General features: G+C 66.6%; 51 protein-coding genes and 1 other RNA gene (2 of these 52 only partly in view). 21 read left to right on the top strand and 31 right to left on the bottom strand.

Going from position 1 to position 57,037, the window contains the following annotated elements; genetic code table 11:
- Together QZM15_RS07775 and QZM15_RS07780 are read right to left on the bottom strand one after the other, a co-directional pair.
- Positions 1-225, bottom strand: the 5' portion of a protein-coding gene (locus tag QZM15_RS07775) for an NAD(P) transhydrogenase subunit alpha (RefSeq protein WP_006476884.1). It extends 102 nt beyond the left edge of the window; only the first 225 of its 327 coding nucleotides appear in the window; the start codon lies at positions 223-225; its stop codon lies off the left edge, out of view.
- Between the two features lie 11 nt (positions 226-236).
- Positions 237-1,376 (bottom strand): Re/Si-specific NAD(P)(+) transhydrogenase subunit alpha, encoded by a 1,140-nt coding sequence (locus QZM15_RS07780; RefSeq protein WP_060312663.1) that lies wholly within the window; start codon positions 1,374-1,376, stop codon positions 237-239.
- 281 nt (positions 1,377-1,657) lie between these two features.
- On the opposite strand from QZM15_RS07780, the gene QZM15_RS07785 reads away from it, so the two are divergent.
- The 3 genes from QZM15_RS07785 to QZM15_RS07795 all read left to right on the top strand — a co-directional run bounded on the left by QZM15_RS07785 (position 1,658) and on the right by QZM15_RS07795 (position 5,109).
- Positions 1,658-2,167 carry an NUDIX hydrolase gene (locus QZM15_RS07785; protein ID WP_302106139.1) on the top strand — a complete coding sequence of 170 codons (510 nt, stop codon included), beginning with the start codon at positions 1,658-1,660 and terminating at the stop codon, positions 2,165-2,167.
- On the top strand, positions 2,164-3,369 hold the full coding sequence (mnmA, locus tag QZM15_RS07790; protein ID WP_059581128.1) for a tRNA 2-thiouridine(34) synthase MnmA: 1,206 nt from the start codon (positions 2,164-2,166) through the stop codon (positions 3,367-3,369). The genes QZM15_RS07785 and mnmA overlap by 4 nt, the downstream gene beginning before the upstream one ends.
- A gap of 120 nt (positions 3,370-3,489) precedes the next feature.
- Positions 3,490-5,109 carry an FMN-binding glutamate synthase family protein gene (locus QZM15_RS07795; protein WP_302106140.1) on the top strand — a complete coding sequence of 540 codons (1,620 nt, stop codon included), beginning with the start codon at positions 3,490-3,492 and terminating at the stop codon, positions 5,107-5,109.
- A 116-nt stretch (positions 5,110-5,225) separates the two neighbouring features.
- Here the strand turns inward: QZM15_RS07795 and QZM15_RS07800 are convergent, their stop codons facing one another.
- Entirely contained in the window at positions 5,226-5,840 is a 615-nt protein-coding gene (locus QZM15_RS07800) for a glutathione S-transferase family protein (protein ID WP_060965584.1), read from the bottom strand.
- A gap of 184 nt (positions 5,841-6,024) precedes the next feature.
- Between QZM15_RS07800 and QZM15_RS07805 the strand changes: the two genes are divergently transcribed.
- From QZM15_RS07805 to QZM15_RS07850, 10 genes are all read left to right on the top strand, one after another.
- Positions 6,025-7,410 (top strand): aminopeptidase P N-terminal domain-containing protein, encoded by a 1,386-nt coding sequence (locus QZM15_RS07805; RefSeq protein WP_302106141.1) that lies wholly within the window; start codon positions 6,025-6,027, stop codon positions 7,408-7,410.
- 37 nt (positions 7,411-7,447) lie between these two features.
- Positions 7,448-8,635, top strand: a complete 1,188-nt coding sequence (locus QZM15_RS07810; RefSeq protein WP_099316073.1) for a UbiH/UbiF/VisC/COQ6 family ubiquinone biosynthesis hydroxylase — start codon at positions 7,448-7,450, stop codon at positions 8,633-8,635.
- Between the two features lie 137 nt (positions 8,636-8,772).
- A complete protein-coding gene (gene dusB / locus QZM15_RS07815) occupies positions 8,773-9,840 on the top strand; it encodes a tRNA dihydrouridine synthase DusB (RefSeq protein WP_302106142.1) in 1,068 nt (355 codons plus the stop codon).
- Complete coding sequence (locus tag QZM15_RS07820) at positions 9,837-10,070, top strand: Fis family transcriptional regulator (protein WP_006476892.1); 234 nt, start codon at positions 9,837-9,839, stop codon at positions 10,068-10,070. The genes dusB and QZM15_RS07820 overlap by 4 nt, the downstream gene beginning before the upstream one ends.
- 44 nt (positions 10,071-10,114) lie before the next feature.
- The gene (gene purH, locus QZM15_RS07825; RefSeq protein WP_059581113.1) at positions 10,115-11,680 is read left to right on the top strand and encodes a bifunctional phosphoribosylaminoimidazolecarboxamide formyltransferase/IMP cyclohydrolase; all 1,566 of its coding nucleotides are present in this window, start codon (positions 10,115-10,117) and stop codon (positions 11,678-11,680) included.
- Between the two features lie 156 nt (positions 11,681-11,836).
- Positions 11,837-12,379, top strand: a complete 543-nt coding sequence (gene ruvC / locus QZM15_RS07830; protein WP_059638140.1) for a crossover junction endodeoxyribonuclease RuvC — start codon at positions 11,837-11,839, stop codon at positions 12,377-12,379.
- A 183-nt stretch (positions 12,380-12,562) separates the two neighbouring features.
- The gene (gene ruvA / locus QZM15_RS07835) at positions 12,563-13,144 is read left to right on the top strand and encodes a Holliday junction branch migration protein RuvA (protein ID WP_031402135.1); all 582 of its coding nucleotides are present in this window, start codon (positions 12,563-12,565) and stop codon (positions 13,142-13,144) included.
- Positions 13,145-13,252: 108 nt separating this feature from the next.
- Positions 13,253-14,323, top strand: coding sequence for a Holliday junction branch migration DNA helicase RuvB (gene ruvB / locus QZM15_RS07840; RefSeq protein ID WP_059581103.1), 1,071 nt, complete (start codon positions 13,253-13,255; stop codon positions 14,321-14,323).
- A 24-nt stretch (positions 14,324-14,347) separates the two neighbouring features.
- Positions 14,348-15,301 carry an oxygenase MpaB family protein gene (locus QZM15_RS07845; RefSeq protein ID WP_302106143.1) on the top strand — a complete coding sequence of 318 codons (954 nt, stop codon included), beginning with the start codon at positions 14,348-14,350 and terminating at the stop codon, positions 15,299-15,301.
- Positions 15,302-15,448: 147 nt separating this feature from the next.
- Positions 15,449-16,573, top strand: a complete 1,125-nt coding sequence (locus QZM15_RS07850) for a ParB/Srx family N-terminal domain-containing protein (protein WP_302106182.1) — start codon at positions 15,449-15,451, stop codon at positions 16,571-16,573.
- A gap of 63 nt (positions 16,574-16,636) precedes the next feature.
- Here the strand turns inward: QZM15_RS07850 and QZM15_RS07855 are convergent, their stop codons facing one another.
- From QZM15_RS07855 to tyrS, 3 genes are read right to left on the bottom strand one after another with little or no spacing between them, the layout of a single operon-like run.
- On the bottom strand, positions 16,637-17,302 hold the full coding sequence (locus tag QZM15_RS07855; protein WP_302106144.1) for a histidine phosphatase family protein: 666 nt from the start codon (positions 17,300-17,302) through the stop codon (positions 16,637-16,639).
- A gap of 23 nt (positions 17,303-17,325) precedes the next feature.
- Positions 17,326-17,784, bottom strand: a complete 459-nt coding sequence (gene dtd, locus QZM15_RS07860) for a D-aminoacyl-tRNA deacylase (RefSeq protein WP_226224541.1) — start codon at positions 17,782-17,784, stop codon at positions 17,326-17,328.
- Positions 17,781-19,022 (bottom strand): tyrosine--tRNA ligase, encoded by a 1,242-nt coding sequence (tyrS, locus tag QZM15_RS07865; RefSeq protein WP_059581097.1) that lies wholly within the window; start codon positions 19,020-19,022, stop codon positions 17,781-17,783. The genes dtd and tyrS overlap by 4 nt, the downstream gene beginning before the upstream one ends.
- Before the next feature lie 142 nt (positions 19,023-19,164).
- Between tyrS and QZM15_RS07870 the strand changes: the two genes are divergently transcribed.
- The gene (locus QZM15_RS07870; protein ID WP_059638132.1) at positions 19,165-20,313 is read left to right on the top strand and encodes an anhydro-N-acetylmuramic acid kinase; all 1,149 of its coding nucleotides are present in this window, start codon (positions 19,165-19,167) and stop codon (positions 20,311-20,313) included.
- 107 nt (positions 20,314-20,420) lie between these two features.
- Here the strand turns inward: QZM15_RS07870 and erpA are convergent, their stop codons facing one another.
- The 3 genes from erpA to rplM all read right to left on the bottom strand — a co-directional run bounded on the left by erpA (position 20,421) and on the right by rplM (position 21,853).
- A complete protein-coding gene (erpA, locus tag QZM15_RS07875) occupies positions 20,421-20,792 on the bottom strand; it encodes an iron-sulfur cluster insertion protein ErpA (protein ID WP_034187117.1) in 372 nt (123 codons plus the stop codon).
- Positions 20,793-21,020: 228 nt separating this feature from the next.
- A complete protein-coding gene (gene rpsI, locus QZM15_RS07880; protein ID WP_011883283.1) occupies positions 21,021-21,413 on the bottom strand; it encodes a 30S ribosomal protein S9 in 393 nt (130 codons plus the stop codon).
- Positions 21,414-21,424: 11 nt separating this feature from the next.
- A complete protein-coding gene (rplM, locus tag QZM15_RS07885; RefSeq protein ID WP_009687896.1) occupies positions 21,425-21,853 on the bottom strand; it encodes a 50S ribosomal protein L13 in 429 nt (142 codons plus the stop codon).
- A gap of 311 nt (positions 21,854-22,164) precedes the next feature.
- Between rplM and QZM15_RS07890 the strand changes: the two genes are divergently transcribed.
- Positions 22,165-22,470 (top strand): DUF1090 family protein, encoded by a 306-nt coding sequence (locus tag QZM15_RS07890; RefSeq protein ID WP_302106145.1) that lies wholly within the window; start codon positions 22,165-22,167, stop codon positions 22,468-22,470.
- Between the two features lie 410 nt (positions 22,471-22,880).
- Positions 22,881-23,345, top strand: a complete 465-nt coding sequence (locus tag QZM15_RS07895; RefSeq protein ID WP_012492957.1) for an OsmC family protein — start codon at positions 22,881-22,883, stop codon at positions 23,343-23,345.
- Positions 23,346-23,411: 66 nt separating this feature from the next.
- On the opposite strand, the gene rnpB is transcribed toward QZM15_RS07895, so the two are convergent.
- From rnpB to pyrC, 3 genes are all read right to left on the bottom strand, one after another.
- An RNA gene (gene rnpB, locus QZM15_RS07900) (RNase P RNA component class A) lies at positions 23,412-23,823 on the bottom strand.
- Between the two features lie 12 nt (positions 23,824-23,835).
- Complete coding sequence (locus tag QZM15_RS07905; RefSeq protein WP_060965576.1) at positions 23,836-24,726, bottom strand: DUF3025 domain-containing protein; 891 nt, start codon at positions 24,724-24,726, stop codon at positions 23,836-23,838.
- Positions 24,723-25,787 (bottom strand): dihydroorotase, encoded by a 1,065-nt coding sequence (pyrC, locus tag QZM15_RS07910; protein ID WP_059638126.1) that lies wholly within the window; start codon positions 25,785-25,787, stop codon positions 24,723-24,725. Before pyrC ends, QZM15_RS07905 begins: the two co-directional genes overlap by 4 nt.
- A 204-nt stretch (positions 25,788-25,991) precedes the next feature.
- On the opposite strand from pyrC, the gene QZM15_RS07915 reads away from it, so the two are divergent.
- Together QZM15_RS07915 and QZM15_RS07920 are read left to right on the top strand one after the other, a co-directional pair.
- Positions 25,992-26,906 carry a class II glutamine amidotransferase gene (locus tag QZM15_RS07915; RefSeq protein WP_179231711.1) on the top strand — a complete coding sequence of 305 codons (915 nt, stop codon included), beginning with the start codon at positions 25,992-25,994 and terminating at the stop codon, positions 26,904-26,906.
- A gap of 617 nt (positions 26,907-27,523) precedes the next feature.
- On the top strand, positions 27,524-32,755 hold the full coding sequence (locus tag QZM15_RS07920) for an autotransporter outer membrane beta-barrel domain-containing protein (protein WP_302106146.1): 5,232 nt from the start codon (positions 27,524-27,526) through the stop codon (positions 32,753-32,755).
- 82 nt (positions 32,756-32,837) lie between these two features.
- Here QZM15_RS07920 and QZM15_RS07925 read toward each other — a convergent pair whose 3' ends face one another.
- The 6 genes from QZM15_RS07925 to QZM15_RS07950 all read right to left on the bottom strand — a co-directional run bounded on the left by QZM15_RS07925 (position 32,838) and on the right by QZM15_RS07950 (position 38,793).
- Positions 32,838-33,563, bottom strand: a complete 726-nt coding sequence (locus QZM15_RS07925; protein WP_089464537.1) for an amino acid ABC transporter ATP-binding protein — start codon at positions 33,561-33,563, stop codon at positions 32,838-32,840.
- Positions 33,560-34,237, bottom strand: coding sequence for a glutamate/aspartate ABC transporter permease GltK (gltK, locus tag QZM15_RS07930; protein ID WP_059581074.1), 678 nt, complete (start codon positions 34,235-34,237; stop codon positions 33,560-33,562). Before gltK ends, QZM15_RS07925 begins: the two co-directional genes overlap by 4 nt.
- Positions 34,237-34,977 carry an amino acid ABC transporter permease gene (locus QZM15_RS07935; protein WP_059581071.1) on the bottom strand — a complete coding sequence of 247 codons (741 nt, stop codon included), beginning with the start codon at positions 34,975-34,977 and terminating at the stop codon, positions 34,237-34,239. Before QZM15_RS07935 ends, gltK begins: the two co-directional genes overlap by 1 nt.
- Positions 34,978-35,061: 84 nt before the next feature.
- Entirely contained in the window at positions 35,062-35,955 is an 894-nt protein-coding gene (locus QZM15_RS07940; protein WP_059581206.1) for a glutamate/aspartate ABC transporter substrate-binding protein, read from the bottom strand.
- Between the two features lie 303 nt (positions 35,956-36,258).
- Positions 36,259-37,545 (bottom strand): Glu/Leu/Phe/Val dehydrogenase, encoded by a 1,287-nt coding sequence (locus QZM15_RS07945; protein ID WP_059581070.1) that lies wholly within the window; start codon positions 37,543-37,545, stop codon positions 36,259-36,261.
- 282 nt (positions 37,546-37,827) lie between these two features.
- Positions 37,828-38,793 (bottom strand): LysR substrate-binding domain-containing protein, encoded by a 966-nt coding sequence (locus QZM15_RS07950; RefSeq protein WP_059581067.1) that lies wholly within the window; start codon positions 38,791-38,793, stop codon positions 37,828-37,830.
- 254 nt (positions 38,794-39,047) lie between these two features.
- Between QZM15_RS07950 and purB the strand changes: the two genes are divergently transcribed.
- Positions 39,048-40,436: an adenylosuccinate lyase gene (gene purB, locus QZM15_RS07955; protein WP_059581065.1), complete on the top strand. Its 1,389-nt coding sequence runs from the start codon at positions 39,048-39,050 to the stop codon at positions 40,434-40,436.
- Positions 40,437-40,522: 86 nt separating this feature from the next.
- Here the strand turns inward: purB and QZM15_RS07960 are convergent, their stop codons facing one another.
- The 4 genes from QZM15_RS07960 to QZM15_RS07975 all read right to left on the bottom strand — a co-directional run bounded on the left by QZM15_RS07960 (position 40,523) and on the right by QZM15_RS07975 (position 45,569).
- Complete coding sequence (locus tag QZM15_RS07960) at positions 40,523-41,998, bottom strand: hypothetical protein (protein ID WP_302106147.1); 1,476 nt, start codon at positions 41,996-41,998, stop codon at positions 40,523-40,525.
- The gene (locus tag QZM15_RS07965) at positions 41,988-43,313 is read right to left on the bottom strand and encodes an AAA family ATPase (protein ID WP_302106148.1); all 1,326 of its coding nucleotides are present in this window, start codon (positions 43,311-43,313) and stop codon (positions 41,988-41,990) included. The genes QZM15_RS07960 and QZM15_RS07965 overlap by 11 nt, the downstream gene beginning before the upstream one ends.
- Before the next feature lies 1 nt (position 43,314).
- Positions 43,315-43,719 carry a hypothetical protein gene (locus QZM15_RS07970; protein ID WP_302106149.1) on the bottom strand — a complete coding sequence of 135 codons (405 nt, stop codon included), beginning with the start codon at positions 43,717-43,719 and terminating at the stop codon, positions 43,315-43,317.
- A gap of 428 nt (positions 43,720-44,147) precedes the next feature.
- Positions 44,148-45,569, bottom strand: a complete 1,422-nt coding sequence (locus QZM15_RS07975; RefSeq protein WP_302106150.1) for an FAD-binding oxidoreductase — start codon at positions 45,567-45,569, stop codon at positions 44,148-44,150.
- Between the two features lie 284 nt (positions 45,570-45,853).
- Here QZM15_RS07975 and QZM15_RS07980 point away from each other — a divergent pair, with 284 nt between their 5' ends.
- Positions 45,854-46,501: a TetR/AcrR family transcriptional regulator gene (locus tag QZM15_RS07980; RefSeq protein ID WP_059581060.1), complete on the top strand. Its 648-nt coding sequence runs from the start codon at positions 45,854-45,856 to the stop codon at positions 46,499-46,501.
- Between the two features lie 77 nt (positions 46,502-46,578).
- Here QZM15_RS07980 and QZM15_RS07985 read toward each other — a convergent pair whose 3' ends face one another.
- The 4 genes from QZM15_RS07985 to edd form a co-directional block, all read right to left on the bottom strand.
- Complete coding sequence (locus QZM15_RS07985; RefSeq protein ID WP_059581058.1) at positions 46,579-47,082, bottom strand: gluconokinase; 504 nt, start codon at positions 47,080-47,082, stop codon at positions 46,579-46,581.
- 13 nt (positions 47,083-47,095) lie between these two features.
- A complete protein-coding gene (locus QZM15_RS07990) occupies positions 47,096-48,457 on the bottom strand; it encodes a GntP family permease (protein WP_059581055.1) in 1,362 nt (453 codons plus the stop codon).
- Between the two features lie 214 nt (positions 48,458-48,671).
- A complete protein-coding gene (eda, locus tag QZM15_RS07995) occupies positions 48,672-49,298 on the bottom strand; it encodes a bifunctional 4-hydroxy-2-oxoglutarate aldolase/2-dehydro-3-deoxy-phosphogluconate aldolase (protein WP_059581053.1) in 627 nt (208 codons plus the stop codon).
- Positions 49,299-49,317: 19 nt separating this feature from the next.
- Positions 49,318-51,174 carry a phosphogluconate dehydratase gene (gene edd, locus QZM15_RS08000; RefSeq protein ID WP_302106151.1) on the bottom strand — a complete coding sequence of 619 codons (1,857 nt, stop codon included), beginning with the start codon at positions 51,172-51,174 and terminating at the stop codon, positions 49,318-49,320.
- A gap of 294 nt (positions 51,175-51,468) precedes the next feature.
- Between edd and QZM15_RS08005 the strand changes: the two genes are divergently transcribed.
- Positions 51,469-52,317, top strand: a complete 849-nt coding sequence (locus QZM15_RS08005; RefSeq protein ID WP_059581048.1) for a MurR/RpiR family transcriptional regulator — start codon at positions 51,469-51,471, stop codon at positions 52,315-52,317.
- Positions 52,318-52,405: 88 nt separating this feature from the next.
- Here QZM15_RS08005 and QZM15_RS08010 read toward each other — a convergent pair whose 3' ends face one another.
- From QZM15_RS08010 to leuS, 5 genes are all read right to left on the bottom strand, one after another.
- Positions 52,406-52,828, bottom strand: a complete 423-nt coding sequence (locus QZM15_RS08010; protein WP_089464534.1) for a CopD family protein — start codon at positions 52,826-52,828, stop codon at positions 52,406-52,408.
- Between the two features lie 23 nt (positions 52,829-52,851).
- Positions 52,852-54,123: a glutamate-5-semialdehyde dehydrogenase gene (locus tag QZM15_RS08015; protein WP_302106152.1), complete on the bottom strand. Its 1,272-nt coding sequence runs from the start codon at positions 54,121-54,123 to the stop codon at positions 52,852-52,854.
- 166 nt (positions 54,124-54,289) lie between these two features.
- A complete protein-coding gene (holA, locus tag QZM15_RS08020) occupies positions 54,290-55,384 on the bottom strand; it encodes a DNA polymerase III subunit delta (protein ID WP_059581043.1) in 1,095 nt (364 codons plus the stop codon).
- 18 nt (positions 55,385-55,402) lie between these two features.
- Positions 55,403-55,954: an LPS assembly lipoprotein LptE gene (lptE, locus tag QZM15_RS08025; protein WP_006483412.1), complete on the bottom strand. Its 552-nt coding sequence runs from the start codon at positions 55,952-55,954 to the stop codon at positions 55,403-55,405.
- Between the two features lie 38 nt (positions 55,955-55,992).
- Positions 55,993-57,037: the 3' end of a leucine--tRNA ligase gene (leuS, locus tag QZM15_RS08030; RefSeq protein WP_302106153.1), read on the bottom strand. Its footprint extends 1,550 nt past the window's final position; 1,045 of the gene's 2,595 nt are visible here — the last part of the coding sequence; its start codon lies off the right edge, out of view — the gene reads right to left on this strand; it ends in the stop codon at positions 55,993-55,995.

Raw genomic sequence — 57,037 nt, forward strand, 5'->3', positions numbered from 1 at the left:
GGCCGCGAGCGCGACCGCGAGCGTGCCGAAGAACTTGCCGGTCGCGCCGACGGTGAGCGCCGCCGCGAGCATCGCGCCGACGATCACGATCGCCGAGATCGCGTTGGTCACGGCCATCAGCGGCGTATGCAGCGCCGGCGTGACGTTCCAGACGACGTGGTAGCCGACGTACACCGCCAGCACGAAGATGATCACGTTGATCACCGTGTGATTGATGACTTCCATGGTCTCCTCCGTTATTTGCGCGTGACTTCGCCGTCGCGGCACAGCAGCGTCGCGGCGACGATGTCGTCGGTCAGGTCGATGTTCAGCGTGCCTTCCTTCGTGACGATCAGCTTCATGAAATCGAGCAGGTTGCGCGCGTACAGCGCCGACGCGTCCGACGCGACCATCGACGCGAGGTTCGTGTAGCCGGCGATCGTCACGCCGTTGTGCACGATCACCTGGTCGGCGACGGTCAGCGGGCAGTTGCCGCCCTTGCGGCCGTCGAATTCCGGGCCGCGGCCGGCCGCGAGATCGACGAGCACCGCGCCGGGCTTCATCGACTGCACGGTCTCCACCGAGATCAACGTCGGCGCCGGGCGCCCCGGAATCAGCGCGGTGGTGATCACGATGTCGGCCTGCTTCGCGCGCTCGTGCACGAGCGCGGCCTGGCGGCCGAGCCACGACGGCGGCATCGGGCGCGCATAGCCGCCGACACCCTGCGCGGCTTCGCGCTCTTCGTCGGTTTCGAACGGGACGTCGAGGAATTTCGCGCCGAGCGACTCGATCTGCTCCTTCACGGCCGGCCGCACGTCGGACGCCTCGATCACGGCGCCGAGCCGCTTCGCGGTCGCGATCGCCTGCAGGCCCGCGACGCCCGCGCCGAGAATCAGCACGCGCGCCGCCTTCACGGTACCCGCGGCCGTCATCAGCATCGGCATGAAGCGCGGATACAGCGACGCGGCCACCAGCACGGCCTTGTAGCCGGCGATGTTCGCCTGCGACGACAGCACGTCGAGACTCTGCGCGCGCGTCGTGCGCGGCGCGGCCTCGAGTGCGAAACCGGTCACGCCGGCCGCGGCGAGTTTCGCCGCCTGCTCGCCATTGAACGGCTCGAGCATGCCGATCAGCACGGTGCCGCGCTTGAGCGACGGCAGTTCGGCGTCGGTGGGCGCCTGGACCTTCAGCACGAGGTCGGCGTCGAAAGCGGCCGACTGGTCGGTCAATTCGGCGCCGGCGGCCGCATAGGCTTCGTCGGGATAGCTGGCCGCGGTGCCGGCCCCTTTCGCGATACTGACCCGATGGCCGGCCGCCGCGTATTTCTTCACGGTTTCCGGCGTCGCGGCCACACGCGCCTCGTTGGCCCGCGTTTCAGCAGGCACTCCAATATGCATCGTCAGTTCCTCCAGTCATTGTCAGTATTTCTTTTCTTGCGATCTTTTTACTGCACAACGAGCCGGACAGGCTGACTTACCGGCTCACGAGCAACGGCGTTCACGCTGCACTTTAACCGAAAGTGATGGCCCCGCCAGCACTTTCCGCACGATCGTGCTCGAATGCGACGTCGGTTTGATCCGCGCCGCCATGTCCCCCGGGGCCGACGAATCCGAAAGGGTCGGATTCGTCTAACGGAACGGCCGGCAGCGTTCGGGCGCAACCGGTAAAATGCCGAACCATGAAACCCGAAATCTGGACCCCGCATGTGACGGTCGCCGCGCTCGTCGAGCGCGCCGGCCGCTTTCTCGTGATCGAGGAAGAAACCTCGACGGGCCTGCGCATCAACCAGCCGGCCGGTCATCTCGAAGCCGGCGAGACGCTAGCCGACGCCGTGATCCGCGAAACGCTGGAGGAAGCCGCGCACCCGTTCACGCCCGACGCGCTCGTCGGCGTCTATCTCGCGCACTATGACCGCCCCGGCAACGCCGGCGCGACCTACCTGCGCTTCACGTTCTGCGGCACGGCCGGCGAACCGGTCGCGGGCCACGTGCTCGACGACGGCATCGTCCGCACGCTGTGGATGACGGCCGACGAGTTGCGCGCCTGCAGCGAGCGCCATCGTTCGCCCGCGGTGATGCGCTGCGTCGACGACTATCTCGCCGGGCGGCGCATTCCGCTCGATTTCGTACACACGCACTCGGTCGCCCCGCGCCCCGAGGCATTCGAACGTCAGGCGGTCGGCAAATGAGCAAGCGCCGTGTAGTGGTGGGCATGTCGGGCGGCGTCGATTCGTCGGTGACCGCGTGGCTGCTGAAGGAACAGGGCTACGACGTGGTCGGCCTGTTCATGAAGAACTGGGAAGACGACGACGACGGCGAGTACTGCTCGACGCGCCAGGACTGGATCGACGTCGTGTCGGTGGCCGACCTGATCGGCATCGACGTGGAAGCCGTCAACTTCGCGGCGGAATACAAGGATCGCGTGTTCGCCGAATTCCTGCGCGAATACTCGGCCGGCCGCACGCCGAACCCCGACGTGCTGTGCAACGCCGAGATCAAGTTCAAGGCGTTCCTCGACCACGCGATGTCGCTCGACGCGGAAATGATCGCGACCGGCCACTATGCGCGCGTGCGCGAACGCGACGGGCGTTTCGAACTGCTGAAGGCGTTCGATCACACGAAGGACCAGTCGTACTTCCTGCACCGGCTGAACCAGGCGCAGCTGTCGAAGACGATGTTCCCGCTCGGCGAGATCCCGAAGACGAAGGTGCGCGAGATCGCCGCGCAGATCGGGTTGCCGAATGCGAAGAAGAAGGATTCGACCGGCATCTGCTTCATCGGCGAGCGGCCGTTCCGCGATTTCCTGAACCGTTATCTTCCGACGAAGCCCGGCCCGATGAAGACGCCCGACGGCAAGGTGGTCGGCGAGCACATCGGCCTCGCGTTCTACACGTTCGGCCAGCGCAAGGGCATCGGGCTCGGCGGCAGCAAGAGCGGCAGCGGCGAGCCGTGGTTCGTCGCCGCGAAGGACATCGCGTCGAACACGCTGTACGTCGTGCAGGGCCACGATCATCCGTGGCTGCTGTCGCGCGAACTCGTCGCCGGCAACGTGAGCTGGGTCGCCGGCGAGCCGCCGGCGGACGGCTTCGCGTGCGGCGCGAAGACGCGCTACCGGCAGGCCGATGCGGCGTGCGTATTCGGTCGAGCCGCGACAGGTCGGGCCGCGCTAGGCCGGGCCGCGATCGACGCCGCGGCAGCCGGCCCGGCAGGCGAGGCGCGCTTCTCGCTCGCGTTCGACGACGCGCAGTGGGCCGTCACGCCCGGCCAGTCGGCCGTGCTGTACGACGGCGAGATCTGTCTGGGCGGCGGCATCATCGAATCCGCGGCGACCGGCCAGCCCGGTCAGGCTGCGGCGGCGGCCCACGCGCCGGCGCTCGCCGAAGCACGCTGACACCCATTCGGTTTAGACTTGCGGCACGCCGCGCCCGGCGGAACACGATTCCGTCGCGGCCGGCGCGCCGCCTTCGCAGCGTACGCATGGCGGTATCTCAAGATTCTTACGGAGTCCCCCATGCTTTCCAGACGCTACCTCGCGATGTGGTGCGCCGTCCTGCTGCTCGTCGCCGCGGCCGCACTCGCGTCGGTCCACCTCCTTTCCTGGCTGTGGATCGTCATCCCCATCGCCCTCGTCGCGCTCGGCCTGTACGACCTGAACCAGGACCGCCACGCGATCCTGCGGAACTACCCGCTGTGGGGCCACTTCCGCTTCCTGTTCGAATTCATCCGGCCTGAAATCCGCCAGTACTTCGTCGAGGACGACACCGACGAAAAACCGTTCTCGCGCGCGCAGCGCAGCCTCGTCTACCAGCGCGCGAAGAACGTCGCCGACAACCGCCCGTACGGCACCGAACTGAACGTGAAGGCCGTCGCGCACGAATGGATCAGCCATTCGCTCGCGCCGACGAAGCTGCCGAACCACGATTTCCGTATCCGCGTCGGCGCGAATCGCGCGCAGCCGTACGACATTTCGATCTTCAACATCTCGGCGATGAGCTTCGGCTCGCTGTCCGCGAACGCGATCCGCTCGCTGAACCTCGGCGCGAAGAAAGGCGGGTTCGCGCACGACACTGGCGAAGGCTCGCTGTCGAAATACCACCGCGAGAACGGCGGCGACATCATCTGGGAAATCGCGTCCGGCTACTTCGGCTGCCGCAACGACGACGGCACCTTCAACCCGGACAAGTTCGCGAAGCAGGCCGCCGATCCGCAGGTCAAGATGATCGAGGTGAAGCTGTCGCAAGGCGCGAAGCCCGGCCACGGCGGCGTGCTGCCGGCCGCGAAGATCACGCCGGAAATCGCGGAGACGCGCGGCGTGCCGATGGGCAAGGACTGCATCTCGCCCGCGACGCACTCGGAATTCTCGACGCCGCGCGGGCTGCTCGAATTCGTCGAACGGCTGCGCACGCTGTCCGGCGGCAAGCCGACCGGCTTCAAGCTGTGCATCGGCCATCCGTGGGAATTCTTCGGGATCGCGAAAGCGATGCTCGAGACGGGCATCGTGCCCGACTTCATCGTCGTCGACGGCGCGGAAGGCGGCACGGGCGCGGCGCCGCTCGAATTCACCGACCACGTCGGCGTGCCGCTGCAGGAAGGGCTGCTGCTCGTGCACAACACGCTCGTCGGGATCGGCGTGCGCGACCGCGTGAAGATCGGCGCGAGCGGCAAGATCATCACCGCGTTCGACATCGCGCGCACGCTCGCGATCGGCGCGGACTGGGTGAACTCGGCGCGCGGCTTCATGTTCGCGGTCGGCTGCATCCAGGCGCAGCACTGCCATACCGACCGCTGCCCGACCGGCGTCGCGACGCAGGACCCGGTGCGCCAGCGGGCGCTCGTCGTGCCCGACAAGGCCGAGCGCGTGTACAACTTCCACCGCAATACGCTGCATGCGCTGCAGGAACTCGTGCAGGCGGCCGGCCTCGCGCATCCGTCCGAGCTGCGCGCGCACCACATCGTGCAGCGGGTCGCGCCGCACGAAGTGCGGCTGATGTCGCAACTGCTGAAATACCTGAAACCCGGTGCGCTGCTCGACGGCCAGACCTGCGGCTTCTCGCTGTACGACAAGTGGTGGCCGCTCGCGCGCAGCGATTCGTTCACGCTCGGCGAAGCCGTGTACGCGTCGATCGAGTAAAGCGCACGGCCACCCCGTTACGACGGCGGCCGGCCCGCGCCGCAAAAGCAAAAGCGCCCCGCGGGGCGCTCTTGCTTTTCTTTCGTCTGGCGAATGCGTGAAGGCCGGGCCGCGGCTCAGTTCTGCGGCAGCGTATCGGCGAACGACGGTCGCTGCTGCAGCTTCACGAAGTGCTTGTCGAGGTTCGGGTGGCGATCGCGCCAGTTGAGCTCGGGCATCCGGAAGTCGAGATAGCCGAGCGCGCAGCCGAGTGCGATGTCGGCGAGCGTGTAATGATTGCCGACGCACCACGTCTTGCCGCCGAGACCCTGCGACATCGCGACGAGCGCGTCGTCGATCTTGCGCTGCTGGCGCGCGATCCAGCTCGGGCTGCGCTGCGCTTCTTCCCGCAGCGTGTGTTCGAGGCGGATCGCGACGGCCGCGTCGAGCACGCCGTCGCCCAGTGCTTCCCAGCACCGCACTTCGAGTCGCTCGCGGCCCGACGGCGGAATCAGCTTGCCGACCGGCGACAGCGTATCGACGTATTCGCAGATCACGCGGGAATCGAACACCGCGGCGCCATCCTCCATCACGAGGCACGGGACCTTGCCGAGCGGATTCGACGCGTGAATATCCGTCTCCGGCGCCCACACATTCTCGAGCTCCAGCTTGTAGTCGATCTTCTTTTCGGCAAGCACGATCCGCGCCTTTCGGACGTACGGGCTGCTGAGCGAACCGATTAATTTCATCATCTGCCTTTTTAAGGGAACCGCCGCGAGTATACGTTGTCGCCGATCATAACCGGCCCGCGCGGCCGGGTAGAAAATCGGCCGTCCGGCCTGTGGATGGTTTGCAACAGCCGCCGCGCGCGGCCCGGCCGGCGCGGCTTCCGCCCCACTCTCACGCACCGCGGCGCGCGGCGCTACAATCGCACGAATGAACGCGCCCCTCGATACCGCCATCGCCGTCGACGTCTACCGCCAGCGCCGTGAACGCGTGCTTGCCGCACTGCGTGCCGCGGGCGGCGGCGTCGCCATCGTCCCCACCGCGCCGGAAATGCTGCGCAACCGCGATACGGCCTACCCGTACCGGTTCGACAGCTACTTCCATTACCTGACGGGCTTCGCCGAGCCGGATGCCGTGCTCGTGCTGAACGCGGCCGCGCCGCACGGCGCGCCGGAATCGATCCTGTTCTGCCGCGCCAGGAACGTCGACCGCGAAATCTGGGAAGGCTTTCACTACGGGCCCGACGCCGCGCGCGACGCGTTCGGCTTCGATGCCGCATTCGCGGTCGACGTGATCGACACCGAGATGCCGCGCCTGCTCGCCGATGCGGGCACCGTGCATTACCGGTTCGGCGCGTCGGCCGAGTTCGAGCGCCGGCTCGCCGGCTGGATCGACGCGGTGCGCGCGCAGGCACGCACGGGCGTCGCCGCGCCGGACGCGCTGCTCGACCTCACGCCGCTGCTCGACGACATGCGGCTCGTGAAGGACGAACACGAACTCGCGATCATGATGCGCGCCGCGCACATCTCCGCGCTCGCGCACCGCCGCGCGATGCAGGCGTGCCGCCCCGGCATCCGCGAATACGAACTCGAGGCCGAGCTGCTGTACCTGTTCCGCAAGCACGGCGCGCAGGCGCCCGCGTACGGGTCGATCGTCGCGGCCGGCGCGAATGCGTGCGTGCTGCACTACCCGGCCGGCAACGCGGCCGCGCGGGACGGTGACCTGATCCTGATCGACGCCGCCTGCGAACTCGACGGCTATGCATCGGACATCACGCGCACGTTCCCGGCCAACGGCCGCTTCTCGCCCGCGCAGCGCACGCTGTACGACATCGTGCTCGCCGCGCAGCAGGCCGCGATCGACGCGACGCGCGCGGGCGTGCCGTTCGAGGCGCCGCACGATGCGGCCGTACGCGTGCTCGCGCAGGGGCTGCTCGATACCGGCATCATCCCGAAAACGCGCTTCTCGAACGTCGACGACGTGATCGCCGAGCGCGCATACACGCGCTTCTACATGCACCGCACCGGCCACTGGCTCGGGATGGACGTGCACGACTGCGGCGACTATCGCGAGCGGCTCGCCGCGCGCGACGCGAACGGCGCGCTGCCGTGGCGCACGCTGAAGCCGGGCATGACGCTCACCGTCGAGCCCGGCCTGTACGTGCGCGCGGCCGACGACGTGCCGCCCGAGTACTGGAACATCGGCATCCGCATCGAGGACGACGCGATCGTGCGCGAGCACGGCTGCGAGCTGATCACGCGCGGCGTGCCGGTCGCGGCCGACGAGATCGAGGCGCTGATGCGCGCGGACGCATGACCGGCCGCCGACCGTTACCTCCGTTTCACGAATCAAGATGACGACCGCTTCCTCGCCGGCCACGCCGGATTACGACCTCGCCATCGTCGGCGCGGGCCCCGTCGGACTCGCGCTCGCCGGCTGGCTCGCACGCCGCAGCGCGACCCAGCATGCGTCGATCGCGCTGATCGACGCGCGCGAACCTGCCGCGAGCGCGAACGACCCGCGCGCGATCGCCGTATCGCACGGCAGCCGCGTGCTGCTCGACACGCTCGCGTGGCCGGCCGACGCCACGCCGATCGAACATATCCACGTGTCGCAACGCGGCCATTTCGGCCGCACGCTGATCGACCGCGACGAACACGCGCTCGCCGCGCTCGGCTACGTCGTGCGTTACGGCTCGATCGTGCAGGCGCTTGCGGGCGCCGTGCGCGACACGCGGGTCGACTGGCTCACGTCCACCACCGCACGCACGCCGCGGCAGGACACCGACGGCGTCACGCTGACGCTCGACGGCCCTCAGGGCGAACGCACGCTGCGCGCGCGCATCGTCATCAATGCCGAAGGCGGGCTGTTTCATGAACGGCACGCCGATACGGGCAAGCATCGCCGCGATTACGGGCAGACCGCGATCGTGGGGACGGTCACGGTATCGGCACCGCGCCCGAACGTCGCGTGGGAGCGCTTCACGCACGAAGGCCCGCTCGCGCTGCTGCCGCTCGGCGGGCCGCGTCAGGCCGAGTATTCGCTCGTATGGTGCTGCACGCCCGACGAGGCCGCACGCCGCGCGGCGCTGCCCGACGACGCTTTCCTTGGCGAGCTCGGCGCGGCATTCGGCGAGCGGATGGGCCGGTTCGTCGCGATCGCGGGGCGGGCGTCGTTCCCGCTCGGGCTGAGCGCGGCGCAAACGCTCGTGAGCGGCCGCATCGCGATCGTCGGCAACGCCGCGCAAACGCTGCATCCGGTCGCGGGCCAGGGGCTCAACCTCGGGCTGCGCGATGCGCATACGCTCGTCGACGCACTCTCCGCGCAAGGCTTCGAAGCGACCGCGCTCGCGACCTTCAACGCGCGCCGCGCGCTCGACCGGCGCCTCACGATCGGCGCGACCGACACGCTGGCGCGCCTGTTTACGATCGACTCGGGCCCGCTTCCGCTGCTGCGCGGCGCGGCGCTCACCGCGCTCGAATTCGTGCCGCCGCTCAAGAAGGCGATCGCTCGCCAGATGATGTTCGGCCAGCGCAACTGACGCGCGGCGCACCGTACGGCCCCTCCGGGCACACCAGGCAAACCGGGTCAAATCGGCGGGGCATGGGAATACGGTAAAATGCCCGTTTTCCGCCTTCCCTTCCCCTGCCCGCGCGTGTCGCGGGCGGCGCCATTGCGATGCCCGTTATCGGCCCTCACGTATTGCGTAACAACCTGTTCGTCGCCCCGATGGCCGGGGTGACGGATCGTCCGTTCCGCCAGCTGTGCAAGCGGCTGGGGGCCGGTTACGCGGTGTCCGAGATGGTCGCGTCCAACGCGCAGCTGTGGAAGAGCGCGAAGACGATGCGGCGCGCGAACCACGAAGGCGAGGTCGAGCCGATCGCGGTTCAGATCGCCGGCGCCGATCCGGCGATGATGGCCGAAGCGGCCCGCTACAACGTCGACAACGGCGCGCAGATCATCGACATCAACATGGGCTGCCCGGCAAAGAAGGTCTGCAACGTCGCGGCCGGCTCCGCGCTGCTGCAGAACGAGCCGCTCGTGCAGCGGATCGTCGAGGCCGTCGTCGCGGCGGTCGGCACCGGGCCCGATGCGGTGCCCGTCACGCTGAAGATCCGCACCGGCTGGGACCGCGAGCACAAGAACGCGCTCACGGTCGCGCGCCTGGCCGAAGCGGCCGGCATCTCGATGCTCACCGTGCATGGCCGCACGCGCGCCGACCTGTACCGCGGCGACGCCGAGTACGACACCATCGCGGCCGTGAAGGCGGCCGTGCGGATTCCGGTCGTCGCGAACGGCGACATCACGTCGCCCGCCAAGGCGAAGGCCGTGCTCGACGCAACCGGCGCCGACGCGCTGATGATCGGTCGCGCCGCGCAAGGCCGGCCGTGGCTGTTCCGCGAAATCGATCATTTCCTGCAAACCGGCGAGCTGCTGCCCCCGCCGCGGATCGACGAGATCCAGCACGTGATGAACGAACACCTGGAAGACCACTACGCTTTCTATGGCGAATTCACCGGCGTCCGTACTGCGCGCAAGCACATCGGCTGGTACACTCGCGGCCTTTCCGGTGCCAACGGGTTCCGGCACCGAATGAACACGCTCGATTCCACCCGCGAGCAGCTCGCCGCCGTCAATGCATTCTTCGAGGCGCAAAAAGCGCTGTCGGACCACCTCGTCTACGTCGATGACGAAGCGGAAAACGGCCGGGGCGAGCCGGACGACCATAACCAGTTAGCAGCATGAGCAAGCACAACATCGAACAATGTGTCCGCGAGAGCCTGGACGTGTATTTCCGGGATCTAGACGGCTCCAATCCGCACGACGTCTATGAAATGGTGATGTCCTGCGTCGAAAAGCCGATGCTCGAGGTCGTGCTCGTACAGGCCGGCGGCAACCAGTCGCTCGCCGCCGAGTACCTCGGCATCAATCGCAATACGCTGCGCAAGAAGCTGCAGCAGCACGGCCTGCTGTAGGCGGCCGTCCCGTCCCCGTTTCCCTGGCTATTGGTGGTTCCATCATGATCAAGCAAGCGCTCATTTCCGTTTCCGACAAGACCGGCATCGTCGACTTCGCGAAGTCGCTGTCCGACCTCGGCGTCAAGCTGCTGTCGACGGGCGGCACCGCGAAACTCCTCGCCGACGCCGGCCTGCCCGTGACCGAAGTGGCCGATTACACGGGCTTCCCGGAAATGCTCGATGGGCGCGTGAAGACGCTGCACCCGAAGGTGCACGGCGGCATCCTCGCCCGCCGCGACCTGCCCGAGCACATGCAGGCGCTGGAGCAGCACGGCATCCCGACGATCGACCTGCTCGTCGTGAACCTGTATCCGTTCGTCGCGACGATCGCGAAGGACGACTGCACGCTCGCCGACGCGATCGAGAACATCGACATCGGCGGCCCGACGATGCTGCGCTCGGCCGCGAAGAACCACCGCGACGTGACCGTCGTGGTCGACCCGGCCGACTACGCGGTCGTGCTCGACGAAATGAAGGCGAACGGCAACACCGTCGGCTACCCGACCAACTTCCGTCTCGCGACGAAGGTGTTCGCGCACACCGCGCAATACGACGGCGCGATCACGAACTACCTGACCAGCCTGACCGACGAGCTGAAGCACGCATCGCGCAGCACGTACCCGGCCACGCTGAACCTGGCGTTCGACAAGGTGCAGGACCTGCGCTACGGCGAGAACCCGCACCAGAGCGCGGCGTTCTACCGCGACCTCGCGGCGCCGGCCGGCGCGCTGGCGAACTACCGCCAGCTGCAGGGCAAGGAACTGTCGTACAACAACATCGCGGATTCGGACGCGGCGTGGGAATGCGTGAAGACGTTCGACGCGCCGGCCTGCGTGATCATCAAGCATGCGAACCCGTGCGGCGTCGCGGTTGGCAACGACTCGGCCGACGCGTACGCGAAGGCATTCCAGACCGACCCGACCTCCGCATTCGGCGGCATCATCGCGTTCAACCGCGAAGTCGACGAAGCGGCCGCGCAAGCGGTGGCGAAGCAGTTCGTCGAAGTGCTGATCGCGCCGTCGTTCTCCGACGCCGCGAAGCAGGTGTTCGCCGCGAAGCAGAACGTGCGCCTGCTCGAAATCGCGCTGGGCGACGGCCACAACGCATTCGACCTGAAGCGCGTGGGCGGCGGCCTGCTCGTGCAGTCGCTCGATTCGAAGAACGTGCAGCCGCACGAGCTGCGCGTCGTCACGAAGCGCCACCCGACGCCGAAGGAAATGGACGACCTGCTGTTCGCATGGCGCGTCGCGAAGTACGTGAAGTCGAACGCGATCGTGTTCTGCGGCAACGGCATGACGCTCGGCGTCGGCGCCGGCCAGATGAGCCGCGTCGATTCCGCCCGTATCGCGAGCATCAAGGCGCAGAACGCGGGGCTGACGCTCGCCGGCTCGGCCGTCGCGTCGGATGCGTTCTTCCCGTTCCGCGACGGCCTCGACGTGGTCGTGGCGGCCGGCGCGACCTGCGTGATCCAGCCGGGCGGCTCGATGCGCGACGACGAAGTGATCGCGGCAGCCGACGAGCACAACATCGCGATGATCCTGACGGGCGTGCGCCACTTCCGTCACTGATCGCCGCATGCGGCCCCCGCGCGGCCGCTGCACCGGAACCCGGCGGCATCACCTCCGCCGGGTTTTTTATTGCGCGGCGCCTTCGCGCGCGACCGCGCGACCGGCTTGCCGCCCCATTCGTTGTAGTATCGCTGCATCACGCCACTCTCCTCACTCATGCGAATTCTCGGCATCGACCCCGGTCTGCGCGTCACCGGCTTCGGCGTCATCGACGTCAGCGGCCATCGGCTCGCCTATGTCACGAGCGGCGTGATCCGCACGCCGACGGCCGACCTGGCCACCCGGCTCGGCACGATCTTCCAGGGCATCTCGACGATCGTGCGCGAACACGCGCCCGACCAGGCCGCGATCGAAAAGGTGTTCGTCAACGTGAACCCGCAGTCGACGCTGCTGCTCGGCCAGGCACGTGGCGCCGCGATCTGCGGGCTCGTCGCGGGCGGGCTGCCGGTCGCCGAATACACGGCGCTGCAGCTCAAGCAGGCCGTGGTCGGCTACGGCCGCGCGACCAAGACGCAGATGCAGGACATGGTCACGCGGCTGCTCAACCTGTCCGGCCAGCCGGGCTCGGACGCCGCCGACGCGCTCGGCATGGCGATCTGCCACGCGCACGGCGGCAACACGCTCAGCACGCTGGGCGGGCTCGCGCCGGCGCTCGCGCAGAAAGGGCTGCGCGTGCGGCGCGGCAGGCTGGTCGGCTGACGCTGCCGCGCACCGCGGCCGCGCGCGTCGGCTCGACTCCGCGGGCTGCGTTGGCCGCCTCGATCGTTTCACCCACGCCCGACATGCCCGCGACACGCGCCGCTTCGGCCTGACGGCCGCGCCCATCGGCATCGCGCCGCGCGTGCGCTACACTCGCGCTTTCTTCCTCGCATCCCGTCCTCCATGATCGGTCGCATCGCCGGCATCCTGCTCGAAAAGAACCCGCCTCATCTGCTCGTCGACTGCAACGGCGTCGGCTATGAAATCGACGTGCCGATGAGCACCTTCTACAACCTGCCGCAAACGGGCGAACGCATCGTGCTGCTCACGCAGCAGATCGTCCGCGAAGACGCACACCTGCTGTACGGCTTCCTGACGCCGCAGGAACGCACGACCTTCCGCGAGCTGCTGAAGATCACCGGCATCGGCGCGCGCATGGCGCTCGCCGTGCTGTCCGGCATGAGCGTCCAGGAGCTCGCCCAGGCCGTGACGATGCAGGACGCCGCACGCCTCACGCGCCTGCCCGGCATCGGCAAGAAGACGGCCGAGCGCCTGCTGCTCGAGCTGAAGGGCAAGCTCGGCGCCGACCTCGGCGCGCTCGCCGGCGCGGCTTCGCCGTCCGACCACGCGACCGACATCCTCAACGCGCTGCTGGCGCTCGGCTACTCCGAGAAGGAAGGCCTTGCCGCGATCAAGAACGTGCCGGCCGGCACCGGCGTGTCCGAAGGCATCAAGCTCGCGCTGAAGGCGTTGTCGAAGGCGTAACGCGCGGTCGATCCGGCCGTCGAAGCCAGTGTCGCGCCGCCGCGCGGCGCGCGCCAGTCGGCCGTTCGGCCAGGTGGCCCGGGCTCCGTCGCGCGGTACAATGGCCGCATGATTGAAACCGACAAACTCGCCACCGAGCAGCGGATCATCGCCGCCACGCCCGCCTCGTCGCACGAGGAGGTGTTCGAACGGGCGCTGCGGCCGCGCCAGCTCGACGACTACGTCGGCCAGGAAAAGGTCCGCGGCCAGCTCGAGATCTTCATCGAAGCCGCGAAACGCCGCTCCGAGCCGCTCGACCACGTGCTGCTGTTCGGGCCGCCGGGGCTCGGCAAGACGACGCTCGCCCACATCATCGCGCGCGAGATGGGCGTGAACCTGCGCCAGACGTCGGGGCCCGTGCTCGAGCGCGCGGGCGATCTCGCCGCGTTGCTCACGAACCTCGAGGCGAACGACGTGCTGTTCATCGACGAAATCCACCGGCTGTCGCCGGTCGTCGAGGAGATCCTGTATCCGGCGCTCGAGGATTACCAGATCGACATCATGATCGGCGAAGGCCCGGCCGCGCGCAGCGTGAAGCTCGACCTGCAGCCGTTCACGCTGGTCGGTGCGACCACTCGCGCGGGGATGCTGACCAACCCGCTGCGCGATCGTTTCGGGATCGTCGCGCGCCTCGAGTTCTACGACGCCGATCAACTGTCGCGCATCGTGCGGCGCTCGGCGTCGCTGCTCAATGCGCAGATCGATCCGAACGGCGCGCTGGAAATCGCGAAGCGCTCGCGCGGCACGCCGCGGATCGCGAACCGGCTCCTGCGCCGCGTGCGCGACTTCGCGGAAGTGAAGGCCGACGGCCAGATCACCGCGGCCGTCGCCGATGCCGCACTTGCGATGCTCGACGTCGATCCGGTCGGCTTCGACCTGATGGACCGCAAGCTGCTCGAAGCGATCCTGTACAAGTTCGACGGCGGCCCGGTCGGCATCGACAATCTCGCGGCGGCAATCGGCGAGGAGCGCGACACGATCGAGGACGTGCTCGAACCGTACCTGATCCAGCAGGGCTTCCTGCAGCGCACGCCGCGCGGGCGCGTCGCGACGCTGCTCACGTATCGCCACTTCGGGCTGTCGGTGCCCGAGGCCCGCCGCACCGAACGCGACGAGTGGGATACTCCGGACGGGAAGTAGTCCGTCGCCCGAGTCGCACCCGCCATGACGACGCCGCCCAGCCACCACCCCACCGCACCCGCGCCGGGCCCGCGCTGGGCCGAGCCGATCCGCAAGCGGCTCGTGGCCGGCATCACGCACCTGACGGTCGGCGGCGGCGGCCCGTCGATCGATCTCTCTTCCCCGCCCGGCGACCCGGGGCTGTTCGGCCCCGACGCCGTCTGCTGGCGCGTGCATGCCGATTTCACGTCGATGATGACAGGCGGCATCGCCGCGCTGCTGCTGCAGGCGCTCCACCCGCTCGCGCTCGCGGGCGTCTGGGATCATTCGTCGTTCCGCACCGATATCCTCGGCCGTCTGCGGCGCACCGCCACGTTCATCACGGGGACGACGTTCGGCAGCCGCGCGGACGCGCTCGCGCTGATCGAGCGCGTGAAGGCGATCCACGCGCACATCTCGGGCAACGCGCCGGACGGCCGGCCGTACCGCGCCGACGATCCCGCGCTGCTGACCTGGGTGCATGTCGCGGAAGTGTCGAGCTTCCTCGCCGCGCATCTGCGTTACGTGAATCCAGCGCTGGCGGGCGAACTGCAGGACCGCTATTACGCGGAGACGGCGCTGATCGCCGAGCTGCTGGGCGCCCAAGCGGTGCCGCGTTCGCGCGCCGAGGTGGCGGCCTATCTCGCGCGCATGCTGCCCGAACTCGAAGCCGGGCCGCGCACGTTCGACGTGATGTCCATCCTGCTGAATGTGCCGGTCGCGAAGCCGGCGCTGCGGCCTGCCGCGTCGCTGGTGATGCATGCCGGAATCGACCTGCTGCCGCCGTGGGCGCAGCGCATGCTCGGCGTGTCGGCCTTCGCGCCGGTGCGGCGCGCGCTGGTCCGGCCCGGCATACGCGCGGTCGCGCCCGTGCTGCGCTGGGCGCTCGTCAACGGCGCGTCGAAGCGTGCGCGCCGCCGCGCGACGGCCGCCCCGTCCGACGGCGCCCCGCCTGGCTGACGATCCGCTTCTTCTGATCATTTCAATTTACCGTCAAATACCTGTGGCAAGCTGACACGCTCGCGCACGGTCGCACGTCCGGCTCGTCACGCACGCCGGTGGCCCGCGCGGAGTTCCGCCTACCCGCTACGACACCCGATGCCCGTGATGCCACGCCTGCCGATCCGTTTCGCCCTTGCCGCCAGCCTGTCCGGCGTCCTCGCCCTCGCCGCGTGTGGAGGCGACGATGTCGCCGCCGTCGCGCGCACGGATGCGCAACTGCCGTCCGGCAGCACGACGACGCCGGCTCCCACGCCGCCCGCAACCACCACGCCGCAAGCGGGCAAGTGGAAAGCCGCCCGCGCCGGCGACCTGCTCGACGTGACGCTAGGCGATCTCCATCCGACGCAGGGCGCGATCGGCTACGACCAGATCTACTACAAGCTCGGCCGCTACGAACTGCAGCCCGACAAGAAGTTCGACGACTTCTGCGCGGACGAGGGCCTCGGCGGCATCGCATCGGGCGGTTACACGACCCGATCGTCGCTGCGCGATCCGGCCAGCTACACGTGCGCGACGACCGACGCGACCGCCCGCGACCGCTCGGTGCTGAACCCCGTCGTGATCGGCCCGAACGGCGATACGCTGTACCTGACCGACGGCCACCACGGCCTGTCGACTTACTACGAGACGCCCGACGGCGGCCCGGCGCTGCACGTGCACGTCGTCGTCAAGGACAACCTCGGCGACTACTCGGGCGACGCGTTCTGGCAGCAGATGCAAAGCCGCGGCTATCTGCGCCTGAAGGACGGCGAAGGCAAGCCGATCGCGACCGCGCAACTGCCGAGCGGCCTCGGCCTGACGCTCGGGATGACGAACGACCGCTACCGGTCGCTCGTCTATTTCACGCGCGACATCGGCTACAGCAAGCCCGCGCAAGCAACCGACTACCTCGAGTTCTACTGGGCCGACTGGCTGCGAGCGCAGCCGGGTACGTTCGCGCTGGCGAGCTACGACCTGACGCGCGGCGGCACGACCGATCCCGATCCGGCGAAGGCCGACAAGGGCTACCTGAATGCGGTCTGGAATGCGTCTGCGCGGATGGTCGCGGCCACGGACCCGGTGATCGACGGCAAGACGGGCGCCGAGCTCGGGCGCGCCGATGCGATCAACGGCGGGAAGAAATACAGCAAGGGGGAATTCGACAAGCTGCGCCAGCCGATCACGGCCGACAAGCCCGGCAAGATCGCGTACGCGCTCGACTACAAGACGCGTCACGGGCTGCCGCAGTAAGCGTCACGCCGGAAGACAGCAAGGCCCCCGGGGAGCCGCCCGGGCCGGACGCGATTGGCGTGCTCAGAGCACCTTGCGGTACCCGTCGTCATCGTCGCTCGCGGCTTCGAGATGCGACACGTCGGCCCACCGCACGACCTGCGCGCGACCATCGACGTAATCGACGACGTTGATGCTGGTGTTGAGCAGTTGATAGTTGCGCGGCGCCGACAGCTCGATCCCGTTCGCGAAGCGATACACGCAATCGAGCACGCCACCGTGCGCGACGCATGCGATCCGGCCGCCCGGATGCGCGGCGACGATCGGTTCGAGCGCATGCAGCACGCGGTGATAGAACGCACGCTGCGACTCGCCGCCCTCCGGCGCGAAACCCGGATCGCGCGTTTGCCACACCGCATACGCGTCCGGAAACAGCGCCTCGATCTCGGTACTGTCGTGCCCCTGGAACGCGCCGTACGATCGTTCGCGCAACCCTTCGCGCAGCAGCAGCGGCAGCCCGAGCGCATCGGCGAATGGTTGGGCGGTCTGTTGCGCGCGCATCAGGTCGCTCGAATACACCGCATCGATCCGCGCGCCGTCGCGCGCCTCCCGTCCGAGCCGCGCCGCCAGCCGCTGCGCCTGCGCGAGCCCCGTGTCGGCCAGCGGGATGTCGATATGTCCCTGGATGCGTTTGATGCGGTTCCAGGCCGTCTCGCCATGGCGGATGAAGAGAATCTGCGTGGTAGCCATCGCGGCGCGCCTCCGGGAAAGAATCAGGGCCGCACTTGCAGCCAGAACGTCACGGGGCCGTCGTTGACGAGCGACACCTGCATGTCGGCGCCGAACTCGCCCGTCTCGACGACGGGATGGCGCGCCCGCGCGGCCGCGACGAAATAGTCGAACAGCCGCGCGCCTTCGTCGGGCGGCGCGGCCGGCGTGAAGCTCGGACGCAGCCCGCTGTTGGTATCGGCCGCCAGCGTGAACTGCGACACGAGCAGCAGCCCGCCCGCGCGGCCTTCGCCGTCGATGTTCGACACCGGCAGGTTCATCTTGCCGGCTGCGTCGCTGAACACGCGGTAGCCGAGCAGCTTCGCGAGCAACTTGTCGGCCGCGGCCTCGGAATCGCCGCGCTCCGCGCAGACCAGCGCGAGCAGGCCCGCGCCGATCTCGCCCGTCGTGCGGCCGCCGACGCGGACGTCGGCGCGCGTCACGCGCTGGATCAGCGCGATCATGCGGTCAGCGTGACGCGTGCGAAGCGGCGCTTGCCAACCTGCACGACGAACTCGCCGGCCTCGACCTTCAGGCCCTTGTCCGACACGGTCGCGCCGTCGATCTTCACGCCGCCCTGCTCGATGTTGCGCAGCGCTTCGCTCGTCGACGGCACGAGGCCGGCCTGCTTCAGCAACTGGCCGATCGCCAGCGGCGCGCCGGCCAGCGTGACCGACGGAATGTCGTCCGGCACGCCGCCCTTCGCGCGATGGTTGAAGTCTTCCAGCGCACGCTCGGCATCGGCTTGCGAGTGGAACCGCGCGACGATTTCCTGCGCGAGCAGCACCTTGAAATCGCGCGGGTTACGGCCGCCTTCGGCCTCGCGCTTGAAGCCAGCGATCTCGTCGAGGCTGCGGAACGACAGCAGCTCGAAGTAACGCCACATCAGCGTGTCCGAGATGCTCATCAGCTTGCCGAACATGTCGGTCGGCTTCTCGCTGATGCCGACGTAGTTGCCCTTCGACTTCGACATCTTCTCGACGCCGTCGAGGCCTTCGAGCAGCGGCATCGTCAAAATGCACTGCTGTTCCTGGCCGTACTGCTTCTGCAGTTCGCGACCGACCAGCAGGTTGAACTTCTGGTCGGTGCCGCCGAGCTCGAGATCGGCGTTCAGCGCGACCGAATCGTAGCCCTGCATCAGCGGGTACAGGAATTCGTGGATCGAGATCGGCACGCCGCCCTGGAAGCGCTTCGTGAAATCCTCGCGTTCGAGGATCCGCGCGACCGTGTAGCGCGACGCGAGCTTGATCATCCCGTCCGCGCCGAGCGGCATCGACCATTCGCTGTTGTAGCGGATCTCGGTCTTGTCGCGATCGAGCACGAGCGCGGCCTGCTCGAAGTAGGTCTTCGCGTTCGATTCGATCTGCTCGCGCGTGAGCGGCGGGCGCGTTGCGTTGCGGCCCGACGGATCGCCGATCAGCGACGTGAAATCGCCGATCAGGAAGATCACCGTGTGACCGAGGTCCTGCAACTGCCGCATCTTGTTCAGCACGACCGTATGGCCGATGTGGATGTCCGGTGCGGTCGGGTCGAGGCCAAGCTTGATGCGCAGCGGCGTGCCGGTGGCGGCGCTGCGCGCGAGCTTCTGCGCGAACTCTTCCTCGATCAGCAGCTCGTCGACGCCGCGCTTCGTGACGGCGAGCGCATGCCGGACTTCGTCGGTGATCGGGAAAACGGGCTTGGAACTGGGTTCGGTGCTCATCGGTGCCAGGAAGAATGTCGCAAAAACAGGGATTTTCCCATAACTTGCGCGCGCATCGCTTAACGACGCGTCGCGTTGCGCGGATAATCGGGCGCAAGGCGCGCGGCACCGGCCCGCGCCGCACGATCCAGGAGAATCCAACGTGCCGCAACGACAGCCGCAGCATGCCGATCCGGCAGACGGCATCTACTTCGGGCTGATGTCGGGAACCAGCATGGACGGCGTCGACGGTGTCGCCGTGCGTTTCGAGGCCGGCCGCGCGCCGGTCGTGCTCGCCGAAGCGTTCGTCGGCTTCGCGCAATCGCTGCGCGACGCGCTGTTCGCGCTGCAGCAGCCCGGCGACAACGAGATCGACCGCGAATCGCTCGCGGCGAATGCGCTCGTCGCGCGCTATGCGGTGTGCTGCCATGAATTGCAGCGCACGGCCGGGCTGTCGCGCGACGAGATCCGCGCGATCGGCGTGCACGGCCAGACGGTGCGCCACCGCCCCGAGCGCGGCTACACGCGCCAGCTCAACAATCCGGCGCTGCTGGCCGAGCTGACCCAGGTCGACGTGATCGCCGATTTCCGCAGCCGCGATGTGGCGGCCGGCGGCCACGGCGCGCCGCTCGCGCCGGCCTTCCACGCGACGGTGTTCGGCGCGCCGGGCGAAACGCGGGTCGTGTGCAATCTCGGCGGGATCAGCAACATCACGATCCTGCCCGGCGCGGGCGGCGACGTGCGCGGCTTCGACTGCGGCCCCGCGAATGCGCTGATCGACGCATGGGCGACCCGCCATCTGGGCAAGCCGTACGACGACGGCGGAAAGTTCGCCGCACGCGGCGCCATCCACGCGGCGCTGCTCGATGCGCTGCTCGACGAACCGTATTTCACCGCGCCGCCGCCGAAGAGCACCGGGCGCGACCTGTTCAATCCCGCGTGGCTCGACGCGAAGCTCGCCGCGTTCCCGCAGGTGGCGCCGGAGGACGTACAGGCCACGCTCACCGCGCTCACCGCCGTGTCGGTGGCGCGCGAAATCGCGCAGCACGCACCGGGCTGCAAGGCCGTTTTCGTCTGCGGCGGCGGCGCGCGCAATCCGGTGCTGCTCGACGCGCTTCGGCACGCGCTAGGCGAGGCCGGCGTGCCGGCGAGCGTCGATACGACGGCCGCGCTCGGCGTGCCGCCGCAGCAGGTCGAAGCGCTCGCGTTCGCGTGGCTTGCGTACCGCTTCACCGCGCGCCAGCCCGGCAATCTCGCGACGGTCACCGGCGCGGCCGCCAACCGCGTGCTCGGCGCGCTCTATCCGCGCTGATGCGGTACCCGGCCTGTCGCGGGCGCTGCAGGACGAGCACGCATTAAAAAACGGGGCATGAAGCCCCGTTTTTCATTCCGGCGAACCGGCGCGGATCTGTCGTGCGCTCAGACCGAGAACGACGAACCGCACCCGCAGGTGGTGGTCGCGTTCGGGTTCTTGATCACGAACTGGGCGCCGTTGAGGTCGTCCTTGTAGTCGATCTCGGCGCCGACCAGGTACTGGTAGCTCATCGAGTCGATCAGGAGCTGGACGCCGTTCTTGTCCATCACGGTGTCGTCCTCGTTGACTTCCTCGTCGAACGTGAAGCCATACTGGAAGCCCGAGCAGCCGCCACCCTGCACGAACACGCGCAGCTTCAGGTCGGGATTGCCCTCTTCGTCGATCAATTGCTTGACCTTGTCGGCCGCGGCGTCGGTGAAGACGAACGGCAGCGGCATATCGGTCGTCGTTGCTGCGGATTCGGTAACAGCGTTCATTCGAACTCTCCAAAAAGCTTTAGCCGCTATTGTAGGGCCGATCAGAAGATCGTGCTGATGTCCATGAAATCAATAGGTTCTTGTCGATTTCGTCAAGCGTGCCTGCACGGGCGGCCGCCACGGCGGCCCGGGCGTGGGTAAACCAGCGGGCATAAAAAAACCGCCAGCGTGAAAGCTGGCGGTTTTCCGGCGGACGCCGCCCGGAAGCGGCGAGGCCATGAAGCGGAATTAACGCTTCGAGAACTGCTTCGCGCGGCGTGCCTTGCGCAGACCGACCTTCTTACGCTCGACTTCACGTGCATCGCGCGTGACGAAGCCTGCGTTCGACAGCGACGGCTTCAGCGTCGCATCGTAGTCGATCAGTGCACGGGTGATGCCGTGGCGCACTGCGCCTGCCTGACCCGTTTCGCCGCCGCCGTTGACGTTGACCTTGATGTCGAACGTCTGGCCGTGGTTCGTGAGTTCCAGCGGCTGGCGCACGATCATCAGCGACGTTTCGCGCGAGAAGTAGTCAGCGATGGGCTTGCCGTTGACGATGATGTCGCCCTTGCCAGCCTTGATGAAGACACGTGCGACTGCGCTCTTGCGGCGGCCCGTGCCGTAGTTCCAGTTACCGATCATGTGGGCTCCCCTTAGATCTCGAGCGCCTTCGGCTGTTGAGCCGAATGCGGATGCGTCGCTTCTGCGTAGACCTTCAGCTTCTTGATCATCGCGTAGCCGAGCGGGCCCTTCGGCAGCATGCCCTTGACCGCCTTCTCGAGCGCGCGGCCCGGGAAGCGTTCCTGCATCTTGCCGAACGTCGTTTCATAGATACCGCCCGGGTAGCCCGAGTGACGGTAGTACTTCTTGTCCAGCGTCTTGTTGCCCGTGACCTTCAACTTGCTCGCGTTGATGATGATGATGAAATCACCAGTGTCGACGTGCGGGGTGAACTCAGGCTTGTGCTTGCCGCGCAGACGGCGTGCCACTTCGCTGGCAACACGGCCGAGAACCTTATCCGTCGCGTCAATCACGTACCATTCGCGCGTCACCTCATGGGCTTTTGCGGAAAACGTCTTCATGATCGATCCAAAAAAAATGCTTTGCCCGATGTGTTCTTCCTGCTTGTCTGTGTGCGCTTCGAGGCGCGGTGCAGGCTCTCCCTGTTCTTTTTCCGTGGGCATGAATGCGGAAAAGCCCTGAATTATAAAGGAAATACGGCTGCGTGGTCAAAGAGAATCCGCGCCCCGTGTTCGCGGCGGCCGAAATGGGCCAAAATCCGGTCGTGCCCCGCCAAGTCAGGCGAACCGAGCGCCTGCGGCGGCACCCATCGACGCGCGGCACATGACCTTGCCGCGCCAGACCGGCCGAACCCGAAAAACAACAAACCAGCATGATGAAACAACGACTCACGCCCTTCCTCGCGGCCGCCCTGGTGGCCGCGGCGGCGCCCGCCGTCGCCGCCGGCTCCGGCTGCGAAGCCAAGCTCGACGCGCTCGATGCGCGCATCGCCGAAGCCCGAACCGCCCATGCCGAAGACCGCATCGCGCGCCTGCGCGCGGTGCGCGAACGCGTGCGCCACTTCTGCGCACGCGGCCACGGCCACGCGCCGGCCGCCCATGCGCCGGCGACCGATGCCGACTCGCGCGGCACGCCGCCCGACGCGACGTCGCAGCCGGCCGCGCGACAGCCGGCGTGACGATCGCGGCGCACACAAACCGTGCGCCGACGTTTGCATGGGACGAAAAAAAGCCCGAACGGCTGGTTCGGGCTTAATCCACCTTAGGAGGAGGGTGGAGGAGACATTCGGAGGTTGCCGCAGCGCGACAACCAATGGATCTCATTATACGAATGCCCCGCCGACTTCGCAAGAAAATTTGCATTGCGAAATCAAATCTCACGATACGAGATACCGGCCGACGCGTTCACAAAAACAAATTCCTGTTGCAAATCAACGGCATAAATACGTCAGACATGACCTAAAACTGACCGCACCTAGAGCAAAACCCCTAAATCCGACAGGGAAATCGCCACCCGTCGCCCCGCTCGCGAGGCACGGGCGTTGCACGTCGTGCAGCGCATCAGCCGACCGTTGCGCCACGGGCTACAATGCCGGATCGAATCCGAATCAGGCAACGCTGGAGTGCAAGCATGGAATGCAAAGTAAGCTGGATGGGTCAGGACGGCATGGCGTTTTCCGCCGAGACCGGCAGCGGCCATCTCGTCACGATGGACGGCGCGCCCGAAGGCGGCGGCCACAACCTCGCGCCGCGGCCGATGGAAATGGTGCTGCTCGGCACCGGCGGCTGCACGGCCTATGACGTCGTGCTGATCCTGAAGAAGAGCCGCCAGGAAGTGACCGGCTGCTCGGTCACGCTGAAGGCCGAGCGCGCGAGCGAGGATCCGAAGGTGTTCACGAAGGTGCATTTCCACTTCACGGTCACCGGCCGCAACCTGAACCCGGCCACGGTCGAGCGCGCGATCAACCTGTCGCACGACAAGTACTGCTCGGCGTCGATCATGATCGCGAAGACGGCCGAACTCACGCATTCGTTCGACATCGTCGCCGCCTGAGCACAGGGCGCGCGCATGAAAAAAGGGCCGGCGCCCCGTGGGAGCGCCGGCCCTTTCGCATTCGAACGGCAAAGCAGGCCGATAAGCCGGATTCTGTGCACGCTGCGCACCGGAGCGCGCAACGCGTGGCAGTCATTCCTCTAGGCGCGCCATTGCTGACGCGCTCAAGCTTCCTACCCGCAGACGAGACGGGGGCCCCGTCCTGCATCCGAAGATGCGCGCCTGCCTACTTGGAATTGCTCCGGGTGGAGGTTACCGTGCCGGCGAACGTCGCCGTCGCCGCGGTGCGCTCTTACCGCACCGTTTCACCCTTACCTGATCCCGGCTTGCGCCGGGCCATCGGCGGTTTGCTTTCTGTTGCCCTGTTCCGCGTGTCGCCACGGATGGCCGTTAGCCATCACCCTGCCCTGTGGAGTCCGGACTTTCCTCGCCCCCGCGCGCCCGAAGACGCCGAGGCCGCGACTGCCTGGCCTGCTTTGCGACGCGCATTCTAGCACTGCGCGCCGCCGTCGGCAGCGCGCGAGCGGCGGCCGCGGCGAAACACGGCCGGATCGTCGTAGAACGCGGGGTCGGCGTTCGCCGCGCACCAGCCCGGCACGCCGAGCACCGGCAGCGGCGCGAAATCGCGGGGCGTCAGCGCGCGCGTCGCGAGTTCGGCGGCGATTCGCGCGTCGACGTGCGCGATCCGTTGCGCGTCGGGCCATGAAAAATAGTCGGCGCTCACTTCGACGATCCATGCGTGCGCGGTGCAGGACTTGTAAGGCGCGACGAGCTGTTCGAGCAGCGCGTGGCCGACGAGTCGCGCCTCGCAGCGCGTGCCCCACGCATCGCGCGCGGCCACCAGCAGCCGCGCCCAGTCGAAGCCGCGCAGCGCATCGGCGAGCGCGCGCTCGGCGGTGACGAACAGCGCGCCATTCTCGTCGAACAGCGTGAGTGCATCGCGCAACGTGCCGCGCACGGGGCCGACGCCGCCCGCCGCGTCGATCGCGGCGGCCTGGCGGGCGTTCAGCGCGGCCTTGGTGCGCGGGTACGCGAACCAGACGAGCGCATTGAAGAAGTCGTGAAGATTGTGGCGGGTCGGCACGCCGCCGGTGCCCGCGATATGGGTCTCGTACGCGACGCCGGGCGGCAGCCCGGCCTGCGGCACGAAGCGTAGCGGCCTGCCGCGACCGGTGACGCGATCGCCGCCTCGCGACACGCCGGCCAACGCGCCGTTCAACGCATCGAGCAGCGCGGCCTCGCCCGCACGGGCGGCCGCCTGCCACACGCGGCCGGGCTCCGCGTATGGCGCGAGCCACGGCGCGGACCAGTCGATCCGCGCGAAATCCGCCGCCGGGCGCCCGGCCGCGGGGCCGGATCCGCGCGGCGGCGCGCCGCTCACACGAGCTTCCAGCCGATCGTCTCGCCGCCGCGCAGCGGCACGACCGGCGTGTCGCCCGCGAAGATCTCGCGCGGCAGCTCCCATGCCTCGCGGCGCAGCGTGACCGTCTCCGCGCTGCGCGGCAGCCCGTAGAAATCGGCGCCGAAGAAGCTCGCGAAGCCTTCCAGCTTGTCGAGCGCGCCGGCCGTGTCGAATGCTTCCGCGTACAGTTCGAGCGCGTGCAGCGCCGTATAGCAGCCCGCGCAGCCGCACGCGGTTTCCTTCGCGCCGCGCGCGTGCGGCGCGCTGTCGGTGCCGAGGAAGAAGCGCGGGTTGCCCGACGTCGCGGCCTCGACGAGCGCCACGCGATGCGTCTCGCGCTTCAGCACCGGCAGGCAGTAGTAATGCGGGCGAATCCCGCCGACGAACAGCGCGTTGCGGTTGTACAGCAGGTGGTGCGCGGTGATCGTCGCGCCGAGCAGGCCGGGCGCCGCGTCGGCATCGCGCACGTAATCGGCCGCGTCCTTCGTCGTGATGTGCTCGAACACGACCTTCAGGCCCGGGAAATCGCGGCGCAGCGGCGTCATCACGCGGTCGATGAACACCTTCTCGCGGTCGAACAGGTCGATCGACGCATCGGTCACCTCGCCGTGCACGAGCAGCGGCATGCCGGTTTCCTGCATCGCCTCGAGCGTCTTCGCGCATTTCGCGAGATCGGTGACGCCGTGGTCGGAATTCGTCGTGGCGCCTGCCGGGTACAGCTTCACGCCGTGCACGAAGCCGCTTTCGCGCGCGCGGCGGATTTCGTCGGGCGGCGTGTTGTCGGTCAGGTACAGCGTCATCAGCGGTTCGAACGTCATCCCGGCCGGCAGCGCGGCGAGGATGCGCTCGCGATAGGCCTGCGCCTGCGCGGTGGTCGTGACGGGCGGCTTCAGGTTCGGCATGACGATGGCGCGGCCGAACTGGCGGGCGGTGTGCGGCAGCACGGCGGCGAGCATGTCGCCGTCTCGCAGGTGCAGGTGCCAGTCGTCGGGACGGGCGAGCGAAAGCGTCGCCGGGGAAGAAGCGTTCGAGGCAGTCATAGGAGGCGTCGTGAGGAACGGGCTTGCCATCGGCGGGGCCGGAACGCGCGTGCGCGGGCCGACTGACGGCAAACCGCAACACGGGGCCTTTGGCCAGCGGAATCCGCTTTTTACCGCTCAGGGCTCGGTGATATGCTAGAAGCCGCATTGTACCGGGGTTCGCCCGGTTCGTTACCCCCGCTTCAGCCTGCCGCCCCACGTAAAATGTGCCAACTCCTTGGAATGAACTGCGCCGCGCCGACGGACGTCACATTCTCCTTCACAGGTTTCGCGGCCCGGGGCGGGCTCACCGATCACCATGCCGACGGCTGGGGCATCGCGTTCTTCGAGGACAAGGCCTGTCGCCTCTTCATCGATCACCAGGCATCGGCCACGTCGCCGATCGCCGAAATGGTGAAACGCTACCCGATCAAGTCCAAGAACACGATCGCGCACATCCGCAAGGCGACGCAAGGGCACATCCTGCTCGAGAACAGCCATCCGTTCATGCGCGAGCTGTGGGGCCGGCACTGGATCTTCGCGCATAACGGCGACCTGCAGGACTACGCGCCGGACATGGACGGCAGCGTCTATCATCCGGTCGGCACGACCGACAGCGAACAGGCGTTCTGCGTGCTGATGCAGGGGTTGCGCGAGGCCTTTCCCGGCGCGCAGCCGCCGCTGCCCGAGCTGTTCGAGCGGGTCGGCGAACTGACGCGCGGCATCACCGATCACGGCGTGTTCAACTTCCTGATGTCGAACGGCCAGGCGCTCTTCGCGCACTGCTCGACGCGGCTGCACTACCTCGTGCGGCGCTGGCCGTTCTCGACCGCGCATCTCGTCGACGAAGACCTGTCGATCGATTTCGCGAAATACACGACGCCCGAGGATCGCGTCGCGGTGATCGCGACGCAGCCGCTCACCGACAACGAGGTCTGGACCGCGTTCGAGCCGGGCGAGCTGATCATGTTCCAGTGCGGCGACGTCGCCGCGCGGATGCGGATTCCGGTGCCCGAGCGCGTGCTCGAGAAGCTGCGCAACCCGTCGCTCGACGCGTCGGCATCGGCGCCGCGCACGGCGGTTCGCGAAGCGCTCGCCACCGCGGCCGACGGCGACGCCGACGACGCGATCGATTTCTGAAACCCGGCGCGGTACCGGCCGCGCCTGCTTTCTGCTCATTTCCTGCCTGCTGCGCGAACTTCATGCCGCGCAACCGGCCACGCCCGCCATCGGCGCAAATCGCCCGCTCCAGCCAATACGGTTTCACTTCGGCCGCCGACCGGCGCAAACGCCCGATGCCGCACGACATTCGCTTGATTTTATTAATTGACGAGCGAAAATAAAATAGCAGAAGGAATCAAATAAATAACCATCAATTAAAAACAGGATCCCGTACCGGCATTTTAGCGTGTCGCCCCGGCGGGAACCGTGCGCTATCCCACCTACTCCGGCCACCGCTCCGGATTTTCACGCACCGCCCCAACCGCCGCCCCCACCATGGCTTTCGGTTCGATTAACCACACAAATCAAAAATACCACGCATTACGGTTCGCATCATTACAGTTTCCGGCTTATCGATAATCGACGGCCACTCGAATCAGTAGACTCCGCCCATCCTCGGTGTCAACGAAACACGATTGGCGCGACACGCAGCCATAGCCGCCGCACGCCCCCTTCGAATCATTTCTCCACCGCGGAATGCGAATTCGCCGAATCGCGGCGAATACCACGTCAAAAAGAAGAAAGAGGGGTATGTCGTGAATCACTCATTTCGATCGATATGGAGCGAAGCCGCCGGCTGCTGGGTCGCGGTGGCGGAAACGACTCGCGCGCGCGGCAAGCGCTCGGGCGGCGAATCGGGCACGGGCCGTCGCGCGGCGGCACTCGGCGCGTTGCTGGCCGCGCTGTCGGTCGGCGCCGCGCATGCATCGACGTGCGGCGGCGGTACGGCCATCGCGAACGGCGGCACCTGCGCGCTCGACAGTTTCAGCCCGACCGTCAACGACAACCTGGCCGGCTCCGCCACCGTGTCCGGCGGCGATACCGTCGGCGTGTCGGGCGCATGGAGCGCCGCCGCCGGCGACCCGGGCTACGCGCTCACGCCGATCGGCAGCACGACCATCGTGTCGGGCAACCCGAACCAGGCGCTGCTGTCGCTCGGCGGCAAGACGCACAGCGTCAGCACGCCCGACTCGATCACCCGCACCCACACGTCGGTCGCGACCTACGATTCGTCCGCGTTCTCCCCGTCGACGGCCGGCGCGACCGAGGTGCCCGTCTACCACGACGTGAACGGCGATCAGTATGTGAACACGCGCATCGGCACCGTCGCCGCCACCGGCGGTACGCTCAACGTGTCGATCGGCAATGCGGCGAATGCCCCCGATGCGCCGGGCAACGCGATCTCGATGGCCGCGAAGGCGACCGACCTTACCGTCGCGGACGGCACGGGTGCCGCGGCAAGCACCGTGAACTGGAATTCGCGCAACCAGATCCGGTTCACCACCGGCGACTACCTGGCGGACGGCGGCGCGGTCGGCACCCGCCAGCTCGACGTGCCGGCCTACGCGGGCACCTTCACCGCATTCGACGGCAGCACGTGGCAGGTGACCGACGCCGCGTCGCTCGCCGCGTACAACGATTTTCTCGTGCGCTCGGTGCAAAGCGGCGCGCTCGGCTCGCAGGCCGCCTACGACAGCGCGTTCGGCCAGGCCGTCACGTTCTCGCAGCAAGCCTTCCAGTATCGGAACGACGTGTCCGCGGGCGACAAGAACACGTTGCCGATCGATTTCCTGTCGGTGATGCACGGCACGGGCGCGAACGCGACGCTGCAGATCGGCAAGGACGGCCAGATCGACTTTCGCGGCACCAACACGATCGTGTCGAGCTCGGCCGTCCTCGCGGAAAACGGCGCGCACTTCATCAACGACGGCCGCCTGTCGGGCGACTTCACGCTGGTGCGCCTGCTGAGCGGCGCAAGCGGCGTCAACAACGGCGTGATCTCGTCCGGGTACGCGTCCGGCAACGACTTCGACACGAGCGGCAGCGCGCCGCCGAACAACTTCAACTACAACGCGTACACCGAAGGCGCCGGCGTGTTCGCGAACGGCGCAGGCACGTCGTTCGTCAACAACGGCGTGATGAACGTCGGCGCGTGGACGCTGGACGGCAACCGGCCCGACCTGCAGAACTACGCGGTCGCCGTGACGGACGGCGCAACGGCGTCGAACGCCGGCACGATCAATGCCGGCGTCAACGCGACGACGCTCGACAGCCAGGTGATCGGCGGCCTCGTCGCCGGCGGCCGCTTCACGAACGAAGCCGGCGGCACGATCTATCTGGGCCGCGCCGCGCAGTACGCGCCCGGCCAGACGGCAAACGACGTCGCGCTCGCCGCGCACGCGTACGGCATCCTGCTCGGCGCGTCGGGCACCGCGAGCAATCTCGGCACGATCGTGATCGGCACGCAGACGCAAAACGGCGCCGCGCTGGCGAGCATCGGCTCGAGCTCCGGCACGCTGACCAACGCGGGCGCGATCGTCGTCAACGGCGCCGCGCCCGGCACGCCGCTCGCCAACGTCGGCATGCTCGCCGTCGACACCGCCGCGACCGTGACCAACACGGGTACGATCACGCTGAATGGCGTGAACGGCATCGGCATCATGGTCGTCGGGACCGGCGCGAACGCGACGGCCGCGACGTCGACCGGCACGATCGACGTCGCCGGCGGCCTCGATCCCGCGTCGGGCACGCGCAACTACGGCGTCTGGGCCGAAGGGCCGCGCGCCACGGCCACGCTCGACGGCGCGCTCGACCTGACGGGCACCGGCGCGATCGGCGTGCATGCGCGTTCGGGCGCGACGATCGACGTCGGTGCGAACGCCGTGCCGGCCTTCATGTCCGGCACGAACCAGATCGGCTTTTATGCATACGGTGCAGGCTCGAAAATCAACGTCGCCGCGCAGCATCTGGGCGTCGACACCGACGATTCGACGCTGTTCCGCGTCGCGGGCGGCGCGGCCTACACGGGCGCGTCGGCGGCCGGCGCGCTGACGACCGACGTCAACGGCCAGCGGGCGCGCGGCGTACTCGCGACCGACGCCGGCACCACGCTGTCGACCGGCAACGCGGTCTACCACGTCAACGGCGCGAACGGCATCGCGATCGCGGTCGAAGGCGGCGCGAAGGGCACGATCGACGCCGGCGCGACGATCGACCTGAACGCGGCCGGCGCGACCGCGGGCGTGGTGGACGGGCAGGCGCACGACCTCGCCGGCGCGAATGCCGGCGCGCCGGTCGCGACGACGCTCACCAACCACGCCGCCGTCACGTCGTCGACCGCCGGCGTGACCGGTTTCATCGCGCGGAACCTCGGCACGCTCGAGAATCGCAGCACGATATTGCTGACCGGCGCCGGCTCGACGGGCGTCGTGGCCGGCACGCTCGGCACGGTGAACAATGCGTCGACGATCCGCGTCGCCAACGGCACCGGCGCGCTCGTGCAAGGCGCGTCGGCCACGCTCGCCAACGCAGGCTCGATCGAGGCCGACGACGGCGTCGCGGGCGTGCGCCTGACGGGGGCCGGCGCATCGGTCGCGCTGTCGGGCGCCGGCACCGTCGTCGCGAACGGCAGCGCCGACGGCGTGCTGATCGACTCGACCGTCACGGGCGGCGGCATCGCGGCCGGCGCGACGTCGATCGCGGTCGGCGGATCGGGCAGCGCGATCCGCAACCTCGGTGCGAATGCAACGATCGCGCTGTCCGGCACGCAGGTCGCCACGACCGGCAACGGCGCGGCCGGCCTCACGTCGACCGGCGCCGGCGCGCGCATCGCGACCGATGCGGCCACGGTCGTCCGCACGACCGGCGCCGACGCGCGCGGCCTGTCCGTGACAGGCGCCGATTCCACGCTCGCGGCCAACGGAACGACCGTCGCGACGACCGGCACGAACGCGCATGCGATCGTGATGGACGGCGGCGCGACGGCCCTGCTGTCGGGTGCGAAAATTTCCGCATCGGGTGCCGCGGCCGACGGCGTCGTCGCGCAAAACGGCGGCCGCATCGCCGATACGGGTTCGTCGCTCGCCAGCGCGGCCGGCAACGGCGCAACCGCGAACAGCGGCGGCGTGCTCGCGTTGACCGGCACGACGCTCACGGGCGCGACGGCCGGCGTACTGACGTCGGACACGCTCGCGAACGGCGCGACCAGCTCGGTGCTCGTCGACGGCGGCAGCGTGACGTCCGTCACCGGGCCGGCCTTCGCCGCGCGCGGCGGCACGGCCGACATCGCGGTGCGCAACGGCACGGTCGTGACGGCCGGCAACGGCACGCTGCTGAACCTCGCGAACGGCAGCAACGTGACGTTCGACGCATCGGCGGTGAACCTCGCGGGCGACATCGTTTCCGACGCGTCGAGCACCGGCAACGTGTTCCTCGCGAACGGCACGACGCTGACCGGGAAGATCGACCCGGTCGCGCTGACCGTCGACGGCACGAGCACGTGGCGCATGACGGGCAGCTCGGTGCTGAGCAGCCTGAACAACGCGGGCCTCGTCGCGTTCGCCGCGCCGACCGGCTCGCCGACGCTGACCGGCAGCTACAAGACGCTGACGACCGGCGGCTACGTCGGCAGCGGCGGCACGATCGCGCTGAACACGTATCTCGGCGCCGACGCGTCGCCGACCGACCGTCTGATCGTGAACGGCGGCACGGCGAGCGGCACGACCGGCCTGAAGATCGCCAACACGGCCGGCACCGGCGCGCAGACGACCGGCGACGGGATTCCCGTGGTCGTCACGGCCAACGGCGGCACGACCGCCGCGTCCGCGTTCCATCTCGCCGGCCCGGTACAGGCCGGCGCGTACGAATACCGGCTCTATCGCGGCGGGCAAGGCGATGCGAACGGCTGGTACCTGCGTTCGCAGCTCGACCCGACCGACCCCGGCGACCCGATCCACCCGTCGGGCGGCGGCGACGGCGGCACCAACGGAAACGGGAATGGCAGCGGCGGCGCGCTCGCGTATCGTCCGGGCGTCTCCGGCTACGCGATGACGCCGCTGCTGAACGCCGACTACGGCTTTTCGACGCTCGGCAGGCTGCACGAGCGCGTCGGCGACATCTACAACGTCGAGAAGCAGGCGCCGGGCAATCGCGACGGCGTGTGGGGGCGCATCGGCGGCCAGAGCCTGGATGCGAACGCGGGCCGTTTCTCCGCCGACGAGCGCACGTTCTTCGCGCAGTTCGGCAAGGACTGGACCCTCGACCAGGCGCCGGACGGCGCCGGCAGCACGCATGCGGGCGTGACGGCCAGCATCGGCGTGTCGAACGCGAGCTTCAGCGACATGGCGCGCGCCGGCTCGCCCACCCTATCGACGTCGACGGGCTCGGTCGAGATGCACGCGCAGAGCGTCGGCGGCTACTGGACGCGCTACCTGTCCGACGGCACCTACTTCGACAGCGTCGGCCAGGTCACGCACTACGGCAACCGCTACCGCGACAGCTACGGCAACGAAGCGTCGCAGAACGGCTTCGGCGTCGCGCTGTCGCAGGAAATCGGCAAGCCGTTCGCGATCGGCACGCTGCCGGTCGCGGTCGAGCCGCAGGCGCAGCTCATGGTTCAGTACCTGAAGCTGAACGGGTTCAACGACAACGTGTCGGCCGTATCGGGCACGACGTCGAATGCGCTGCGCGGCCGCGTCGGCGTGCGCATCTTCCGGCCGAACCTCCAGTCGGACGCGGGCGGCGGCGCCGCGACGCCGTACTTCACGGCCGACGTGCTGCACGACTTCCTGTCGCCGGGGCAGACCGTCGTCGGCGGCACGCCGTTCGCGACGCATCTCGGGCGCACCTGGTACGAACTCGGCGTCGGCGTGACCGCCGGCTTCGGCAAGTCGGGCGAGCTGTACGCGAATGCGAAGATCGCGCGCAACATCGGCGGCGATTACCGGCGCGGGATCGTCGGGCAGGTCGGCTACCGGTACAGCTGGTAACGCCCGCCGGCGGACGAAAAAAAACCGCCCGGCTACGTGCCGGGCGGTTTTCGCATGGGAGCGCGCGAAAACGCGCGAACGCTCAGTGCAGGATCTTCGCGAGGAAGTCCTTCGCGCGGTCCGATTTCGGGTTCGAGAAGAAATCGTCCTTGCGGTCGTCCTCAACGATCGCGCCCTTGTCCATGAAGATCACGCGATGCGCGACCTTCTTCGCGAAGCCCATCTCGTGCGTGACGACCATCATCGTCATCCCTTCCTGCGCGAGTTCGACCATCACGTCGAGCACTTCGTTGATCATTTCCGGATCGAGCGCGGACGTCGGCTCGTCGAACAGCATCGCGATCGGGTCCATCGACAGCGCGCGCGCGATCGCGACACGCTGCTGCTGGCCGCCCGACAACTGGCCCGGAAACTTGTGCGCATGCGCCTTCAGGCCGACGCGATCGAGCAGCTTCATGCCCTTCTCCGCCGCTTCGTCCTTGCCGCGGCCGAGCACCTTGATCTGCGCGAGCGTCAGGTTCTCGGTGATCGACAGATGCGGGAACAGCTCGAAATGCTGGAACACCATCCCGACCTTCGAGCGCAGCTTCGACAGGTTCGTCTTCTTGTCGCCGACCGACTGGCCGTTCACGAGGATCTCGCCCTGCTGGAACGGCTCCAGGCCGTTCACGGTCTTAATCAGCGTCGACTTGCCGGAGCCCGACGGGCCGCACACGACGACCACTTCGCCTTTCTTGACCTCGGTCGTGCATTCGGTAAGGACCTGAAACTGGCCGTACCACTTCGAAACGTTCTTGATGGAAATCATCTTGTGACCTTTTTCTGGAGACCCTTGACGAGAGCAGACGCCAACGAGCAAATCACGAAATAGCATGCGCCGGCGAACAGGACCATCTCGACGGTCGTGCCGTCGCGATCGCCGATGTTGGCGGCCGTGCGGAAGAAGTCCGCGAGACTGATCACGTACACGAGCGACGTATCCTGGAACAGGACGATCGCCTGCGTGAGCAGCAGCGGCACCATCGCGCGGAACGCCTGCGGCAGGATCACGAGGCGCATCGCCTGCGCGTAGTTCATGCCGAGCGCGAACGCGGCATTCACCTGCCCGCGCGGCACCGCCTGGATGCCGGCGCGGATGATCTCGGAATAATACGCGGCTTCGAACAACGAGAACGCGACCATCGCCGACGCGAGGCGGATGTCGATCGTCGGCGACAGCCCGAGCACGCCCTGCAGCACCTGCGGCACGATCAGGAAGAACCACAGCAGCACCATCACGAGCGGAATCGAGCGGAACACCGTCACGTACGCTTTCGCGAACCACGCGAGCGGCTTCACGCCGGACAGCCGCAGCAGCGCCAGCAGCGTGCCCCAGACGATCCCGACCACGATCGCGATCAGCGTGATCTTGAACGTGACGATCGCGCCCGACCACAGCGTCGGCAGCGCGCCGGGAATACTACTCCAGTCGAACTGATGCATCACTTGCCTCCGATATAGCCGGGCAGCCGCGTACGGCCTTCGATCCAGCGCATGAACGCCATCACGACGAGATTGATCAGCACGTACGCGAGCGTGACCGCGATGAACGACTCGTAGGTCTGCGCGGTGTAGTCGACGAGCTGGCGCGCCTGCGCGGACAGATCGAGCAGGCCAATCGTCGACGCGACGGCGGAGTTCTTGAAGATGTTCAGGAATTCCGACGTGAGCGGCGGCACGATGATCCGGTACGCCACGGGCAGCAGCACGTAGCGATACGTCTGCCATTGCGTGAAGCCCATCGCGAGGCCGGCCGCGCGCTGGCCCTTCGGCAGCGCGTTGATGCCCGAGCGCACCTGTTCGCATACGCGGGCACCCGTAAACAGGCCGAGACAGACGATCGACGCGGTAAAGAACTGCGTGCCGGGCGGCAACTGCTTGATCCACGTGCCGATCGACGCGGGCAGCAACTCGGGTATCACGAGATACCAGACGAAGAACTGCACGATCAGCGGGATGTTCCGGAAGATCGACACGTACACGGTGCCGATCGCGGCGAGCCATTTGTTCGGCACGGTGCGCAGCACGCCGAACAGCGATCCGACGATCAGCGCGATGACCCAGGCGACGAGCGACACCTCGATCGTCACCCAGAAGCCGGACAGCAGCCAGCCGAAATAGGTCGTCGGCTCGCCGGTCGACACGGGGCTCAGAAAGATGCCCCAGTTCCAGTGGTAAGACATGGGCAAGACTCCAGCAAAAAGAAACGGAAGAAGCATGGCCTCTTCCGTTTCAGTAGCGTCATTTCTGCGTCAACGGCCGCGTGGTCAGTCGAGCGCCTTGTCGTTCGGGTTCGCGTACAGCTTCTTCATCGAATCGGACAGCGGGAAGTTCAGGTTCAGCCCCTTCGGCGGGATCGGGTTCTCGAACCACTTCGCGTAGATCTTCGCGGCTTCGCCCGACTTCTCGACTTGCGAGATCGCGTCGTCGACGACCTTCTTGAAGTCGGCATCGCCCTTGCGCATCATGCAGCCGTAAGCCTCTTCCGATTGCGGCGTGCCGACGATCACCCACTCGCCCGGCTGCTTCGCCTTCGCGCGCTCGCCCGCGAGCAGCGCGTCATCCATCATGAACGCGACCGCGCGGCCCGATTCCAGCGTGTTGAACGAATCGCCGTGATCCTTCGCGCTGATGATGTTCATGCCGAGCTGCTTGTCGTTGTTCATCTTGCGCAGCAGGCGCTCCGACGTCGTGCCGGCCGTCGTCACGACCGTCTTGCCCTTCAGGTCGGCGAAATCCTTGACGCCCGAATCCTTCTTCGTCATCAGGCGCGTGCCGATCACGAAGATCGTGTCGGAGAATGCGGCCTGCTGCTGGCGCTCGAGGTTGTTGGTCGTCGAGCCGCACTCGATGTCGACCGTGCCGTTCTGCACGAGCGGAATGCGGTTCTGCGACGTGACGGGGATGTTCTTCACCTGCAGGTTCGGCAGGTTCAGCTTCTTCTTCACCGCGTCCACGATCTTCATCTGGAATTCGCGCGAATAGCCGACCACCTGCTGGTTCTGATCGTAATAGGAGAACGGAATCGACGATTCGCGGTGGCCCAGCGCGATCACGCCGGTGTCCTTGATCTTCTTCAGCGTGCCCGTCTCCTGAGCATGCGCGCCGCTTGCGAACGCGCAAAGCGCCGCGACCATCAGGACTGCCTTGTGGTATTTCATTTTGGTCATCTCCTTGGCTAAAACCCGCGCCAGTGTATCAAAGTAATATTTTTGAAAGTACTGGTTGTTAACCGCACTACGAATCGCCCTGCGAGAAGCCGTCCTCCCGGCTTCGGGCGCCCCGAATGCGCGCGCGGGCGATGCCGGATTCGGCATCGCCCGCGAGGGTTCATTTCCGCAATCGGGTGGATTGCATCATGAATCGATCATGGTCGTTGATCAGGGACGCCCGGTCAGGGACGCCCGGTCAGGGACGCCCGGTCAGGGACGCCCGGTTAGGGACGCCCGATCAGGGACGCCCGATCAGGGGTAGAGGCCGCGCATTTCGCGCGCCATCAGGATGCGCTTGCACGCGACGATGAACGCCGCCGTACGCACCGTCACCTTGTGCTCTTCCGCGACCGCCCACACGCCGGCGAACGCTTCGCGCATCACGCGCTCGAGACGATGGTTGATCTCGTCTTCCGTCCAGAAGAAGCTCGAGAAATCCTGCACCCACTCGAAGTACGACACCGTCACGCCGCCCGCATTCGCGATCACGTCGGGGATCACGAGCACGCCGTTCGCGCTCAGGATGTCGTCGGCCGCCGTCGTCGTCGGGCCGTTCGCGCCTTCGACGATGATCTTCGTGCGGATCTTCGCCGCGTTCTTCTCGGTGATCTGGTTCTCCAGCGCCGCCGGGATCAGGATGTCGGTCTCGACCGTCCAGAACTCGTCGTTCGGCATCGGCTCCGCGCCTTCGAAGCCCGCGACGCCGCCCGTGCGGGCGACGTGGTCGAGCAGCTTGTTCGAATCGAGGCCTGCCGGCTGGTAGATCGTGCCCGTGTGATCCTGCACCGCGATCACCTTCGCGCCCGCTTCCTGGAACAGCTTCGCCGCGATGCCGCCGACGTTGCCGAAGCCCTGCACCGCGATGCGCGCGCCTTCGATCTCGAGGCCCTTCTTCTTCGCCGCTTCCGAGCCGACGACGAACACGCCGCGGCCCGTCGCTTCCTTGCGGCCGAGCGAACCGCCGAGCGCGATCGGCTTGCCGGTCACGACGCCGGTCGACGTCTGGCCCTGGTTCATCGAGTACGTGTCCATCATCCACGCCATCACCTGTTCGTTGGTGTTGACGTCCGGCGCCGGAATGTCGGTGTTCGGGCCGATGATGATGCCGATTTCGCTGGTGTAGCGGCGCGTCACGCGCTCGAGCTCACCGCGCGACAGCTTGCGCGGGTCGACGCGGATACCGCCCTTCGCGCCGCCGTACGGCACGTTCACGGCCGCGTTCTTCACCGACATCCATGCCGACAGCGCCATCACTTCCGACAGCGTCACGTCCTGGTGGTAGCGCACGCCGCCCTTGCCCGGGCCGCGCGACACGTTGTGCTGCACGCGATAGCCCTCGAAGTGCGCGACGGTGCCGTTGTCGAGCTCGATGGGGCAGTCGACGACCAGGATGCGCTTCGGACGCTTCAGCGTTTCGAGCCAGCGCGACAGCGAACCGAGGTACGGCGCGACGCGATCGACCTGCTGAAGGTAGTTGCCCCACGGGCCGAGATCGTCGGCGTGCAGGTAGGACGGGATGGACTGCTGTTGCGAAGACATGGAAGCTCCAACGTTCAACGGATTGCGCCCATTGTCGAAAAAGCCGTTTTTTTTATCCAATGCCGTTTGTTTATTCGATTATGCGTTTCTTGCATGATCGCGATTTTCCGCAAATCCGCGGTCGATTTGCGCAAGAACGCCGGCGATCGACCGTGCATCGCGTTCGGGGAAAACCGGATCGGCCAGGCACGGGCGGGCCCGCGGACGGCCGTCCGACAGGCGCCGCAAGGCCGCCGTCAGCCGGGCGGGCGGTCCAATTAACCGTCGGCGGTTAACCGTCGGTCAACCGGCGGTGTCGCCGGCAGTCTCGCGCAGTTCGTCGCGCACGACGTCCCACAGCGCACGCACGAGCTTCTGCCGCGGATCGTCGCCCTGCAGCGCGAGCTTGTCGCAGTACAGCCGGATCTCCATCGTCAGCGTGAACGGATGCGCGCCGCCGCGCGCCGACCGGTCGAGGCGGATCAGCCGGCCGCCCGCGACCGCATCGTCGGCCGCGCTGTGCGGCAGGAACGCGACGCCGTGGCCGGCGAGCGCCATCGCCTTCAGCCCTTCGGCCATGTCGGTTTCGTACACGCGATCGAGAAACAGCCGGGTGGGCGCGTTCGCGATGATGACTTCGGTCATCCGGCCGAGATACGCGTTCGGCGTATACGACAGGTACGGCACGCGCGCGTCGGCCGCGCCCGGCAGCGTATGGCGCGGCCGGCCCGCGCGGCCGGGCGCGGAAAACGGGCTGATCGGCTCGCTGCCGAGGACCAGCATGTCGTAGCGGGCCGGGTCGAGCGCGACCGGGTGACTCGGGTGGTGGTAGCCCATCACGAGGTCGCAGCCGCCCTCGACGAGCGACAGCACCGCGTCGTGCACGTTCAGCGCGCGCAGCCGCGTGTGGACCTGGCCCATCTTCGCCTCGATCCGCTCGAGCCAGCGCGGGAAATACGTGAGCGACAGCGTGTGCGGCACCGCGAACTCGATCGTCGGCACCGGCGCGCCGACGTGGCCGCGCAGCAGCGTCCTTGCCTCGTGCGCCTGCGACAGCATCGTCAGCGCCTGCTCGTAGAAGATCTGCCCGGCCTGCGTGAGCCGCGTCGGATACACCGAACGATCGATCAGCTCGGTCGCGAGCCACGCCTCGAGCGCCTGGATGCGCCGCGAAAACGCCGGCTGCGACACGTGCCGCAGCTCGGCGGACCGGCTAAAGCTGCGCGTTTCCGCGAGCGAGACGAAGTCTTCGAGCCATTTCAGTTCCATGCAGGCGGGCGCGGCGGGCGGCGGTCGGGAAGAAGCCTGCATTCTACCGGCGGGCAGGCCCGGCCGGCGGCTTGGCGCGCGGCCCGGCGCGCCTGGGCAGGCGCGCGCCGGCACGCCATTCGCGCGCCGTCGAGCATCGCTCGACCGTGGCGCCCGCGACCGGACCGATTCGGTCGGGAGCGACGCGCGCCAATGGTAAAATGCCGGATTCTCCTCCCCTCGTTCGCCCCGGCCCCAAAAGGCCCTGCCCGATCATGTCCGACACTCGTCCCGATACGCTTTTCGCCCTCACCGCGCTCTCGCCCATCGACGGCCGCTACGCCAGCAAGACCGAGGCGCTGCGCGACTGGCTCTCCGAAGCCGCCTTCATGCGCCACCGCGTCACCGTCGAGGTGCACTGGCTGATCGCGCTGTCGCGCGCCGGCTTCGCGGAAGTCCCGCGCTTCTCGGAAGCCTCCGAGCAATTCCTGCTGCAGCTCGCCGAGCGCTTCACCGCGCACGACGCCGCGCGCATCAAGGAAATCGAGCGCGTGACGAACCACGACGTGAAGGCCGTCGAATACTGGCTGAAGGAATCGGTGAAGGGCCAGGCCGAACTCGAGAAGGCGAGCGAGTTCATCCACTTCGCGTGCACGTCCGAGGACATCAACAACACGTCGCACGGGATGATGCTCGCCGGCGCGCGCGAACACGTGATCCTGCCGGCGCTGCGCACGGTCCACCAGCGCCTCGTCGCGCTCGCGCACGCGCATGCCGACCAGCCGATGCTGTCGCGCACGCACGGCCAGCCGGCCAGCCCGACGACGCTCGGCAAGGAACTCGCAAACGTCGCCGCGCGCCTCGCCCGCGCGATCGCGCGCATCGAGAAGGTCGAGATCCTCGGCAAGATGAACGGCGCGGTCGGCAACTTCAACGCGCACCTGTCCGCGTATCCGGAATTCGACTGGGAAGCGTTCTCGCGCGACGTGATCGAAAACCGCCTGAAGCTCACGTTCAACCCGTACACGATCCAGATCGAGCCGCACGACTACATGGCCGAACTGTTCGACGCGGTCGCACGCGCGAACACGATCCTGCTCGACCTCGACCGCGACGTGTGGGGCTACATCTCGGTCGGCTACTTCAAGCAGAAGACGAAGGCCGGCGAAATCGGCTCGTCGACGATGCCGCACAAGGTCAACCCGATCGACTTCGAGAACTCGGAAGGCAACCTCGGCCTCGCGAACGCGACGCTGCGCCACCTCGCCGACAAGCTGCCGGTGTCGCGCTGGCAGCGCGACCTGACCGACTCGACGGTGCTGCGCAACATGGGCGTCGCGCTCGGCTATTCGCTGCTCGCGTACGACTCGCTGATCCGCGGCCTCGACAAGCTCGAAGTGAACCCGCAGCGCCTGAACGAAGATCTCGACAACTGCTGGGAAGTGCTTGCCGAGCCGGTGCAGACGGTGATGCGCCGCTACGGCATCGAGAACCCGTACGAGCAACTGAAGGAGTTGACGCGCGGCAAGGGCATCACGCGCGAAGCGCTGCAGGAATTCGTCGGCACGCTCGCGATCCCGCAGGATGCGAAGGATCGCCTGCTGGCGATGACGCCGGCGTCGTACATCGGCAAGGCCGTCGAACTCGCGAAGCGGATCGCGTAAGCGCCGCGTCGCCGGACGAAAAAAAGCCCGATGCGAAGCGATTCGCATCGGGCTTTTTCATTCCGCACACGCTTCACTCGCTAAAATTACTTAGGCGGCCGCACTCCTCCTTTTCGCCTAATACCAAACCCCACACGAAAAATGTCAGGTATATTGAGCCGATCATCTTCTGTACGATACAAAATCGCTAATTCAACAAGATCTTCAATAAGCGCGTCTGTCGTTTCCTTCCGAAGCGGATCGGTTCCATACCTACGCGGCGGCAATTTCTCCGCCACCGCACGGCGAAACTGAGCCATGCGGTCCCTTTTCCAGTAGCCAGTTAAATCGGAAATTTCACATGGCACAGTAAGACCGCGTGCCGCCTCAAGCAGTGGACGAACCCACGGGTAATCCTCTGAAATTTCGCCGACGCGTATTTCCGATGCCTTAGTAACGCCTTGATGTATTCCGTTGAAATTAAGCGCACGCTCATTGTCTGATTCATACTGCTCAGTCCATTCTGCGGCTTCGCGAAATGCCAGTAAAAAACTGCGTGGACTCAAGCGTCCCTTCGCATCCGCAAGATGCGTCGGAATCCATGTATAAACGTATCCGCGCTTTGCACTTGTCCCCATCCAAGGACCAGTGATAGCTTCTATTATCGCTCTTGCCGGTTGCTCATTGGCTCCGAGGGTTCGAGGAAGCTGATAAATCTCATCAACCTCCGACCATTCAATCCCAGAAATGCGCGACGTTTCGGCGCGAAACTCCTCACCGACATATCGGTCATTTGCCAAATAAAGAAGAATAAGACCGAACAAATCCATAGCACGCCATGATATCTCGACCCTATTAGCGCGCAGCTTAGAACTATCGACAAAATTCCAAACCTCCTCATCCTCCTCCATATCCGGCCGAAGAAATATCTTCAGGCGGATTGCGCGGCGCGAGCGGCATTGAAGGCAGAACTTGAGTAATGACTGAAGATACTGTCTTATTTCATACCAGTCGGACCCAACCCGATCAAGCGCATCGAAAAGTACTAATAGTACGCGGCCAGATTCTTGAATTTCTCGATCGCACTCGGCGAGCAACGCCAATCCTTGATCTCGATTTTCTGCAAACCATCGAATCGCAGTCTCCCATGCACCATCGGCCAGCGATTGGCGGTTTGCGGCACGCAGGGCATGAACCAGCACGACGGTTTGCCAAACATCATCGGGCGATACACCCGACTGAATCAATTTAGAGAGCGTTGCAGTGGACGGAAAATCTTGGCTGCTCGGGTCGAGAGCAAATCCAACTGCGACGTCGGTACGCAGCAACTCCGGTAAACGCCCGGCTCTGGCAGCTTGATCGCGATGGATCTTACTATTGAGCACCGCAGTCCAGTAGCTCTTACCCGTACCGCGAAGTCCAACGACGACACTCGCACTTAAACTCAACGCCTTCGCATGTGCAGGTGGCAAATACATCGTGCTCAGGGGCGGTGGAACAAGATTTTCCTGCGATGTGTCCTCGATCCGAGTCAGTGCATTCCGTATCGCCGATGCGTCAAATTGGTATGTCTTAAAACTCACTGGTTATCCTTTTTTCGGCGGAGCTTGACCAAAGCCGATCTTCAACGCCCTTGAAAAAGTCACCGAACACTCCAACGACATAAGACCAATCTGGCCTCAAAGCGATATCGTTAAGCACAAACGAGCGAACGGTCGAGTCGTGGCTTATGAACAGTGGATAGTGAGGTGCCTCTTCACTGAAACGATCGAAGACTTGCGGCTGGAAATCCGAATGTCCGTCCTCTGTTTCGTCATCATAGAATTCGTTCCATACGTCATAAGACGAACTAACCCATCCGCGCTTCACATCCTCACGCGGTTCGGTTTGTGCGGCAACCATCTTGAGGCGCCAGCGGAGATCATCGTCGTCACCCATACCATTTTCGACAGTGCGAGCATGCTTCAAATGATCAAATAATTGCCGGTATGCCCACCAGTTCTGCGAATCATTTCGAGCGAAGAAAAGCACCTCCGCTCCCAATCGAGTAACTGCGGCTGATCCAATATCATGAAGACCGGCACGAACATCCATCAGCACAACATCTGGACGCTCTATCAAGCCATCGACTGTGTGCAATAGCTTGGCGAGCCTCTCCGCCAAACCGATGACTGCTCCTTCGTTATTAATCGACGGCGCATAGATACGACCGAGCTTCGCAATGTATGCTTTACTGCCCACCCCGTATGCTGGAAGAACGCGTACACGGCCAGCCGTATGGTCCCCGATAGGACTTATACCGATACATTCGTCGAGTGGCATTTCATCAACTCCGGCGTTTACAGACTCTATGAGCCAATCGACTAGCCCGTAAGACGGCATTTCGGAAAGTAATACTTCTCCGATACCCGGCGCCTCCAGATCGAGATCCACGACCAGGACATCTTTGCCTTGACGCGCCAGATACCAAGAGAGCATGGCGAGAGCAGTTGTTCTCCCTACACCGCCCTTAACACTAAATGCGACCAAAACCGGTAGCGAAGACACATCGACTAAGGGGGGACGCAACCAATCTTGGTTGGTAATTAATCTATCGATCAGCCATGTATTGGGTTCCCCTTCCACAGGAACCTTGTCTGGAGAATCAAATACATCGGCAGGGTCTAATACATCCGATTCAGAGAGTAAAACCCGCCTGGCTCCTGGGCTATAGGGTTTGAGGGCATCGTGCAGGTCTTGTCCAAGCCCGCTCCATCGCTCCTCCGGAATCGCGTCATCGGGCAAAACGACGACCAACGCACCATTTGTGTCTCGAACCAAATGTATGGCCGGAGTTCCCGCAACAGCCTTCCTCACAAGAGCAAGCGCAACATCGATTACATCGTCAAACTTTGTCATCTCACTTCGTCCTTGTGCCAACTACGCCGACCGCCGACACCAAACGCTTCGCCATCGTTTTGTGACGCTCAAGGGCATCCGCAGTAACAGTACCGTTACCGGCATAGCGTTGGTCGATTTTCCAGTCAGAGTATGGGTTATCCATCTTCAGAAGAGGCGGAAGCGTAGCAAGATGTCTCGGAATGGCGTTCGCGGATACCTTATCCCATAGCTCATCGATATGCGCCTTGTAAGCTTTTGCAAGGCCATTCGACGCACAGTTACCGGCAGATGTGATAAGTGCTGCCTTGATCGCACATTCTGCCGCGATACCGTACAACTGATCCGCGTTCTCCAATCGACTTTCCCGTTCAAGCAGGAGACCATCACCCCAGTGACGTCCGGCAGCGTCCGCATAGTTTTCCATTTTTCCCCGAGCGCATCTTGCATGTTGAAATTCGCTGCGATTTTACCTTGCCGTCGTAGACTTGGAGACTGGCCGTTTGGGGCGCCAGACATGGCTATGAGCTCTCGGCGTTTGGCGCATCGCTCCAGGACATGAACTGTCTGATATCGGCCACCGGAAACACCGAACCGCTACAGCGGACGCCACACTGAAGGACGTAGTGCGCTCACGACCTCGGCCGGCGGTAGCCAAATACTCTACGGAGCAACATTGCCTAATAGTTGGCGCCCTTACCTCGCCCGCCCCCCGCTGGCCGCGTTTGCCCACCGGCAAACATCGTGCGAGATCAAGGAGCGAACGCACATTACACCATTCCCGTAGCTATCGCACCCGCAGATACCGAGCGGTATAGCGCCTCCTGCCACACGTCGCTCACAGCGCAAACTACCTCAGAACGAAATCATCCGCCCCGGGTTCAGCGCGGTCATCACGCTCATCGCCGCCTTCGCGGCCGGGATCGCGATCGGCGACAGCTGCCGGCCGAGCGGAATCGCGCGATGGTCGATGCCCGTGAGCATCGAGAAATCGTCGTTGCGGCCGACGAAATCGTCGCAGATCGCCTTGCCGATCCGCACCGTCTGCGCGACGCCGTGCCCGCTCCAGCCTTGCACCATGTACATCGGCACGCGGCCGTCGGTCTTGCGGCTGTCGGTCGCGCCGTTCAGCGTGAAGTCGCTGACGCCGCTCCAGCAGTAGTCGAGCGCGAAGCCGCCGTCGTGCTGCGGAAACACCGTGTTCAGCCGCGTCAGCAAGTACGCGTTCACGTCCGACTGCGCCCAGCAGCTGCCGGTGCCCTGCCCGCCGAACAGCAGGCGATTGCCGCGCACCGGCCGGTAGTAGTCGATCTGGAACTGCGTGTCGTACACCGGCATGCCTGCCGGCATCAGCGTCGCGACGTCGACGTCGAGCGGCGCCGTCACGCTCACGTACGTGAAGAACGGCACCGTGGTCGCCGCGCCGTCGTCGAGCAGGCGGAACGTCGTGTTGTGCAGCGCGAGCACGACGCCGCGGCGCGCGGTGATCGTGCCGCCCGGCGTCGTCGCGACGACGCCCGCGGGCGTCTCGTCCAGCTCCAGCACCTCGGTGCCCTCGAACAGCGCGCCGCCGTTCAGCCGGAAGCCGTGCACGAGGCCGCGCACGAGCGCGAGCGGATGGATCTGCCCGCCGATCGCGTCGATCGCCGCGCCGTGATACAGCCCCGAGCGCACGTATTCGTCGTGCAGCTGATGGCGGCCGACGAGCGTCACGCCCGCATCGCCCAGATGGCGGCGCGCATCCGCGCCGTCGAGCAGCGCGCTCATGTGGCCGGGGTGAACCGCCGCGGTGACGTGGCCGCGCTTGCGGTCGAGATCGAGCGCGTAACGCGCGCCGATCCCGTCGATCAGGTCCATCGACTCGGCCGACGCGAAACGCCACAACCGCTTCGCATCGTCGTGCGACAGGTTCTCGATCATGTCGGCCGCTTCCCAGCGCGCGAGGCCGGGCGTCAATTGGCCGCCGTTGCGGCCCGACGCGGCCGAGCCGACGTGATGCTTGTCGACGAGGATCGTGTCGACGCCCGCTTCCGCGAGATGCAGCGCGGCCGATGCGCCGAGCAGCCCCGCGCCGATCACGAGCACGTCGCAGACGGCGTCTTGCGCGAGCGGCGCGCTGTTTTCATGGCGCGACAGCGACGCCTCGTACCAGTTCGCCGGGCGCTCGCCGTCGTAGCGGGCCGGATCGCACCAGTTCCAGTTGTCTTTCTCGATATTCAGTTGCGTTTGCTCGAAACGCGATTCGCCCTGGATCAGGGGCTTGTGATTGGAAGTCATGATTGCACTTGCATGGTCTTGGCCGCCTGTCGAAGCGCCCCGTTGCTTCGGGGCTTCGCGGGTGGGGCAGCCGGTTCCACTTGGGTGTCAACGAGATAAGGGCGCGATGGCCCGTGTTGACGGCAGACACGCTCGCGTCTGCCTGAATCCCGGACTGTGCGAAAGCACGTATTGAAAGGTGCCGGGACACCCAATTTCTACACCGCAGAAATAATTCTACAGTGTAGAATAAGCTTTCGTCAAGTTTACAGTCGGCGCGATGCCGCGCCTGCCAGCCCGCCTCGATGAAAGACACACCCACCCAAGGGCCGCGCGGCCTCGACAAGGACGCGATCGTCGCGGCCGCGCTCGCGCTGCTCGAAGACGTCGGCGAAGCCGCGTTCAGCGTGCGCAAGCTCGCGCAATCGGTCGGCTGCGACCCGATGAGCGTGCTGTATCACTTCAAGTCGAAGGACGGCCTGAGCCGCGCGATCGCGAATGCGCTGTCGCGCTCGCTCGTGCCGGTCGATCCGTCGCAGCCGTGGCGCGAACGGCTGCGCGACCTTGCGCGCCAGTACCGCGCGCTCGCGCTGCGCTACCCGGCCGCCTTCGCGCTGCTGCAGCGGCACATGAGCACGGGGCCGGCCGATCTCGCGCACATCGAGGCCGTGCATCGCGCGCTGACCGACGCCGGCATCCCGCGCGCGGCGCTGCCGTCGGTATGCGTCGGCTGGTACGCGGCCGTGATCGGCCTCGCCGCCGCCGAAGCGGGCGGCCTCACGCGCGCCGCGAACGACGTCGAGCTCGCGGAAATGCACGCGCTGTCCGACACCGCGCATCCGCTTGTCAAGTCGGCCGCCCCGCTCTATGCGCAGCTCGATCCGGCCGTCGTGCACGACACGATGCTCGACGTGCTGCTCGACGGCATCGCGCAACGCGCGCGCGCGGCCTGACATCGGCATACGCGCCGCCAACGAAAAAGGCGCCCGAATGAAGGCGCCTTTTCCATGACGATGGCCGCGAACCGCGCTCAGTGCTGATGCGCGAGGCCGATCTTCAGCATGACCTGATCGACGATCTGTTCGGGCGTCAGCTCGATGCTGACCTCGATCGCTTCATCCGGGCCCGGCTCCTCGAGCGTATCGAGCTGGCTCTTCAGCAGCGACGGATCGAAGAAATGGCCGGTGCGGCTCTTCAGGCGCTCTTGCAACACCTCGAACGAACCCTTCAGATACACGAACCGCACGTCGGTGTCGGTGCCGCGCAGCACGTCGCGGTACGACCGTTTCAGCGACGAGCACGTGAACACGGCCGTCTCGCCGGCGCGCTGCTTTTCCTCGATGGCCGCGCGAATCGTGCGCAGCCACGGCCAGCGGTCTTCATCGGTCAGCGGAATGCCGTGGTGCATCTTTTCCTTGTTCGCCGCGCTGTGAAATGCGTCGCCGTCGGTATAGCTGCACGACAGGCGTTCCGCCAGCATTTCGCCGATTCGCGACTTGCCCGCGCCCGACACGCCCATTGCGATCAGAATCATTGACTACCCCTTGTTACAGAACCAGGCTCAGCAGCAGCGTAAAGCTCAGACCGAGCACCGAGATGATGGTTTCAAGCAGCGACCAGGTCTTGAACGTCTGCCCGACCGTCATCCCGAAATATTCCTTGATCAGCCAGAAGCCGCCGTCGTTCACGTGCGAGAAGATCAGCGAGCCCGAGCCCGTCGCGAGCACGAGCAGTTCCGGACGAACCGCCGCGCCCGACGCCGCCGCGATCGGTGCGACGATGCCGCAGGCCGTCGTCATCGCGACCGTCGCCGAGCCCGTGGCCAGACGCATCAGCGCCGCGACGAACCAGCCGAGCAGCAGCGGGGACAGGTGCGCGTGCTTCGCGGTCTCGACGATCTGCTGCGAGATCCCGCTGTCGCGCAGGACGCCGCCGAAGCCGCCGCCCGCGCCGACGATCAGCGTGATGCCGGCGATCGGCGCCAGGCACTCGCCGCAGAATTTCTGGATCTGGTCGCGGTTGAAGCCCTGCTTCGCGCCGAAGGTCCAGAAGCTCACGAGCACGGCGATCAGCAGCGCGACGTCCGAGTTGCCCGCAAAGCGCAGCAGGTTGTTCGGCAGCGACTTCGGCGTGAACACCAGGTCGGCCCAGCTGCCGACGAGCATCAGCACGACGGGCAGCAGGATCGTGAACAGCGTGATGCCGAAGCTCGGCAGTTCGCGCTTGCCGCCATCCGCGCGCGAATCGACGAATTGCGCGGCGAGCGGGTTGTTTTCCGGCAGCTTCACGAACTTCGAGATCACCAGCGCGAACAGCGGACCGGCGATGATCGCGGTCGGCACGCCGACGATCAGGCCGAACGCGATCGTCTTGCCGATATCGGCGCCGTATTGCTGGACGGCCAGCAGCGCGGCCGGGTGCGGCGGGATCAGCCCGTGCACGACCGACAGGCCGGCCACCATCGGGAGGCCGACGACGAGCAGCGACTTGCCGGTGCGCTTCGCGACGTTGAACGCGATCGGGATCAGCAGCACGAAGCCGACTTCGAAGAACACCGGCAGGCCGACGATGATCGCGACGAACATCATCGCCCAGTGGATGTTCTTTTCACCGAACCAGTCGATCAGCGTGGTCGCGATCCGTTCGGCGCCGCCCGATTCGGCCATCATCTTGCCGAGCATCGTGCCGAGGCCGACGACGATCGCGATGTGGCCGAGCGTGCCGCCGGTGCCCGTCTCGAACGACTTGACGATCTTGTCCATCGGCATGCCGACGACGAGGCCGAGGCCGAGCGAAACGATGATCAGCACCAGGAACGGGTAGATCTTGTAGCGCGCGATCATCAGGATCAGCGCGGCAATCGCGATCAGCGTGAATACGAGCAGCATGCTGCCTTGGACGGCCGCCATGTGGCACTCCTCCTAGAATTGTTCGAACCGGGCGCGTTGCGAGTATGCCCGGCTATGCAGGTCTCCGAAACACGGGGGTACCCCCCCGTCAGGACGCTGAATTTTACTTATCTTTGCGATCCGCGGATAGAACCGGTTCCATCAGCAAAAACCCTCGGTAAAACAAGCACTAACGCTTGTTTTCCGAGGGCTGAATCGTCGTTTGATACAAGTATTAGCGCGGCAACTGGCTCGCCGCTTGCGCGAGGCGCGTGACTTCGGCCCAGTCCTGCGCGGCGAGCGCGGCCTTCGGCGTGAGCCACGAGCCGCCGACGCACACGACGTTCGGCAGTTTTAGGAAGTTCGGCGCGGTGTCGACCGTGATGCCGCCCGTCGGGCAGAACTTCAGCGCCGGGAACGGGCCGTGGAACGCCTGCAGCATCGGCACGCCGCCCGCCTGCTGCGCGGGGAAGAACTTCACGATGTCGTAGCCGAATTCGAGCGCCTGGATGATGTCGCTCGGCGTCATCACGCCCGGCAGCAGCGGCAGGCCCGCGTCGAGCGACGCGAGGTGCAGGTCCTTCGTCAGGCCTGGCGACACGCCGAACGTGGCGCCCGCGCGCTTCGCCTGCGCGCAGTGCTCGGGCTTCGTGATCGTGCCGACGCCGACGACGATGTCGTCCGCGAGCTGACTCGCGCGCTGGATCGCCTCCAGGCCGGCCGGCGTGCGCAGCGTGATCTCGAGCACCTTCACGCCACCCGCGTGCAATGCACGCGACACGTTTTCGCCCTGCTCGACCGAGTCGAATGCGAGCACCGGAATGACCGGGCCCAGCTTCACGATTTCAGCAATCGTCTTCATTGAATTGGCTCCTTGAAATTCATGCGGCGACGCCGACGGCCGTTTCGCCGACCAGCGTCCCGAAAACCGATGCGCCCTGCTCGGCCGGCGCCGCGGCCGCGCGGAACACGCCGAACAGTTCGCGCCCGAAGCCGACTTCGTTCTCGGCCTGGTGCTGCGGCTGCGCGACCGGGCGCGCGAGCCATTCGGCGTCGTCGACCTCGATGTCGAGCACGCCGGCTTCCGCGTCGATCACGAGCATGTCGCCCGTCTTCACCTTGCCGATCGGGCCGGCCAGCAGCGCTTCCGGCGACACGTGGATCACGGCCGGCACCTTGCCCGACGCGCCCGACATGCGGCCGTCGGTCACCAGCGCGACGTGAAAGCCCTGATCCTGCAGCACGCCGAGCAGCGGCGTCAAACGGTGCAGCTCGGGCATGCCGTTCGCGCGCGCGCCCTGAAAGCGCACCACCGCGACGAAATCGCGCTTCAGCTCGCCGCGATCGAACGCTTCCTGCACGGCTTCCTGCGAGTCGAACACGATCGCGGGCGCCGTCACCTTGCGGTGCTCCGGCGCGACCGCCGAAATCTTGATCACGCCGCGGCCGAGCCGGCCCTGCATCAGGCGCAGGCCGCCGTCCGGCTGGAACGGGTCGCGAATGCCGCGCAGCACCTTCGTATCGTGGCTCTCGGCCGTGCCGTCGACCCACGTCAGCTTGCCGTCGATCAGCTTCGGCTCCTTCGTGTAGTGCGACAGGCCCTTGCCCGCGACCGTCGTCACGTCCTCGTGCAGCAGCCCGCCTTCGAGCAGGTTGCGCACCAGGAACGCGACACCGCCCGCCGCGTGGAAATGGTTCACGTCGGCCTTGCCGTTCGGGTAGATCTTCGCGAGCAGCGGCACGACGGCCGACAGTTCGTCGAAATCGTTCCAGTCGATCAGGATGCCGGCCGCGCGCGCGATCGCGACCAGGTGCAGCGTGTGGTTGGTCGAGCCGCCCGTCGCGAGCAGCGCGACGATCCCGTTGACGATCGCCTTCTCGTCGATCACATGGCCGATCGGCGTGTACTGGCCGCGCTCGACGGTCAGGTCGAGCACGCGGCGCGCGGCCTCGGCCGTCAGCGCGTCGCGCAGCGGCGTGTGCGGATGGATGAACGCCGAGCCCGGCAGGTGCAGGCCCATCAGCTCCATCAGCATCTGGTTGCTGTTCGCGGTGCCGTAGAACGTGCAGGTGCCGTGGCCGTGATAGGCGGCCGATTCGGCTTCGAGCAGCGCGTCGCGGCCGACCTGGCCGGTCGCGAACTGCTGGCGGATCTTCGCCTTGTCGTCGTTGGACAGCCCGCTCGTCATCGGGCCGGCCGGCACGAAGATGGTCGGCAGGTGGCCGAACTGCAGCGCGCCGATCAAGAGGCCCGGCACGATCTTGTCGCAGATGCCGAGGCAGAGCGCCGCATCGAACATGTTGTGCGTGAGCGCGATCGCCGTGCCCATCGCGATCGCCTCGCGCGAGAACAGCGACAGCTCCATGCCCGGGTTGCCCTGCGTGACGCCGTCGCACATCGCCGGCACGCCGCCGGCGAACTGCGCGACGCCGCCGTTCTCGCGCGCGGCCGCCTTGATGATGTCGGGGAAATTCTTGTACGGCGCGTGCGCGGACAACATCTCGTTGTACGAGGACACGATACCGATGTTCGGTTCGCGAATCGCCTTGATCTGGAACTTGTCGCTGCCCTCGAGGCCTGCGAAGCCGTGCGCGAGGTTCGCGCACGACAGCGCGCCGCGGGCCGGGAACTTGCCTTGCGCGCCGTCAATGCGCTGCAGATAGGCGGAACGGGTCGATTGGCTGCGGGCGATCACGCGTTCGGTGACCTTCGCCAGGGTGGGGTGCAGCGACGTCATGCTGGGCGCTCCTGTATGCCGGCCGACACCGGCGGTTGGAATCGTGGGGACGGTCGCGCTTCGTCGACCGAACGACGCAAGTCTAGTAGAAAAACTACATGCACGCAATGTGGATCGACGCGTGTGCAACCCTCATTCCCGCCACCAGTAAGGCTTTAATCAGTAAAAACCCTAATTCGGCTCGCCAGACCCGCATGGCAACGCTCGCAATTCCGCTAGTATTTTCATGTAGATTTTCTACAATTCGATTGCGATACACTCGCTCATCCGAACCCGATTTCCACGTGCCGTCCCATGCTGCCCCGCATTGAAGCGATCCGCGCCGAGTTGCGCCCGTCCGAGCGCAAGCTCGCCGACTACATTCTCGCCGCGCCGCGCGAGGTGCTCGACCTCGCGATGACCGAGCTGTCGGCCCGCGCGGGCGTCAGCCAGCCGACGATCGCGCGCTTCTGCCAGGCGCTCGGCTGCAGCGGCTTTCGCGAATTCAAGATCCGGCTCGCGCAGAGCGTCGCGCCCGGCGTGTCGTCGGTGTATCGCGACGTCGAGCCCGACGAGCCGGCGCCCGGCATCATCGGCAAGGTGTTCGACCGCACGATCGGCGCGCTGATCGAGGTGCGCAACAGCCTGTCCGCGGGCAGCGTCGCCGACGCGATCGCGCTGCTGTCGAACGCGTCGCGCATCGAGTTCTACGGCGCCGGCGGCTCGGGCATCGCCGCGCAGGACATCCAGCACAAGTTCTTCCGGCTCGGCGTGCCGAGCGTCGCGTATTCGGATCCGCACACGTTCTCGATGTCGTCGGCGCTGCTCGGGCCGCACGACGTCGTCGTCGCGATCTCGAACACCGGCCGCACGCGCGATATCGTCGACGCGGCGCGCTCCGCGCTCGCGTGCGGCGCGAAAGTCGTCGCGATCACGCAGAGCCATTCGCCGCTCGCGAAGCTCGCGACGGTCAGCCTCGCGTCGAACGTCGCCGAGGAAACGGACGTGTTCTCGCCGATGACGTCGCGGATGTCGCATCTCGCGATCGGCGACATCCTCGCGGTCGGCGTCGCGCTGTCGCGCGGGCCGGCGCTGATGGAGCGCGTCGGCCGCGCGAAGGAAGCGATCACGCGGCGCCGGATCGACGACCCGGTGAAGGATTGAGCCGAAGCGGGACGCCGCGCGTAAACGAACAACGGCGCCCCGAGGGGCGCCGTTGCGCATCGATCGCCGGCCGCGCGTTGCGGCGAACTCAGAACGGCTTGATCACCACCAGCGCGACCGCCGCCAGCATGCCGAGCACCGGCAGCTCGTTGAACACGCGATACCACTTGTCGGTGCGGCGGTTCTCGCCGCGCTCGAACACCCGCAGCAGGTGCCCGCAATACGCGTGATAGACGATCAGCAGCAGCACGACCGTCACCTTCGCATGGATCCAGCCCTGCCCCTGCCCGATGCCGATCACGAGCCAGAGCCACAACCCGCAGGCCAGTGCCGGCACCGCGATCATCGTCATGAAGCGGAACAGCTTGCGCGCCATCAGCAGCAGGCGCCGCACCGCGGCCGGATCGGTCTCCATGGCCAGGTTCACGTAGATGCGCGGCAGGTAGAACAGCCCCGCGAACCACGCGGCGATCAGAACGATATGAAACGTCTTGACCCAGAGCATTGCCATCGGTTGTGCGCCTCGCGGTTGACTTACTGACGGCCTTCGCCGTGCCCGAGCACGACGTACTTCAGCGACGTGAGCCCTTCCAGGCCGACCGGGCCGCGTGCGTGCAGCTTGTCGTTCGAGATGCCGATTTCCGCGCCGAGGCCGAATTCGAAACCGTCCGCGAAGCGCGTCGACGCGTTGACCATCACGCTCGCCGAATCGACTTCGCGCAGGAAGCGCATCGCGCGGTCATGATCCTCGGTGACGATCGCATCGGTGTGATGCGAGCCGTAATGGTTGATGTGCTCGATCGCGGCGTCGAGGCCGTCGACAACCTTGATCGCAAGCACCGGCGCGAGATATTCGGTGTGCCAGTCTTCTTCCGTCGCGTCGACGAGCGGGCCGACGCCCGCATCGGCGAGCACCGCGCGCGCGGCTGCATCGACGCGCAGTTCGACCTGCTTGTCGCGATACAGCTTGCCGAGCGGCGGCAGCAGCTTCGCGGCGATATCGCTCGCGACGAGCAGCGTCTCCATCGTGTTGCAGGTGCCGTAGCGGTGCGTCTTCGCGTTGTCGCAGACGGTCAGCGCCTTCGCCAGATCGGCGCGGTCGTCGACGTACACGTGGCAGATGCCGTCGAGATGCTTGATCATGGGCACGCGCGCCTCGTTGATCAGCCGTTCGATCAGACTCTTGCCGCCGCGCGGCACGATCACGTCGACGTATTCGGTCATCGTGATCAGCTTGCCGACCGCCGCGCGATCGGCCGTCGCGACGACCTGCACCGCATCCTGCGGGAGGCCTGCCGCCTCGAGCCCTTCGCCGATGAGCTTCGCGAGCGCCGCATTCGATTCGAGCGCTTCGGAACCGCCGCGCAGGATCGTCGCGTTGCCGGACTTCAGGCACAGCGCGGCCGCGTCGATCGTCACGTTCGGGCGCGACTCGTAGATGATGCCGATCACGCCGAGCGGCACGCGCATCTGGCCGACCTGGATCCCGCTCGGCCGGAACTTGAGGTTGCCGATCTCGCCGATCGGATCGGCCAGCGACGCGACCTGGCGCAGCCCTTCGACCATCGTGTTCAGCGCCTTGTCCGACAGCGTCAGGCGGTCGACGAACGCCGCATCGAGCCCCTTTTCGCGGGCGCGGGCGACGTCGCGCGCATTCGCGTCCTTCAGCGCCTGCGCGTCGCGTTCGATCGCGCGGGCCACGGCGTCGAGCGCCGCGTTCTTCGCGGCCGTGCTGGCGCGCGCCATCGCGCGGGAAGCGTGCCGGGCGCGACGGCCCAGGTCGGTCATGTACTGATCGATATCCATCGTGTGACTCGAGAAGCGAGCCGCGCGGAGCGGCATGAATTCGTGGGGAAGCGTGGGCGGCCATCCGTGCGCGGTGGCGGCCGCCAGACGGCGCCGCGCAGCGGCGCCCGGTCATCGAAACATTGTAAGCGGGTTGCGCAGCGCGCGCTGAAGGCCCGAACGGGACTTAGCGTCGCACGCGACCCGCGGTCGGCGGTCGCTCGCCGCGCTCGCCCGCGACCGTCATCGCAAGCTGGAACAGCCCGTCCCATGGGTCGGGCGGCGGTTCGTCCTGCGTACGGCGGCCCGGCGCGACGGCCGTCAGCCCCTTGACCTGCCGGTCGAGCTTCGCGGCGAACGCGAGCGCCTTTTCGAGCACCGCTTCCGACACGCGGTTCAGCGCGGGCGCGATCAACCGCTCGCGCGGCCCCCACACGCGGTTCTCGCGCAGCAGCGTCGCGAGCGGCTTGCCGGCCGTCGTGCCGCGCTTGATCCGCAGCAGCGTGCGCAATTCCTCGACGACGGCCCACATCACGAGCACGATCGCCTCGCCCTCGCCCTTCAGGCCGTCGATCATCCGCGCGAGCCGCGCGGCATCGCCGGCGAGCATCGCCTCGTTCAGCTTGAACACGTCGTAGCGCGCGACGTTCAGCACCGCGTCGTGCACCTGCTCGAACGACAGCGCACCCTGCGGATACAGCAGCCCGAGCTTCTGGATTTCCTGGTGCGCGGCGAGCAGGTTGCCCTCGACGCGCTCCGCGATGAACTGCAGCGCGCGGCGCCCGTCGTCGCCGGATGCGACGCGCTGGCCCTGCATCGACAGGCGCTGCCCGATCCAGTTCGGCAGTTGCGCGCGATCGACCGGATCGATCTTCAGCGCGACGCCGCCGTTCTGCAGCGCGGTAAACCATGCGGATTTCTGCGTGGCCGCGTCGAGACGCGGCAACGTGACGAGCATCAGCGCGTCGGGGTTCGGCGTGGCCGCGAGCGTCTTCAGCGCGTCGGCGCCTTCCTTGCCGGGCTTGCCCGACGGAATGCGCAGCTCGATCAGCTGGCGCTCGCCGAACAGCGACATCGCCTGGGTCGCGCCGAGCAGCACGCTCCAGTCGAAGCCGCGTTCGACCGTATGCACCGAACGCTCGGTAAAACCGGCCGCGCGCGCGGCCGCACGAATGCGGTCGCACGCTTCCTGCGCGAGCAGCGGCTCATCGCCGTAGACGGTGTAGAGCCCGGCCAGCCCCTTCGCGAGGTGCGGCTCCAGCGCATCAAGTCGCAATTGCATCGCTGCGTGCGCCCGCGATCAGAGCGGTGGCGGCGGCAGCGGCGCGCGCGGCGCCACGCCCGGCACCACGTCCTCCGGTGCCGGCGTCAGCGAATGGACGATCGCGAGACGCCGCATCAGTTGATCGACCGCGTCGTTCTGCATGTCGCCGTACAGGATGTCGGCTTCCTGCGCCTTCGCGTTCGTGTACTGGTCGCTGTAGGTCATCGCGCGATTCAGCGCGATCGCGCTCGGCGGGATCAGCACGGTGCCGTCCTTGCTCGTCAGCGTGTAGTTCAGCGTGTAGAACAGCGCGTATTCCTGCGCGGAGCCGTACTTGTTGAGCGTCAGCGTGTTCTGGCCACGCGACTCCCACATGCGCAGCACGGCGTCGGCATCGTCCGCCGACTTGACGATCTTCGTGTCGCTGCCGGCCTGGACGAGGCGCGTGAGCCGCGCCTCGACGGGCGCCGGCGCACCGGCCACGAACAGGTGCTTGAACGCGTAGTCCTGCTGGCCGCGCAACTGGAAGCCGCATGCCGACAGCGCGACCGCGCTGCCGACGAGCATCAAAAACGATCTGCGGATCACCTTCGCTCCTTCTGTGTGCACCCGACGGCCCGCGGCCGTCAGACGACGATGTTCACGAGGCGGCCCGGCACGACGACGATCTTCTTCGCCGGCTTGCCGTCGCTGAATTTCGCGAATGCCTCGTCGGCCACCGCCGCCGCTTCGATCGCGTCGCGGCTCGCGTCCTTCGCGACCTTCAGCGCGCCGCGCACCTTGCCGTTCACCTGCAGCACGAGTTCGATCTCGGCCTGCTCGAGCGCGGCCTCGTCGACCTTCGGCCACGGCGCATCGAGCAGCGGGCCGAATTCGTCCGCGTAGCCGAGCGCCTTCCACAGCTCGAACGTGATGTGCGGCACGACCGGGTACAGCACGCGCAGCAGCACGCCGTAGGTTTCGCGCAGCACGGCGGGCGTCGCGCCCTTCGCGCCGTCGATCGCGTTCAGCATCTTCATCGCGGCCGACACGACCGTGTTGTACTGCAGGCGCTGGTAGTCGAAATCGGCCTGCTTCAGCACGCTGTAGATCTCGCGGCGCAGCGCCTTGTCGGCGTCGCCCAGCGCGGCGGCATCGAAGCCCGCGCGGGCCGCGAGCGCTTCGCGGTTGCCGGAGCCGAAGCTCCACACGCGGCGCAGGAAGCGGCTCGCGCCCTCGACGCCCGCGCCCGACCATTCGAGCTGCTGCTCCGGCGGCGCCGCGAACATCGTGAACAGGCGCGCGGTATCGGCGCCGTACTGGTCGATCAGCAGTTGCGGATCGACGCCGTTGTTCTTCGACTTCGACATCTTCTCGATGCCGCCGAGCACGACCGGCTGGCCGTCCGCATTCAGCGTCGCGCCGACCGGGCGGCCCTTGTCGTCGTGCGTGACCGTCACGTCGAGCGGGTTGTACCAGGTCTTCTTGCCCGCTGCGTCCTCGCGGTAGTACGTCTCGTTCAGCACCATCCCCTGCGTGAGCAGGTTCTTCGCCGGCTCGCCGAACTTCACGAGGCCGAGGTCGCGCATCACCTTGGTCCAGAAGCGCGAATACAGCAGGTGCAGGATCGCGTGCTCGATGCCGCCGATGTATTGATCCATCGGCATCCAGTAATCGGTGCGCGCGTCGACC

The organism is Burkholderia sp. AU44665 (genome assembly GCF_030504405.1).
GTDB classification, from domain to species: Bacteria; Pseudomonadota; Gammaproteobacteria; order Burkholderiales; family Burkholderiaceae; genus Burkholderia; species Burkholderia semiarida.

What these genes read in the sequence shown, in the direction of transcription:
- QZM15_RS07780 (WP_060312663.1), bottom strand. Translation starts at nt 1,376, where the DNA reads ATGCATATTGGAGTGCCTGCTGAAACGCGGGCCAACGAGGCGCGTGTG.
- QZM15_RS07785 (WP_302106139.1), top strand. Translation starts at nt 1,658, where the DNA reads ATGAAACCCGAAATCTGGACCCCGCATGTGACGGTCGCCGCGCTCGTC.
- mnmA (WP_059581128.1), top strand. Translation starts at nt 2,164, where the DNA reads ATGAGCAAGCGCCGTGTAGTGGTGGGCATGTCGGGCGGCGTCGATTCG.
- QZM15_RS07795 (WP_302106140.1), top strand. Translation starts at nt 3,490, where the DNA reads ATGCTTTCCAGACGCTACCTCGCGATGTGGTGCGCCGTCCTGCTGCTC.
- QZM15_RS07800 (WP_060965584.1), bottom strand. Translation starts at nt 5,840, where the DNA reads ATGATGAAATTAATCGGTTCGCTCAGCAGCCCGTACGTCCGAAAGGCG.
- QZM15_RS07805 (WP_302106141.1), top strand. Translation starts at nt 6,025, where the DNA reads ATGAACGCGCCCCTCGATACCGCCATCGCCGTCGACGTCTACCGCCAG.
- QZM15_RS07810 (WP_099316073.1), top strand. Translation starts at nt 7,448, where the DNA reads ATGACGACCGCTTCCTCGCCGGCCACGCCGGATTACGACCTCGCCATC.
- dusB (WP_302106142.1), top strand. Translation starts at nt 8,773, where the DNA reads ATGCCCGTTATCGGCCCTCACGTATTGCGTAACAACCTGTTCGTCGCC.
- QZM15_RS07820 (WP_006476892.1), top strand. Translation starts at nt 9,837, where the DNA reads ATGAGCAAGCACAACATCGAACAATGTGTCCGCGAGAGCCTGGACGTG.
- purH (WP_059581113.1), top strand. Translation starts at nt 10,115, where the DNA reads ATGATCAAGCAAGCGCTCATTTCCGTTTCCGACAAGACCGGCATCGTC.
- ruvC (WP_059638140.1), top strand. Translation starts at nt 11,837, where the DNA reads ATGCGAATTCTCGGCATCGACCCCGGTCTGCGCGTCACCGGCTTCGGC.
- ruvA (WP_031402135.1), top strand. Translation starts at nt 12,563, where the DNA reads ATGATCGGTCGCATCGCCGGCATCCTGCTCGAAAAGAACCCGCCTCAT.
- ruvB (WP_059581103.1), top strand. Translation starts at nt 13,253, where the DNA reads ATGATTGAAACCGACAAACTCGCCACCGAGCAGCGGATCATCGCCGCC.
- QZM15_RS07845 (WP_302106143.1), top strand. Translation starts at nt 14,348, where the DNA reads ATGACGACGCCGCCCAGCCACCACCCCACCGCACCCGCGCCGGGCCCG.
- QZM15_RS07850 (WP_302106182.1), top strand. Translation starts at nt 15,449, where the DNA reads ATGCCACGCCTGCCGATCCGTTTCGCCCTTGCCGCCAGCCTGTCCGGC.
- QZM15_RS07855 (WP_302106144.1), bottom strand. Translation starts at nt 17,302, where the DNA reads ATGGCTACCACGCAGATTCTCTTCATCCGCCATGGCGAGACGGCCTGG.
- dtd (WP_226224541.1), bottom strand. Translation starts at nt 17,784, where the DNA reads ATGATCGCGCTGATCCAGCGCGTGACGCGCGCCGACGTCCGCGTCGGC.
- tyrS (WP_059581097.1), bottom strand. Translation starts at nt 19,022, where the DNA reads ATGAGCACCGAACCCAGTTCCAAGCCCGTTTTCCCGATCACCGACGAA.
- erpA (WP_034187117.1), bottom strand. Translation starts at nt 20,792, where the DNA reads ATGAACGCTGTTACCGAATCCGCAGCAACGACGACCGATATGCCGCTG.
- rpsI (WP_011883283.1), bottom strand. Translation starts at nt 21,413, where the DNA reads ATGATCGGTAACTGGAACTACGGCACGGGCCGCCGCAAGAGCGCAGTC.
- rplM (WP_009687896.1), bottom strand. Translation starts at nt 21,853, where the DNA reads ATGAAGACGTTTTCCGCAAAAGCCCATGAGGTGACGCGCGAATGGTAC.
- QZM15_RS07890 (WP_302106145.1), top strand. Translation starts at nt 22,165, where the DNA reads ATGATGAAACAACGACTCACGCCCTTCCTCGCGGCCGCCCTGGTGGCC.
- QZM15_RS07895 (WP_012492957.1), top strand. Translation starts at nt 22,881, where the DNA reads ATGCCGGATCGAATCCGAATCAGGCAACGCTGGAGTGCAAGCATGGAA.
- pyrC (WP_059638126.1), bottom strand. Translation starts at nt 25,787, where the DNA reads ATGACTGCCTCGAACGCTTCTTCCCCGGCGACGCTTTCGCTCGCCCGT.
- QZM15_RS07915 (WP_179231711.1), top strand. Translation starts at nt 25,992, where the DNA reads ATGTGCCAACTCCTTGGAATGAACTGCGCCGCGCCGACGGACGTCACA.
- QZM15_RS07925 (WP_089464537.1), bottom strand. Translation starts at nt 33,563, where the DNA reads ATGATTTCCATCAAGAACGTTTCGAAGTGGTACGGCCAGTTTCAGGTC.
- gltK (WP_059581074.1), bottom strand. Translation starts at nt 34,237, where the DNA reads ATGCATCAGTTCGACTGGAGTAGTATTCCCGGCGCGCTGCCGACGCTG.
- QZM15_RS07935 (WP_059581071.1), bottom strand. Translation starts at nt 34,977, where the DNA reads ATGTCTTACCACTGGAACTGGGGCATCTTTCTGAGCCCCGTGTCGACC.
- QZM15_RS07940 (WP_059581206.1), bottom strand. Translation starts at nt 35,955, where the DNA reads ATGAAATACCACAAGGCAGTCCTGATGGTCGCGGCGCTTTGCGCGTTC.
- QZM15_RS07945 (WP_059581070.1), bottom strand. Translation starts at nt 37,545, where the DNA reads ATGTCTTCGCAACAGCAGTCCATCCCGTCCTACCTGCACGCCGACGAT.
- QZM15_RS07950 (WP_059581067.1), bottom strand. Translation starts at nt 38,793, where the DNA reads ATGGAACTGAAATGGCTCGAAGACTTCGTCTCGCTCGCGGAAACGCGC.
- purB (WP_059581065.1), top strand. Translation starts at nt 39,048, where the DNA reads ATGTCCGACACTCGTCCCGATACGCTTTTCGCCCTCACCGCGCTCTCG.
- QZM15_RS07965 (WP_302106148.1), bottom strand. Translation starts at nt 43,313, where the DNA reads ATGACAAAGTTTGACGATGTAATCGATGTTGCGCTTGCTCTTGTGAGG.
- QZM15_RS07970 (WP_302106149.1), bottom strand. Translation starts at nt 43,719, where the DNA reads ATGGAAAACTATGCGGACGCTGCCGGACGTCACTGGGGTGATGGTCTC.
- QZM15_RS07975 (WP_302106150.1), bottom strand. Translation starts at nt 45,569, where the DNA reads ATGACTTCCAATCACAAGCCCCTGATCCAGGGCGAATCGCGTTTCGAG.
- QZM15_RS07980 (WP_059581060.1), top strand. Translation starts at nt 45,854, where the DNA reads ATGAAAGACACACCCACCCAAGGGCCGCGCGGCCTCGACAAGGACGCG.
- QZM15_RS07985 (WP_059581058.1), bottom strand. Translation starts at nt 47,082, where the DNA reads ATGATTCTGATCGCAATGGGCGTGTCGGGCGCGGGCAAGTCGCGAATC.
- QZM15_RS07990 (WP_059581055.1), bottom strand. Translation starts at nt 48,457, where the DNA reads ATGGCGGCCGTCCAAGGCAGCATGCTGCTCGTATTCACGCTGATCGCG.
- eda (WP_059581053.1), bottom strand. Translation starts at nt 49,298, where the DNA reads ATGAAGACGATTGCTGAAATCGTGAAGCTGGGCCCGGTCATTCCGGTG.
- edd (WP_302106151.1), bottom strand. Translation starts at nt 51,174, where the DNA reads ATGACGTCGCTGCACCCCACCCTGGCGAAGGTCACCGAACGCGTGATC.
- QZM15_RS08005 (WP_059581048.1), top strand. Translation starts at nt 51,469, where the DNA reads ATGCTGCCCCGCATTGAAGCGATCCGCGCCGAGTTGCGCCCGTCCGAG.
- QZM15_RS08010 (WP_089464534.1), bottom strand. Translation starts at nt 52,828, where the DNA reads ATGGCAATGCTCTGGGTCAAGACGTTTCATATCGTTCTGATCGCCGCG.
- QZM15_RS08015 (WP_302106152.1), bottom strand. Translation starts at nt 54,123, where the DNA reads ATGGATATCGATCAGTACATGACCGACCTGGGCCGTCGCGCCCGGCAC.
- holA (WP_059581043.1), bottom strand. Translation starts at nt 55,384, where the DNA reads ATGCAATTGCGACTTGATGCGCTGGAGCCGCACCTCGCGAAGGGGCTG.